Source organism: Mesorhizobium sp. M0195 (assembly GCF_040322115.1).
Taxonomy (GTDB): Bacteria; Pseudomonadota; Alphaproteobacteria; order Rhizobiales; family Rhizobiaceae; genus Mesorhizobium.
Genome location: NZ_JAMYSV010000028.1, coordinates 1 through 46195, shown reverse-complemented (window position 1 = coordinate 46195; position 46195 = coordinate 1). Strand labels below are relative to the sequence as shown.

The 46195-nt window shown below is 61.6% G+C and carries 45 protein-coding genes and 10 pseudogenes; 40 read left to right on the top strand and 15 right to left on the bottom strand.

The features are described 5' to 3' along the window. The 3 genes from NKJ12_RS29060 to NKJ12_RS29050 form a co-directional block, all read right to left on the bottom strand. Positions 1 to 496: IS66 family transposase (locus NKJ12_RS29060; RefSeq protein ID WP_502905752.1), on the bottom strand; the 496-nt coding region annotated here is incomplete at its 3' end. Between the two features lie 73 nt (positions 497 to 569). After that, positions 570 to 914: an IS66 family insertion sequence element accessory protein TnpB gene (tnpB, locus tag NKJ12_RS29055; RefSeq protein WP_352642448.1), complete on the bottom strand. Its 345-nt coding sequence runs from the start codon at positions 912 to 914 to the stop codon at positions 570 to 572. Continuing rightward, positions 911 to 1291, bottom strand: coding sequence for a transposase (locus tag NKJ12_RS29050; RefSeq protein WP_245274633.1), 381 nt, complete (start codon positions 1289 to 1291; stop codon positions 911 to 913). Before NKJ12_RS29050 ends, tnpB begins: the two co-directional genes overlap by 4 nt. 158 nt (positions 1292 to 1449) lie before the next feature. On the opposite strand from NKJ12_RS29050, the pseudogene NKJ12_RS29045 reads away from it, so the two are divergent. Next, positions 1450 to 1959: pseudogene (locus tag NKJ12_RS29045) on the top strand (transposase); the annotation flags it as partial. A gap of 325 nt (positions 1960 to 2284) precedes the next feature. On the opposite strand, the gene NKJ12_RS29040 reads toward NKJ12_RS29045, so the two are convergent. From NKJ12_RS29040 to NKJ12_RS29030, 3 genes are read right to left on the bottom strand one after another with little or no spacing between them, the layout of a single operon-like run. Continuing rightward, the gene (locus NKJ12_RS29040) at positions 2285 to 2791 is read right to left on the bottom strand and encodes a hypothetical protein (protein WP_352450763.1); all 507 of its coding nucleotides are present in this window, start codon (positions 2789 to 2791) and stop codon (positions 2285 to 2287) included. Next, a complete protein-coding gene (locus NKJ12_RS29035) occupies positions 2745 to 3200 on the bottom strand; it encodes a helix-turn-helix domain-containing protein (RefSeq protein WP_023678227.1) in 456 nt (151 codons plus the stop codon). Before NKJ12_RS29035 ends, NKJ12_RS29040 begins: the two co-directional genes overlap by 47 nt. Before the next feature lie 14 nt (positions 3201 to 3214). Next, entirely contained in the window at positions 3215 to 3517 is a 303-nt protein-coding gene (locus tag NKJ12_RS29030) for a DUF4258 domain-containing protein (protein ID WP_352450764.1), read from the bottom strand. A gap of 85 nt (positions 3518 to 3602) precedes the next feature. Here NKJ12_RS29030 and NKJ12_RS29025 point away from each other — a divergent pair, with 85 nt between their 5' ends. Then, complete coding sequence (locus NKJ12_RS29025) at positions 3603 to 3914, top strand: DNA -binding domain-containing protein (protein ID WP_502904485.1); 312 nt, start codon at positions 3603 to 3605, stop codon at positions 3912 to 3914. 32 nt (positions 3915 to 3946) lie between these two features. On the opposite strand, the gene NKJ12_RS29020 is transcribed toward NKJ12_RS29025, so the two are convergent. Both NKJ12_RS29020 and NKJ12_RS29015 read right to left on the bottom strand, forming a co-directional pair. After that, entirely contained in the window at positions 3947 to 4552 is a 606-nt protein-coding gene (locus NKJ12_RS29020; RefSeq protein WP_352450765.1) for a BRCT domain-containing protein, read from the bottom strand. A 38-nt stretch (positions 4553 to 4590) separates the two neighbouring features. Next, positions 4591 to 5103, bottom strand: coding sequence for an excalibur calcium-binding domain-containing protein (locus tag NKJ12_RS29015; protein WP_352706830.1), 513 nt, complete (start codon positions 5101 to 5103; stop codon positions 4591 to 4593). Between NKJ12_RS29015 and NKJ12_RS29010 the strand changes: the two genes are divergently transcribed. From NKJ12_RS29010 to NKJ12_RS29000, 3 genes and pseudogenes are all read left to right on the top strand, one after another. Continuing rightward, complete coding sequence (locus tag NKJ12_RS29010; RefSeq protein WP_352450809.1) at positions 5012 to 5215, top strand: hypothetical protein; 204 nt, start codon at positions 5012 to 5014, stop codon at positions 5213 to 5215. The genes NKJ12_RS29015 and NKJ12_RS29010 overlap by 92 nt on opposite strands. Before the next feature lie 431 nt (positions 5216 to 5646). Further along, positions 5647 to 5763, top strand: a pseudogene (locus NKJ12_RS29005) (KTSC domain-containing protein); the annotation flags it as partial. Then, positions 5746 to 6066, top strand: a pseudogene (locus NKJ12_RS29000) (hypothetical protein). The pseudogenes NKJ12_RS29005 and NKJ12_RS29000, both read left to right, overlap by 18 nt. 13 nt (positions 6067 to 6079) lie before the next feature. Here the strand turns inward: NKJ12_RS29000 and NKJ12_RS28995 are convergent. The 4 genes from NKJ12_RS28995 to NKJ12_RS28980 form a co-directional block, all read right to left on the bottom strand. Further along, complete coding sequence (locus NKJ12_RS28995; RefSeq protein WP_352450767.1) at positions 6080 to 7777, bottom strand: anti-phage dCTP deaminase; 1698 nt, start codon at positions 7775 to 7777, stop codon at positions 6080 to 6082. 1327 nt (positions 7778 to 9104) lie between these two features. Beyond that, positions 9105 to 10322, bottom strand: a complete 1218-nt coding sequence (locus tag NKJ12_RS28990) for an MFS transporter (RefSeq protein ID WP_352450768.1) — start codon at positions 10320 to 10322, stop codon at positions 9105 to 9107. Between the two features lie 57 nt (positions 10323 to 10379). Continuing rightward, complete coding sequence (rpoN, locus tag NKJ12_RS28985; protein WP_352450769.1) at positions 10380 to 11816, bottom strand: RNA polymerase factor sigma-54; 1437 nt, start codon at positions 11814 to 11816, stop codon at positions 10380 to 10382. 69 nt (positions 11817 to 11885) lie between these two features. Further along, the gene (locus NKJ12_RS28980; protein WP_352450770.1) at positions 11886 to 12419 is read right to left on the bottom strand and encodes a peroxiredoxin; all 534 of its coding nucleotides are present in this window, start codon (positions 12417 to 12419) and stop codon (positions 11886 to 11888) included. Between the two features lie 1309 nt (positions 12420 to 13728). On the opposite strand from NKJ12_RS28980, the pseudogene nifH (NKJ12_RS28975) reads away from it, so the two are divergent. The 27 genes and pseudogenes from nifH (NKJ12_RS28975) to NKJ12_RS28845 form a co-directional block, all read left to right on the top strand. Beyond that, a pseudogene (nifH, locus tag NKJ12_RS28975) lies at positions 13729 to 13922 on the top strand (nitrogenase reductase); the annotation flags it as partial. A 152-nt stretch (positions 13923 to 14074) separates the two neighbouring features. After that, the gene (locus NKJ12_RS28970; RefSeq protein ID WP_352450772.1) at positions 14075 to 15277 is read left to right on the top strand and encodes a cytochrome P450; all 1203 of its coding nucleotides are present in this window, start codon (positions 14075 to 14077) and stop codon (positions 15275 to 15277) included. A 94-nt stretch (positions 15278 to 15371) separates the two neighbouring features. Further along, positions 15372 to 16661: a cytochrome P450 gene (locus tag NKJ12_RS28965; RefSeq protein WP_352450773.1), complete on the top strand. Its 1290-nt coding sequence runs from the start codon at positions 15372 to 15374 to the stop codon at positions 16659 to 16661. After that, positions 16645 to 16788 (top strand): annotated as a pseudogene (locus NKJ12_RS28960) (ferredoxin); the annotation flags it as partial. The gene NKJ12_RS28965 and the pseudogene NKJ12_RS28960, both read left to right, overlap by 17 nt. A gap of 168 nt (positions 16789 to 16956) precedes the next feature. Next, entirely contained in the window at positions 16957 to 17799 is an 843-nt protein-coding gene (locus tag NKJ12_RS28955) for an SDR family oxidoreductase (protein WP_352450805.1), read from the top strand. Then, entirely contained in the window at positions 17799 to 19142 is a 1344-nt protein-coding gene (locus NKJ12_RS28950; protein ID WP_352450774.1) for a cytochrome P450, read from the top strand. The genes NKJ12_RS28955 and NKJ12_RS28950 overlap by 1 nt, the downstream gene beginning before the upstream one ends. Before the next feature lie 154 nt (positions 19143 to 19296). Then, positions 19297 to 20289: a polyprenyl synthetase family protein gene (locus NKJ12_RS28945; RefSeq protein ID WP_352706837.1), complete on the top strand. Its 993-nt coding sequence runs from the start codon at positions 19297 to 19299 to the stop codon at positions 20287 to 20289. Between the two features lie 148 nt (positions 20290 to 20437). Further along, the gene (locus NKJ12_RS28940) at positions 20438 to 21988 is read left to right on the top strand and encodes a hypothetical protein (RefSeq protein ID WP_352706824.1); all 1551 of its coding nucleotides are present in this window, start codon (positions 20438 to 20440) and stop codon (positions 21986 to 21988) included. Beyond that, positions 21985 to 22887, top strand: a complete 903-nt coding sequence (locus NKJ12_RS28935; RefSeq protein ID WP_352706822.1) for a terpene synthase family protein — start codon at positions 21985 to 21987, stop codon at positions 22885 to 22887. The genes NKJ12_RS28940 and NKJ12_RS28935 overlap by 4 nt, the downstream gene beginning before the upstream one ends. Before the next feature lie 85 nt (positions 22888 to 22972). Further along, positions 22973 to 24022 carry a type 2 isopentenyl-diphosphate Delta-isomerase gene (fni, locus tag NKJ12_RS28930; protein ID WP_352646372.1) on the top strand — a complete coding sequence of 350 codons (1050 nt, stop codon included), beginning with the start codon at positions 22973 to 22975 and terminating at the stop codon, positions 24020 to 24022. 57 nt (positions 24023 to 24079) lie between these two features. Further along, positions 24080 to 24494 (top strand): annotated as a pseudogene (locus tag NKJ12_RS32360) (hypothetical protein); the annotation flags it as partial. Then, the gene (locus tag NKJ12_RS28925; RefSeq protein WP_352565968.1) at positions 24484 to 24810 is read left to right on the top strand and encodes a helix-turn-helix domain-containing protein; all 327 of its coding nucleotides are present in this window, start codon (positions 24484 to 24486) and stop codon (positions 24808 to 24810) included. The pseudogene NKJ12_RS32360 and the gene NKJ12_RS28925, both read left to right, overlap by 11 nt. Continuing rightward, positions 24734 to 26039: pseudogene (locus tag NKJ12_RS28920) on the top strand (type II toxin-antitoxin system HipA family toxin). Before NKJ12_RS28925 ends, NKJ12_RS28920 begins: the two are co-directional and overlap by 77 nt. 474 nt (positions 26040 to 26513) lie before the next feature. Next, a complete protein-coding gene (gene nifH, locus NKJ12_RS28915) occupies positions 26514 to 27407 on the top strand; it encodes a nitrogenase iron protein (RefSeq protein ID WP_352706820.1) in 894 nt (297 codons plus the stop codon). A 98-nt stretch (positions 27408 to 27505) separates the two neighbouring features. Continuing rightward, a complete protein-coding gene (gene nifD, locus NKJ12_RS28910; RefSeq protein WP_352706817.1) occupies positions 27506 to 29008 on the top strand; it encodes a nitrogenase molybdenum-iron protein alpha chain in 1503 nt (500 codons plus the stop codon). 129 nt (positions 29009 to 29137) lie between these two features. Further along, positions 29138 to 30679, top strand: coding sequence for a nitrogenase molybdenum-iron protein subunit beta (nifK, locus tag NKJ12_RS28905; RefSeq protein ID WP_352706815.1), 1542 nt, complete (start codon positions 29138 to 29140; stop codon positions 30677 to 30679). 55 nt (positions 30680 to 30734) lie between these two features. Continuing rightward, entirely contained in the window at positions 30735 to 32225 is a 1491-nt protein-coding gene (gene nifE / locus NKJ12_RS28900; protein WP_352706812.1) for a nitrogenase iron-molybdenum cofactor biosynthesis protein NifE, read from the top strand. A 9-nt stretch (positions 32226 to 32234) separates the two neighbouring features. Further along, positions 32235 to 33617 (top strand): nitrogenase iron-molybdenum cofactor biosynthesis protein NifN, encoded by a 1383-nt coding sequence (gene nifN, locus NKJ12_RS28895; RefSeq protein WP_352706810.1) that lies wholly within the window; start codon positions 32235 to 32237, stop codon positions 33615 to 33617. Beyond that, on the top strand, positions 33583 to 34080 hold the full coding sequence (nifX, locus tag NKJ12_RS28890; RefSeq protein WP_352706808.1) for a nitrogen fixation protein NifX: 498 nt from the start codon (positions 33583 to 33585) through the stop codon (positions 34078 to 34080). The genes nifN and nifX overlap by 35 nt, the downstream gene beginning before the upstream one ends. An 18-nt stretch (positions 34081 to 34098) precedes the next feature. Then, positions 34099 to 34578: a NifX-associated nitrogen fixation protein gene (locus NKJ12_RS28885; protein ID WP_352706806.1), complete on the top strand. Its 480-nt coding sequence runs from the start codon at positions 34099 to 34101 to the stop codon at positions 34576 to 34578. Between the two features lie 108 nt (positions 34579 to 34686). Further along, entirely contained in the window at positions 34687 to 35391 is a 705-nt protein-coding gene (locus NKJ12_RS28880) for a response regulator transcription factor (protein ID WP_502905751.1), read from the top strand. Positions 35392 to 35498: 107 nt separating this feature from the next. Next, on the top strand, positions 35499 to 36386 hold the full coding sequence (locus tag NKJ12_RS28875) for a universal stress protein (protein ID WP_352706803.1): 888 nt from the start codon (positions 35499 to 35501) through the stop codon (positions 36384 to 36386). A 1327-nt stretch (positions 36387 to 37713) separates the two neighbouring features. Then, positions 37714 to 38862 carry a TlpA disulfide reductase family protein gene (locus NKJ12_RS28870; protein ID WP_352706801.1) on the top strand — a complete coding sequence of 383 codons (1149 nt, stop codon included), beginning with the start codon at positions 37714 to 37716 and terminating at the stop codon, positions 38860 to 38862. 350 nt (positions 38863 to 39212) lie between these two features. Continuing rightward, entirely contained in the window at positions 39213 to 39653 is a 441-nt protein-coding gene (locus tag NKJ12_RS28860; RefSeq protein ID WP_352706799.1) for a DUF269 domain-containing protein, read from the top strand. Between the two features lie 53 nt (positions 39654 to 39706). Continuing rightward, the gene (locus tag NKJ12_RS28855; protein ID WP_352706796.1) at positions 39707 to 39910 is read left to right on the top strand and encodes a CCE_0567 family metalloprotein; all 204 of its coding nucleotides are present in this window, start codon (positions 39707 to 39709) and stop codon (positions 39908 to 39910) included. After that, on the top strand, positions 39907 to 40224 hold the full coding sequence (gene fdxB / locus NKJ12_RS28850) for a ferredoxin III, nif-specific (RefSeq protein ID WP_352706794.1): 318 nt from the start codon (positions 39907 to 39909) through the stop codon (positions 40222 to 40224). The genes NKJ12_RS28855 and fdxB overlap by 4 nt, the downstream gene beginning before the upstream one ends. A 41-nt stretch (positions 40225 to 40265) precedes the next feature. Next, the gene (locus NKJ12_RS28845; protein WP_352706835.1) at positions 40266 to 40514 is read left to right on the top strand and encodes an exopolysaccharide production repressor protein; all 249 of its coding nucleotides are present in this window, start codon (positions 40266 to 40268) and stop codon (positions 40512 to 40514) included. 123 nt (positions 40515 to 40637) lie between these two features. Here NKJ12_RS28845 and NKJ12_RS28840 read toward each other — a convergent pair whose 3' ends face one another. Then, complete coding sequence (locus tag NKJ12_RS28840) at positions 40638 to 40796, bottom strand: hypothetical protein (RefSeq protein ID WP_352706792.1); 159 nt, start codon at positions 40794 to 40796, stop codon at positions 40638 to 40640. Positions 40797 to 41055: 259 nt separating this feature from the next. Between NKJ12_RS28840 and NKJ12_RS28835 the strand changes: the two genes are divergently transcribed. The 4 genes from NKJ12_RS28835 (at position 41056) to NKJ12_RS28820 (ending at position 43579) form a co-directional block, all read left to right on the top strand. Further along, a complete protein-coding gene (locus NKJ12_RS28835; protein WP_352706789.1) occupies positions 41056 to 42318 on the top strand; it encodes an ATP-grasp domain-containing protein in 1263 nt (420 codons plus the stop codon). Positions 42319 to 42602: 284 nt separating this feature from the next. Then, positions 42603 to 42989, top strand: coding sequence for an ectoine synthase (locus NKJ12_RS28830; protein ID WP_352706787.1), 387 nt, complete (start codon positions 42603 to 42605; stop codon positions 42987 to 42989). A 2-nt stretch (positions 42990 to 42991) separates the two neighbouring features. Beyond that, complete coding sequence (locus NKJ12_RS28825; protein ID WP_352706785.1) at positions 42992 to 43162, top strand: hypothetical protein; 171 nt, start codon at positions 42992 to 42994, stop codon at positions 43160 to 43162. A 111-nt stretch (positions 43163 to 43273) separates the two neighbouring features. Beyond that, complete coding sequence (locus NKJ12_RS28820; RefSeq protein WP_352706783.1) at positions 43274 to 43579, top strand: site-specific integrase; 306 nt, start codon at positions 43274 to 43276, stop codon at positions 43577 to 43579. Here NKJ12_RS28820 and NKJ12_RS28815 read toward each other — a convergent pair. After that, a pseudogene (locus NKJ12_RS28815) lies at positions 43543 to 43740 on the bottom strand (transposase domain-containing protein); the annotation flags it as partial. The gene NKJ12_RS28820 and the pseudogene NKJ12_RS28815 sit on opposite strands and share 37 nt — an antisense overlap. After that, positions 43692 to 43838 (bottom strand): hypothetical protein, encoded by a 147-nt coding sequence (locus NKJ12_RS28810; protein ID WP_352706780.1) that lies wholly within the window; start codon positions 43836 to 43838, stop codon positions 43692 to 43694. The gene NKJ12_RS28810 and the pseudogene NKJ12_RS28815, both read right to left, overlap by 49 nt. Here NKJ12_RS28810 and NKJ12_RS28805 point away from each other — a divergent pair. From NKJ12_RS28805 to istA, 4 genes and pseudogenes are all read left to right on the top strand, one after another. Then, positions 43818 to 43937, top strand: a pseudogene (locus NKJ12_RS28805) (hypothetical protein); the annotation flags it as partial. The gene NKJ12_RS28810 and the pseudogene NKJ12_RS28805 overlap by 21 nt on opposite strands. A gap of 100 nt (positions 43938 to 44037) precedes the next feature. Continuing rightward, positions 44038 to 44235 carry a hypothetical protein gene (locus NKJ12_RS28800; RefSeq protein ID WP_352509784.1) on the top strand — a complete coding sequence of 66 codons (198 nt, stop codon included), beginning with the start codon at positions 44038 to 44040 and terminating at the stop codon, positions 44233 to 44235. Continuing rightward, the gene (locus NKJ12_RS28795; protein WP_352706778.1) at positions 44216 to 45097 is read left to right on the top strand and encodes a recombinase family protein; all 882 of its coding nucleotides are present in this window, start codon (positions 44216 to 44218) and stop codon (positions 45095 to 45097) included. The genes NKJ12_RS28800 and NKJ12_RS28795 overlap by 20 nt, the downstream gene beginning before the upstream one ends. 60 nt (positions 45098 to 45157) lie before the next feature. After that, a pseudogene (istA, locus tag NKJ12_RS28790) lies at positions 45158 to 46195 on the top strand (IS21 family transposase); the annotation flags it as partial.

The following is a 46195-nucleotide window of genomic DNA, read 5'->3' as shown; positions in this document are numbered from 1 at the left end:
GGAACTTCGCCGGGGTGACATCGAGCCGTTCGGAGACGTCCTCGCCGATCAGGATCTTTTCCAGCGCTTCGCAGCCAGCAGGCGTTTCGGGCTCGATGACCACCTCGACCCGTTCGAGATGGGCCGCAAAGCCTTTGCGAGGACGCGGAGCGCGCTTCGCTTTCGAGCCGCCCGCAGACTTCTCCATCTGCGCTTGGATGGCCGCCACGCCGGTTTCGATCTCGTCGAAGACCAGCGCATACTGCTCCTCGCTCAGCGCACCGGCCCGCAACCTTTCGGAGCGGCTGCCGAAGCGCGCCCGCTCCAGCATCTTCACCACCGCCGTCAGGCGTGCGATCCGCTCCTCGGCGCTCTTGTTGACCAACTCGAGATGCGTATTGTGGGCTTCGAGATCGGCATTACGCTCTTCCAGACCGGCGGCTTTTTCGGCCATGGCAACAACCATCGCCTTGAGCGCGTCAACGTCGTCCGGGAGCGCGAGATCGGGTGCCGACATGGCCAAAATCAGAGCATATTCGCGGGCAATTTTCCCGCTTTTTCAGATCCCTGATTCATCATGCCGCAGGGTTTTACCCAACCGATTGCGGCCGCCTGACGGTCTCCGTTCGAACCCGTTTCCAGTCCATTCCGTCAACCAGAGCCATGAGCTGAGCATGATTGAGCTGGACCCGGTGGTGGCCGATCCGCGGCCAGCAGAACTTCGCCTCATCCAGCCGCTTGGCATAAAGACACACGCCGCTGCCGTCCCACCAGACGATCTTGATCCTGTCGGCTCTTTTGGCGCGGAAGACATAAAGTGCGCCGTTGAATGGATCCGAGCCGGCATCGCGCACCAGTGCCAAAAGGCCGTCGGGACCTTTTCTAAAATCGACGGGATGACTGGCGAGCAACACCTTCACGCCAGCCGGGATCATGCCTGGCGAACCGCCCGGATAATCCGCACCAGCTGCTCCTCATTGATATCGGCACCGGCGCGAATGACCACGCCACCCAGCTCGATCTCCACCGACGCAGACGCTGTCGGCGTGACCTCGACAAAGCCGAGCCGCTCCGCATCCCTGTGTGGCGTGACCGCACCGCTCTTGATCGCCTTGCTCCGCCAGCCGAACAGCTGGGCCGGCGCCATCCCCGCCTGTCTGGCAATGGCCGATACATTCGCGCCCGGCTTCAGTGTCGCCTCGATCAGCCGCGACTTCGCTTCCGCCGACCAGCGCCGGCGCGGACGCTGCGGGCTTGCCTCCAGTCGGTTGGCAACCGCTTCAAGAACATGGAAACTTCTATCATCAGGCATAGGCGCAGACATAGAAATTGACACTGCAAGCTCCTCGGCTCCTTGCTTCAGTGTCAGTATGTCTCGCTCATCACCTCAAGCCGCGCCAGATGGGGTCAGCTTGGCGCTTACGAGCTACGGATGGGCCGAGCCGATCTATGCTCGAAGTTCTGTCGGAGGCTCAGCGACTACACCGCCTGGATGAGCAGTTGCGCGCCGTCGTGCCAACTTGGTCCATGGCGCGAGTCGTTGAGGCCTATCAGGCCATGCGCGGCGCCTCGTTCCTGGTCGCAGTGATATTTGCGGCCGAGATTGGGGATGTGCGTCGCTTCGATACGCCGCCGCAGCTGATGGCCTTTCTCGGCCTTGCCCCGGGGGAGCGCTCGACCGGTGACACGGTTCGCCGGTCGAGCCTTACGCTCGCCGGCAATCGACGCGCCCGCCGCGCCCTGGTCGAAGCGGCATGGACTTACCGCTATCCTGCCAGGGTCAGTGAGACCCTGAGGGTGCGGCTCGAGGGGCTGCCCAAGGCCGTCCGCGATATTGCCTGGAAGGGGCAGCTCCGGCTCTGCGCCCGCTATCGTCGCCTCAGCGCCGCCGGCAAGAAGCCGCCGGTGGTCGTGGCTGCGATCGCACGCGAGATGGCCGCCTTCTTGTGGGGCATCGGCCGGGAGGTCGCGCCGTCATAGCCGGTCTCGACCCAACCCGCTGCACAGTGTTGGGGGTGGGGCCACGGTGGGGAACTCCCGTCGCTAGTTATGTGGCCAAGCCGATGCGCCCGACGCCCGCCCTCTAGACCGAGGACAGCCCCGAGACGAAGATACGGAAGGCCGGTACCCAACCCGCGGATGAGAGTCTGATCAACCGTCGTCTCTGAGCTCCACCCCCAGCCCTGTGCAGCTTCAGCCGGTCCGACTGCTTCGCAAACCTGCCAAGCAGGCGAGCCTTCTTGCCTTCAACCTTGACAGGGAACATGAGAGACTAGTCTAGTAACGCGTCGGGCGAATACGCGCTTTAGGCACCACCGTCTCCTGCCGGCACGAAGCCAATGCGAAATGCCTTAGCTTTGATCTTCGGCAATTCGGTGAGAAGCAGGCTGGTTTGCGTATGGTGTTGGATGAGCGTAACAGACTGACCGCGTTCGTTGACGCCATGGAACTCTAAAATGTCCGGCGGCGAGCACGCAAATGACCGGAGATGAATTGGGCTATCTTGGCCACCAACAACGGTCAACCCGAGTTCGCTTTCCAGTCCCAAATTCTTCTCAAATTGCTCGATCATGTCCGCAATTCGCTTGTGCATGAAGACTGCGGGATTGGCTTCTCGCCATCTCCTTTCCTCCAACTTTTTTAGGGCGGCGCCGGCATCTGGAATCTCCGCCGGAAGAAGCATTGTGCTGACTAACGGCAAAACTGGCCTCGGCATCGAATTCTCCGCGATAAGAAAAACCCCGGCGCAGAGGCCGGGGCAAAGACTACGCTGCGGCACAGCCTTGCGGCTGCCATCCGTGGTCGGTTTCACAAAAGCGCCCTGTCGGTGCTTCGATCTGGTCGAGTTCTGCAAGCCGATCAATCATGCGACGAATGCGGCTGCTCTTGTTAGTATACTCGGAATAGAGGGCGCGCAGGAGCAAGTCGGCGGAGCCATTCATCGGCTTCGTCCGGGCCTTTTCCCACCGCCGCACAGCTTGCTCGTCGGCCCCTAGGATCCCGGCGAGGTTCTTTTGCGTAGTATCCATTTCTAGGCGCAGGAAACGAAGCTCTGCGCCATTTAGAGGCTTGGGGAGCGATATGACCCATTGACCGATCGCCCTGTGGAGGCCTTCGGTATCTTGAATCGAAACACCGACTCCGTAAGCCGTATCGTGCCTTGTGTATCCGTTCTCGAGCCAAACATTGTCGAGACCGCTTTCGGTATAGTGGTAAGCCATCTCTTCACCCGTTCCTAAAACACCGTGATCACGATCAGAGATTTTCCCCAATCAATTGCCACGACGCATTCCATTTCTTCTCCTGCAGCGTGCCGGTACATATTGACTTGCCAATGCCCCTTCGCATTCATCACTGGACCTTCGCAGATCGTACCCCGCTGCACGCAGAGTTCGACCTGCCTCCGAGAAATGCTCCGCTGTCGTCCGCGCTTGCGGGCGTGTGCAACGATCACAATATTGTTCGTGTCAGCCGCCAGCTGCCGAATCATCTTCAACGCAAGCGGCACCGTAAGCGTCAGCGGTATAATCTCGGCCATGCGCCTATCAATATGATAGGTAGTGGCCTCTAGTCAATGCTCTCCTTTCGTTAAAGTTCCGTAACCTTAAACGGCGAGTCGCTTTTTGCAGCTGGCATCAACTGGGTTAGAAAAGCGTCGATGCGCAAATGTCTGCTCGACTCTGACGTCCGATGAGGCTCCCACTTCTTCGGTTCTGACCGGATACGACGAAGAGCGTCTGCTTACCTACATTCGCCTGCTCGACGCCGCGGCCGAGGAGGCGGACTGGCGAGAGGTCGCCAGGATCGTCCTGCATATCGATCCTGAGAAGGAACCGGAGCGGGCATTCAGGGCTTGGGAGACGCATCTCGCCCGCGCCCGGTGGATGACGACGAACGGCTACCGATATCTGCTGGCGGGCGGTGCGCCGCACTGAAAACTTGGCCCGATCGTTTGGCAAAGGACACCTCAGAGAAAGCTGGCCCAGTGACTTTCGGCGACGATCGAGATTGGCAATCCTTGGTCGCGCCAGCCGGTAGCCTTGACGATTTTATCCCCAAATGAAGAATGCTTCCACGATTCGGTGGCATAGGCGCCTATAACCAAAACTTCTGTTTTCTGGCTCAGACCTCCCGCGAAGGCTCCGCGATCTGCGATGGCCTGTTCGCAATGCTTCCGCTGGCCAAAATTGAATGTGCCTGTGAAGCAGTACAACCGGCCGACGAAAGTCAAAGTCGGGGCCGGATCGCAGAGTGGCAGCGACGTCGGCTTTAGCACTTCTCCGCGTTCGAAATTACGATTCGAGAAGCTGTTTAGCGTATCCACAAGTTGCGCGTGTTCATCGGAATCGAGCACGCCGTCTTGAAGGATATCATTGATGCGCCGGTACAAGGTTCGGATGATTGGTTGATTACTGATCTCCACATTCGCCGCCAACCATTTTTGAAGGAACTCGACCTCGGCCTTGTTGATGGTTCCATCTGCGGCCAGGCCACGGGCGAGCCCTATGAGTTCGTCGACCTGACGCGACGAGATACGGTCGCCGCCAACGCGATTGTAGAATTTCTCGTCCATTAATACGTCCCCCCGAGGGCCGCGGCCCATTGTCGTTCCTAACAGAGCGTCTCGCACGCCCTTCCGTCGCCATCGCGGTCCAGCTTGCCGCCCCACGGGCAATTGCCGAGATACCATTGCGCCTCGTCGCACGGGCTGATTTTCGAGCAAGTTCGCCGCGGCTGGCATGAGTAGCTTTGCGCCACTTGCCGGCCGCCGACGATGCCGAGCGGCTGGCTGATCGCCGGCTGCGCCTTTTCTGCGTGCTCTACCCGCCAAACCCACGGCGCCTCGAAATCGCCAGCCCAAAGACCGATTTTCGCCGCCTCCGCTCTCGCCTGCTGCGGTGCATATGCGCCCTGGCTGTAGCTAGGCCAATCAAGAGCCTGGCCGTTCTCCACCAGCCACGAGGCAACGCTTCTGCCCTCGGCCCGCGAGCAGTCGGCAACAAAGCGGCCGTAGCGGTCCCAAGCGACGAAAGTGCACCGGAGCGGCCTCGAGGGCTGCCAGGAAGGCGTCAAGGGCGCCGGCGGACTTCGCACCGCACTGGTAGCGGAAGCCCTTGGCGTCATCGCACCGTTGCGCGGCCTCCGGGGCGTCGATTCCACTGAAACGGATACGCTGGCCGTGAATTTCGATCGTACCGCCGCCGATAACGTCGGCCGAGCGCTGGTTCGACCATAGCATCGGTAATGCCGATGGTATCTTTTCGGTCGAGCAGCGGAAGCAATCCCCGCTATTGGAGCGGGAGCCGGGCCGATCCATTTCGACACGGCTTTTTGGAAACGATCGGTGTGCTGCAGGAAGTACTGTGTCGCCAATGCGGCCACTGCCGCGATGGTAACATACACCAGCCGCATCGGCACGCCCGAGAGCGGTCGGGCACGATACCGCCTTACGCCAGGGCGCTTCCGCCACTGGCCAGACCGATTGTCATACCGAGATTTGTCCAAGTCCCCGCTCCCCTCGGGAACAATGCGTTCTTTGCTCCGGAGAGTCCAGTGGCCTTCACGGTTGCGCGGGCAGGTGCGTGACAAGGGCGTTCGGCTTGGTGGTCATGAAGCCATAGACCTCGTAGTCCCTGGGACCTCCTGGACCTTGCGCATCCCGCCGTCATGCCATCCACCTCGATACGCAAAACGGAATACGATCTGGATCGCACAATCCTTTCGGTGTGGTTCGTCGCCAGCGGCAAACGATACGAATTTGAAGATGTGCCGCCGGAGACCTTTGCCGAGTTCCGAGGCCCGGTCGTTGCTGCCGGCCTCGCTGGGGGCGTCCTGCGCGCTCTGTCGCGCCACCGCTACAAGATACGCGCATGGTGGGGTCGCCGATCTGCGGCGCCCTGGCGGCTGCCCTATCTGACGCTGCCGGTAGTGAATTACTTCCGCGCCACAGGGTTGCCGATTCCGGCGACCGACGACGACACAACAACGCTCGCCGCGGCGTTCCTGATCGGGGTGTCGGCAATGTGGATCTCGGACATCCTGTTCGAATTCATCGTGCGGAAGTTCAGACCGGCGGCGGAGGAGTGAATCGGCAGCTGGGTCACTGGGCCGCAATATTTTCTGTGTCTGCTGTCGTCTTGTCGATTTCATCCGACTCGGACTGCTCTGATTTGACCACTATACCTAGCTCCTCAGCCACTGCTATTAGGGAGGAGTATATAGCGGACTCTTCATCGTAAATGTACGACGGGCCTTTATCTTCGAGCAAAGGCATAGGCTCTCCTTTGTACCATTCAGCAACTTTCCCATCAGCAGAGCGTCTCGAACCTTTTTCAAATATGTCTCGATACCTGCGGGGCGAAATACCCACGAAATGCTCAAATAAAACGCGTCGTTCATTCTTTTCATCAAGGACAGCAGAGTCCTCGTGAAACTCCAGGGCCTTACTTTTTGGGTACGGTTCGATGAACACAACCCGCTTTAAACCTGATGCAATTATGTGCTTCGCGCAGTTGTGGCATGGAAAGGTTGTGACAAAGATGGTCGCGCCGCCTGTTGGCCGACCCAAGCGCGCCGCATCGCAGAGTGCCGTCATCTCGGCATGGGTCATTCTCCCGAATTCCGTGATATCGGAAATCGAGGCTGCCTTAATTCGCTTCCGGACGGCCGAGTCGGCATAAAGCGCTTCGGCTGTTGCGCCATCCTTCAAAACAGATGCCTCCTCCAAAGTTCGAAGGAAGTTGAAAATAATTCGGTTCTTTTCGGTTCGATTTACGTCGACCCCATCATCATAGTCCCTATGGGGATCATCGTCTTCGGTCCAATAGGTGCCGCCACCAAATTTCGGCACCTCGTTGCAGCCCAACGCAATAATTTCCCCTTTGGAAGAAAACACTGCCGCCCCGACCTGGCGTGCAAGGTCCAGCGAACGAAGAGATGCGGAGGCAGCCATGTATGCCCCATACTCATCTTTGTTTGGGCTGATCGAGTTTTTTCCAAAAAAAGCCTGAACAAAACGGTCGATGGTTCGAGAGATACTCTCTTCGTTTCGCCCATGAATAAAAGTATCTCCCATATGGAACACCTCTTCAATCCGTTGCCCATGCACGTCGGAACGCTCGTACATATCTGTCTCAACGAGAGTTTCGGCCGCTTCAGCACAACTGCTTGGGCTCAGATTAGGATTGCTTAGCGCGATGGTCCGCTCCAGATTCTTGCGCCTTTCCTTCTCACTGAGGTGCACCGAAATCTGAATGAACTTGCGTCCGTAAACCTTCCGGAGCAGCAATATCTCCTCGGCTCTTTTCAACTGTCGCAGGATGTAAGCGCTCTTTTCGACAGGTAGTCGCTGAGGTTGAGCAGAAGGGTGATCGGGTCCCCAGTGGACAGAACGCAACCGTCGGATGTCATTTATGGCAAGAGCGGCCAAAGCAGCATCGTTGGCGCATTTTAAACGCACCGCATTTGCGTATTGGATTCGTGATTGATAGTGGCTCACTGGATCGCCGCCGTCGGCGACTTCACCCCCGTCCACAGCTATATCCTTCATGAGACCAGTCAGTCTTATGACCTGCGGACGATATCCTACCGAAACCAACGCTTCTTCAAGTTTGCGCGTGACGATGTTCATGTCGACCCCAATAGGCCCCACCAACCCGAAGACCAATTCTGGCCAGTCGGTGGAGTCGCGGACTTCCGCGCCGGATACAATCATCACTTTTCCCCCCCGAGCCCAACAAATCGCTTGTTCGTAGGACCGGAAGGATTCATTAATCGGAATCGCGGAGGAATCAATCATGGCTGAGAGTTTTAAAGGAGCGTCGGTGGCACACGGTACAGTGAAGCAGCACTCGAGTGAGCTCCAAAATAGTCTTCGGTTGGTTGCAAAATCGCTGAGCAGCCGCCCGCAGGAGCTTCGCGGCCCTTTTGTAATTCGTTCTGTATCCAGCGCGCTGCCAAAGACGAAATGAGTTCGTGATATCGACCAGCCCGCCGCATCCAAGTTGCGGCGGGTTTTTGCGTGGCGATGAACTAGGAACGCTACTCCGATCGTTGATGGTTTTTGATCGAGCCGCGGTCGTGCCAGGCAAGCTGTCGAAACATTCCAACTGCCGGTTGGTAGACGCAGCCGCCTATGAGCATAGGTTCTACGATCACGTGCACCGGGCACACCACCCCGCCCACACCCCCGTGCCTGGTGAACGACTGATCACCCGCCGTGCCGAAAGGTGCGGCGGGCGGTTCCCGATCGCCGGGTTTTGTCGGCGCTCAGACCAGAGGCACGTCGCAGCGCGAGCGCAGTTTCTACCTAGTGGAAGTCAATCTTTTTTGATGACTGCGAGGTGTGTCTTTGGAGACTGATGAGCGCAGGCGTGTCGATCTTCGACGCTATGCGCCTAGCGAGTTCCCGCAATTCGAAAAAGCCGTCAATACTCATTAGGCTCAACGGTTGGCCTGACGAAGTGTCCCACCGCAAAGGTGCTTTGTCTTGCCTGTACGAAGATCCGTTCATCTCGCAAATGGCATCGTAAATCGCCTGTGCGATCGACATTTCGGCAAGGATACGCTCTGCATCTTTTTGGCTATTCACGAAAAGTTCCCCCAAATCCGCGCTCCCCTTAGCCGGTTTCATTAGAAGCCGCTAGATTACCCGGATGTGACACCTCGGATAAAATCGATTGATATGGCGGAGGGAGCACGCCGGGCTTTTTGTCTGGCCGTATGTACGCGATGAAAAATCGACGTTTTTGTTGCTGCAGCCCGGCGCCCGCCGGCTCGAGTTCATTCCGCCGATGGAGCCAAAGCTGGTCGCCAAGCCGCCCGGTGGCGAGTCACCGGCGTTCTGACGGGCATGGCCGGCGCGTAGCTGTCGCTCGCCCAGAATGCCGGCTTGTCGTCAAGGATATGACCGCCAGCAACGCGCTGGCAGCGCTCATCGTCGCCAAGTGGAACCGGTGCCAGCGAGATTCGTGTGTCTGGCGGCGAAGGTCGCCATGGCCCGGAGGTGAAGCCGGCGAGGCGCTTGCGCTGGTCCATGCGTAATCATGCGGAGGATCGCGCCGCGCCGTGCATGCGATTGCATCTCTCGTCCCGCTGCGCTGCTGAGGCCTCTTCTGTCAGGCGGTCTAGGTTTCCCGCTTCGGGCCGAGCAGGAACACTGTCAGGGCGGCGAGGAACGTGGCAACAGCACTGTAGGCAATGGCACTGGTAATCCCGGCATTGTCCACCAATAGTCCGCCGAAAATCGCGCCGGCTGCGATTGCCACTTGGAACGCTACGACCATCAGCACACCGGCGCTTTCGGCCTGCTCGGGAGCGGCGCGCCGCACCATCCACGTCTGCAATCCCACCGGCACCGCGCCGAAAGCAAAGCCCCACGCGGCAACCGCAATCGCCGAGGCCGAGGCCGATGCTCCCGCCGTCAGCAGCGAAACAGCGGCTATCGCTATGAGCAGCGGTGCAAGGGCAGCGACTGCCTTGAGACTGAACTCGGCCAGAAGCCCGCCGGCCAAATTGCCGAAGAATCCGCCGATGCCAAAAGCAAGCAACACAAGCGAGATCGTTTCGACATCCAGCGCGGGAATCTTCTCGAGGAAGGCGCGGATATAGGTGATTCCGGCGAAGTGGCCGGAAGCGACCAGCAGGATGACCAAAAGCGCAATTTTGACCATCGGAATCTTGGCCACATCCAGCAGGCTGCGGAAGCTAGCCACTCCAATCGGAGGCAGTCTCGGAATAGTTATGAGTTGCACGAGCAGTGTAGCGGCGCCGCCGGCTGCGGCGAGCACGAAGGCGCTTCGCCATCCCCAGATATCGCCGACATAAGCGCCGATTGGAGCTGCGCAGACGGTAGCTACGGAAACGCCGGTGAGGATGATCGACATGGCGCGCGGCAGGAAGTGGCTTGGAACGAGCCGCATCGCCAGTGCTGCCGACATCGACCAGAAGCCTCCGAGCGCTATGCCGAGCACGACGCGTGCAGTCAGGAGAGCCGCCAGCGACCACGCGCCGGCCGCCAGAACGTCCGACAGGATCAGCAGCAGCGTCATGGTCCACATGACGGTCCTGCGGTCCAGGCGCTTTGTGATGATGGCCACCGTCGGCGCCGAGATCGCCCCGACGATAGCTGTTGCCGTCATCGCCTGTCCAGCCGCTCCCTCGCTGATACCGAGATCATGCGCGAGGGGCGTGAGCAGGCTGACAGGCAGAAACTCTGCCGTGACCAGCCCGAAGGTGCCCAAGGAAAGCGCAATGACCGCACCCCATGCGGGACCAGACGGTGGGACGGGCTTTTCTGGGTCGTGCAGAACAGCGTCCATGACGCCTGCTGCGGATTGGGTCATGAACGAAGTCTCCACTTTGATGCAATGCAACGTGATGTTGGCTGCCTTGACCCAAATCTAAAAACACAAGCGCATTTCCCGGCGGCGTTGCACGGAGGAGGGGATGTTCATTGCTTCGCGATATTTTGTGACGGTGCGGCGCGCAACATCGATGCCGGTTTCCTTCAGCCGGACAGCGATGTCCTCATCGGAAAGCACGTCGCCGGGAGATTCTGCGGCAATGATCGCTTTGATCCGATGCCGGACAGCTTCGGCGGAGTGCGCATCGCCGCCTTGGCAGGACGCGATCGCGACGGTGAAAAAATACTTCAGTTCAAAGACTCCGCGCGGGGTAAGCATGTACTTGTTCGAGGTCACCCGGCTTACCGTCGACTCGTGCACGCCGATCGCGTCAGCGACGGTTCTGAGATTGAGAGGCCGCAGGTGGGCGACGCCATGTTCCAAAAAGGCATCCTGCTGACGCACGATTTCAGCCGCAACCTTAACAATGGTCTTGGCGCGCTGATCGAGGCTGCGGATCAGCCAGGTCGCGTTTTGCAAGCATTCGTCGAGAAATGCTTTATCTTTCGAATTTTGGGGAGTTTGACGCGACACTTCGGCATAGTAGCTTTGGTTGATCAGCAGCTTTGGCAGTGTGGCGGGATCAAGTTCGATCTGCCACCCGCCTTGCGGCGAGGGCGTGACCCAGACGTCGGGTATGATTGATTCAGACGCACCGGATTGGAATCGGTTCCCAGGCTTGGGATCGAGCGCCCGAATCTCATGCATCATGTCGAGAAGGTCTTCTTCATCGACGCCGCAATGCTGCTTCAGTGCCTCAAAATCGCGTCGCGCAAGCATTTCAAGATTGGCAACCAAAGCTGCCATTGCCGGGTCGAGCCGATTTCGCTGGCGCAACTGAATCTCGAGGCATTCTCTGAGACTTCGCGCAAAAACTCCCGGTGGATCAAATTGCTGCAAGGTTCCGAGAACCCGTTCCACAACAGCCTCATGGACATTCAGGCTCTCGGCCAGCTCCAAAAGGTTTGCCCGAAGATAGCCAGTGTCTTCCAGATCGGCGGCAAGCTGGCCAGCGATCAGCCGCTCCTGTGGTGTGAACGCAGTGAGGGCGATCTGACGAGCGACATGGTCGTGCAATGTTTCGGCGAGGGTGGCAAACTCGTCGAGGGAAGGGCCATTGCCCGGCGGGTTGTTGGTCGTGTTGCCGAGTGATTTCCATTGCCCGAGCCGTTCAGCCGACCCTGCCCCGGTCGGTCCTTCAACGGCGTTTGCGCCAGGGCCGACAGGCTGATCCGCTCCCGAAATCGAGACGTCGTCAAAAGGCCCGCCATCGCTTGATGCAGATTCCAAAAGCGGGTTCTTCTCGATTTCCCGCTCCACGAACTGATGCAGTTCAGTATGCGCCAGTTGCAGCAGGCGAATCGACTCAATGAGTTGAGGCGATGCGACCATGGATTGCTTCTGGCGCTGAAGCAGGCTTGCTGAGGATTGCATGGTGAGCGCGAAAATCCTGTCGAGGAGCCTCTTGGGGCCGGCAATGGCACCACTGAGACGTATTCTAGGTCATGCGGCGGCTTTCAGCGTTTCGAGAACGTTTTGCGGGGACGAGACGCCATAGGGGTCGGCCTCGCAGTTGTCGGAGAAACCTTCCTCCTCGAACCAATGCTCCACCACGCCATTGTTGATCAGGGCGGCGTAGCGCCAGGAGCGCATCCCGAAGCCGAGATTGTCCTTGGCGACCAGCATGCCCATTTTGCGTGTGAACTCGCCTGAGCCATCGGGGATGAGCTCGACCTGCTTCAGACCCAAGGACTTCCCCCACGCATTCATGACAAAGGCGTCGTTGACTGAGAGGCAGTAAATCGCGTCAATTCCCTCCTTCTCAAACTCATCATAGAGCTCTTCGAACTGGGGCAATTGGTAGGTCGAGCAGGTCGGCGTGAAGGCGCCAGGCAGCGAGAACAGGATGACCCGCTTGCCGGCAAAGTAGTCGTCAGATGTCTTTTCTTGCCAGCGATATGGATTTGTCCCCTGGACTGACTTATCGTGAACACGCGTGAGAAAGGTGACGAAGGGAACTTTCTTTTGAACTGTCATCAACTTGCTCCTAAAGAAGAAAACTGGCGCTGAATTCTGGCAGAGGCTGGCGCAATACCGAGCAAAGGCTCGTATGCCCGGCACGGAATGAGGACCTCGCGGCTCGCAACCTCCTTTTTCCCTCCCGACGTATAGGAAGGTCTTGGCGGCTGGTCTTGGCCACCCGAACGCAATCGATCTGAGCGAGCTGGACACCGTCGAGCCGCTTGGTTCCCCCGGCTATGGCGCCGGAAGCGGGATCGGTCACTCGCGATCGTGCGTTTGGAAAAGGGATAGCGGCCGGAAGTAGCCAATATCGCAAGCATGTGGGGGCCTGAAATGTCACTTCACGCAGACTCGGGTCACTGGACTGGTTCAGCGTGTTGTCGATATGTGGCAGTGACCCGCCGGCCTTGGCTTGGGTGACCCTTTGACGGGGCTCTTGGGCACTCACATGCTGAACAGAACCGGTAAACGGCATTTGCGCGAGCGGCCCGTGTTGGCGTGCCGGCATCGGACCAGCCATGCGCAAAGCGGCCACCGAGAACGGCCTTCCGGAGGAGACGGTGTCCCGATGTTCAGCGGGAACGGGCATCGTCTCCTCAGGCCACTGTCTAGAGCTTCGCGCGTCGGGCATGGTGCAAGTCGCTTTCATCGTGATTTGATGGTGCTCTAACCAGGAGCAGCAAGCGGCGTGCCATTTCAAATAGAGGTGCTGTTGGACCGCCCCCTTCTTCTCGGAGGCCGTGTCTTAGAAGATCGGGCGCGCGCTATACCGCCTCGTCACACAGGCAACAACGATGCTGTAGGGTGCGGATATTCGGCGCTTCAGCCCCGGCTGGGCAAAGAAGAACCGAAAGCGGAGCCGATGCACTACCTGAGGCTGGCGGGCACTCCAGTCATTGCGTAGCGTGTGCCGCTAGCGTTCATGGGTGCGCAGGCCCGGCTATCGCGAACACGCGCCTGTCGCAGCAACATGAGCGCGCGCTCTTGGGCAAGCGCCCTGGCGCCGTGAGGATCGAATTCCCAATCGTGTCTGTTTGCCGCCCTCTTATGTTCGAAACTGGACCAGAATGTCGCAAGCCCGACCTAAAGGTCGCCCGAGGCGTTCTGTCCGACACTGTTCCGTCGCCTTTGTTGGCCCGCGACACCGGCCTATTTCGCCTAGCTCTTCTCTGGCCTCAGGCTAGGCCGCTGAGAAGCTGCCACAATTTTTTTCTGCTGCGGCCAAATTGGCACGAGATTTGAAGCACCTTCGTTGCTGGCCGGGAGCCGCCGACCGACTTTCATTTCGTGGATGACACGAATGGAACGAAGAAAGAAAAGCAAAATGTCAAATCCGCATCAGATAGCATTCTATGGGAAGGGGGCCTCGGCGAAACCGCCCCCTACCAAACAGGCTCGCCGCCCTTGTCGACCCTTGCGCCGGAAATCTTGATGGCCGGCTGCGACTCAAAGGCCCGCCACACTCGCCTTATCCTGAACTCGAAGGCGCAGGATAACGTTCTGCATCTCGCCGCGCGGTATGCCTAGGCAGTTACACGTTGGCCGACCTTGATAATCGAATCGGCTACGCTGCGGAGGACGTCGTCTACATGCCTTCCTAAGCCATTCGCTGCCCGCAGCGCCTGCCGGTCACCTTCCGCCCTTCCATCGCTTAGAGATCAAGTGCCACCATGTCCGAACAACCCTTGCCGACGCTGCCGATGTGGCGCGTCGATCACATCGAGCCCTCGCCCGAGATGTTGGCGCAACGCGCCAACGGTCCGATCCACCGCGTGCGCTTCCCGTCCGGGCACGAAGGCTGGTGGGTGACAGGCTACGATGAAGCCAAGGCGGTGCTGTCCGACGCGGCGTTCCGGCCCTCGGGAATGCCGCCGGCGGCATTCACCCCGGATTCGGTGATTCTCGGATCACCGGGGTGGTTGGTCTCGCACGAGGGGGGCGAGCATGCCCGGTTACGCACGATCGTGGCGCCGGCCTTCAGCAACCGCAGGGTGAAGCTGCTCGAGCAGCAGGTCGAGGCGATCGCCGCGCAGTTGTTCGAGACACTGGCGGCCCAGCCCCAGCCCGCCGACCTGCGGCGCCACCTCTCCTTTCCACTTCCGGCCATGGTCATCAGCGCGCTGATGGGCGTGCTCTACGAGGATCACGCCTTTTTCGCCGGGCTGTCCGACGAGGTGATGACGCACCAGCATGAAAGCGGCCCGCGCAGCGCGTCGCGCTTGGCCTGGGAAGAACTGCGCGCCTACATTCGCGGCAAGATGCGGGACAAGCGCCAGGATCCTGGCGACAACCTGCTGACGGACCTGCTCGCGGCGGTCGACCAGGGCAAGGCGACCGAGGAAGAGGCGATCGGCTTGGCGGCGGGCATGCTGGTGGCGGGGCACGAGAGCACCGTCGCGCAGATCGAATTCGGCCTGCTGGCCATGTTCCGCCATCCGCAACAGCGCGAACGCCTGGTCGGCGATCCATCCCTGGTGGACAAGGCGGTGGAGGAAATCCTGCGCATGTACCCGCCGGGCGCGGGCTGGGACGGCATCATGCGCTATCCGAGTACCGACGTGACTATCGCGGGCGTGGAAATTCCTGCGGAGAGCAAGGTGCTTGTCGGCCTGCCGGCGACGTCGTTCGATGCGCGCCATTTCGACGACCCGGAAAACTTCGACATCGGACGCGACGAAAACCCGCACCTGGCGTTCTCCCATGGGCCGCACTACTGCATCGGCGCGGCGCTGGCCAGGCTGGAACTCAAGGTGGTGTTCGGTTCGATCTTCCAGCGCTTTCCCGCGCTGCGCCTGGCCGTGGCGCCCGAAGAACTGAAGTTGCGCAAGGAGATCATCACTGGCGGGTTCGAGGAGTTCCCGGTGCTCTGGTGATGGGCGGACGCCGCCGGGAATCGCGATCTTCTCCGCAATTTGCCGTCGCGCCTGGCGCGCGCCGGTCAGATCAGCCAGCCAACAGGTAACCAATATGGACTTGCAAGAAACCACGGCAGCATGCCGGGACGCCTTCGCCGAACTGGCGTCGCCAGCGTGCATCCACGACCCGTATCCGTTCATGCGGTGGTTGCGCGAGCACGATCCGGTGCATCGCGCGGCGTCGGGCCTCTTTCTGTTGAGCCGCCACGCCGACATCTACTGGGCGCTCAAGGCCACGGGCGATGCTTTTCGGGGGCCGGCGCCAGGCGAACTGGCGCGCTATTTCCCGCGTGCGGCGACCAGCCTGTCGCTAAGTTTGCTGGCGTCCACTTTAGCGATGAAGGAACCTCCGACGCATACGCGTCTGCGCCGGCTGATCTCGCGCGATTTCACCATCGGCCAGATCGACAACCTGAGGCCGACCATCGCTCGCATTGTCGCAGCGCGCCTGGACGGCATGGCGCCCGCACTGGAGCGCGGGGAGGCAGTGGACCTGCATCGGGAATTCGCGCTGGCCTTGCCCATGCTGGTTTTCGGCGAACTGTTCGGCATGCCCCCGGACGACATTCTCGGGCTCGTCACCGGCATCAGCGCCATTCTGGAAGGCCTGAGCCCGCACGCCAGCGATCCCCAACTCGCCGCGGCGGACGCGGCCAGCGCCAGGGTGCAGGCCTACTTCGGCGACCTCATACAGCGCAAGCGCACGGATTCCCGCCACGACATCGTGTCAATGCTGGTCGGCGCACGCGACGACGATGCCGAGACGCTGTCGGATGCGGAATTGATCAGCATGCTCTGGGGCATGCTGCTGGGCGGCTTCGCCACCACTGCCGCGGCCATCGGCCATGCGGTCCTGGCGGTGCTGGCGTATCCCGAACAGCGGCACTGGCTGAAGGGAGATGCCGTGGGGGTGAAGGCATTCGTCGAAGAAGCCCTGCGCTACGACGCGCCCGCCATGTTCAGCTCCATTCCGCGTATCGCCCAGCGCGACATCGAACTGGGCGGCGCGGTGATCCCGAAGAACGCGGACGTGCGCGTGCTGATCGCGGCCGGCAATCGCGACCCGGACGCCTTCGCCGATCCCGACCGCTTCGATCCCGTGCGGTTCTATGGCACCAGTCCTGGCATGTCGATCGACGGGAAGATCATGCTGACCTTCGGCCACGGCATCCACTTCTGCCTTGGTGCGCAACTGGCCCGGGTGCAGTTGGCCGAAAGCCTGCCGCGGATCCAGGCACGCTTCCCCACGCTGGCATTGGCCGAGCAGCCGACCCGGGAGCCTTCCGCGTTCCTTAGGACGTTCCGCGCGCTGCCGGTGCGGCTGCATGGGCAGGAGGGCTGAGATGCGCGTCCTGGTCGATCAGGATCTGTGCGGAACTACCGGGCAGTGCGTGCTGACGCTGCCGGGCACCTTTCGCCAGCGCGAACCGGACGGCGTGGCCGAAGTGTGCGTGGCGACGGTCCCGCAGGCGCTGCACGCCGCCGTGCGGCTTGCGGCCAACCAGTGCCCGGTCGCCGCCATTCGGGTCATCGAAAGCGACGCGGGCGATGACGAGCGCGCCAGCGCCGACCCTGCGCCTTCTCCGGCGGAGGCCGAGCGGCATGCTGCGAAAGACCAATGCAATTCAGGAGACACGATGGGACGGTTTGAAGGCAAGGTGGCCGTGGTGACCGGCGCCGGCGCCGGCATCGGCAAGGCATGCGCTCTCGCCATCGCGCGCGGGGGCGGCAGAGTGGTGGTGGCCGACATTGATGGCTCGGCGGCCATCGCCTGCACCGCGCAGATCGCGGCCGAAGCAGGCCACGCGCTGCCCATAGCCATGGATATCGCCGATGAGCAGGCGGTGGCAGCGCTGTTCGAGACGGCGGAGCGGCACTTCGGGGGGGTCGACCTGCTGGTGAACAATGCGAGCGCCATGGATCTGACCCCGCGCGACCGCGCGATCCTCGACCTGGACCTGGCAGTCTGGGACCAGACCATGGCGACCAATCTGCGCGGCACGCTGCTCTGCTGCCGGCAGGCCATCCCACGGATGATCGCCCGCGGCGGTGGCGCGATCGTCAACATGTCGTCGTGCCAGGGGCTCAGCGGTGACACGGCGCAGACGTCCTACGCCGCGTCGAAGGCGGCGATGAACATGCTCTCGGCTTCGCTCGCCACCCAATACGGTCATGCGCAGATCCGCTGCAACGCCGTTGCGCCGGGTCTCGTCATAACCGAGCGTCTCCTCGCCAAGCTGGACGAGTGCATGCAACGGCATCTGCGCCGGCACCAGCTCCTGCAGCGCGTCGGCCGCCCCGAGGACGTGGCCGCGCTCGTGGCGTTCCTGCTCTCCGACGATGCTGCGTTTATCACAGGCCAGGTCGTGTGCATCGATGGCGGCATGCTGGCGCATGTGCCGACATACGCCGACGGTGGCAACAGCTGCGCCGCGCGCCCTGCCGGCGACACCGAATCGGCGGCGGCGGCGCGCTGCTGATGGACATGCTGCTCAACCCACTCAACCGTCGGCACCGGCTGCGATGCGACATCCCGGTCATGCCTGGCGCTTTCCCCCTGGTCGGGCATCTTCCCGCCATTGTCTGCGACCTGCCGCGCCTGCTGCAGCGCGCAGAACGGACGCTGGGCAGCCACTTCTGGCTGGATTTCGGCCCTGCTGGACACTTGATGACCTGCGTGGATCCGGATGCGTTCGCACTGCTCCGGCACAAGGACGTGTCTTCGGCGCTGATCGAAGAGATCGCGCCCGAATTGCTTGGCGGAACGTTGGTTGCCCAGGACGGCGGCGCGCACCGGCAGGCGCGTGATGCGATCAAGGCGGCGTTCCTGCCCAAGGGGCTGACCCAGGCCGGCATCGGCGACCTGTTCGCGCCCGTCATCCGGGCGCGGGTGCAGGCGTGGCGCGACCGCGGCGAGGCAACCATCCTGCGCGAAACCGGTGACCTGATGCTCAAGCTCATCTTCAGCCTCATGGGAATCCCCGCGCAGGACCTGCCGGGATGGCATCGCAAGTACCGGCAACTGCTGCAGTTGATCGTCGCGCCCCCGGTCGACCTCCCCGGACTGCCCTTGCGGCGCGGCCGCGCCGCCCGCGACTGGATCGACGCGCAGTTGCGCCAGTTCGTCCGCGACGCGCGGGCGCACGCCGCGCGCACCGGGTTGATCAACGACATGGTGAGCGCCTTCGACCGCAGCGACGATGGGCTCTCCGATGACGTCCTGGTCGCCAATATCCGCTTGCTGCTGCTTGCCGGTCACGACACCACTGCCTCGACGATGGCCTGGATGGTGATCGAGCTGGCGCGGCAGCCTGTGCTGTGGGACGCCCTGGTCGAGGAGGCGCAACGCGTGGGCGCGGTGCCGACCCGGCACGCGGATCTGGCGGAGTGTCCGGTCGCCGAGGCGCTGTTCCGCGAGACGCTGCGCCTGCATCCGGCGACCACGCTCCTGCCGCGTCGCGCCCTGCAGGAATTGCAACTCGGCCAACGGCGCATTCCCGCGGGCACCCATCTGTGCATCCCGCTGCTGCATTTCTCGACCTCGGCGCTGCTGCACGAGGCGCCTGATCAGTTCCGCCTGGCGCGGTGGCTGCAACGCACGGAGCCGATCCGGCCGGTGGACATGCTGCAGTTCGGTACCGGCCCACACGTCTGCATCGGCTACCACCTGGTATGGCTGGAAATGGTGCAGTTCTGCACCGCCTTGGCGCTGACCATGCACCAGGCCGGGGTGCGGCCGCGGTTGCTGAGCGGCGTCGAAAAAGGCCGGCGGTATTACCCGACCGCACATCCGTCCATGGCAATCCGCATAGGCTTCTCATGAGCTGGCATCGCATGCCCCGTGTGGCGAGGCAGCGGCGCCGGCGAGGCGCGGCATTGCTGCACTCAGCGCACGCGCTCGGTGCGACGCCGGCAACACCGCTGCGGCTTGGCGCTCGCTGTGGCCATCTCGTGTCAGGTACAAGGACATGAAAAACATGCAGACCGGTTCCACGCTACACGACGACCGAACTGGCGTTTCCGCGCTCGGCGGATTGGGCGCGCAGGCGCGCGGCGCATCCGGCAGGCTGCTGCCGGAGATCTGGATGCAGGACGGCGCAAAGCGGGTCGAACAGGCGCTGGCGCGTCTTCTCTGCGCCGAAGACGACGGTGAGACCGAGCTGATGGCGGCGATGCGCTACGCCACCTTGCATGGCGGGAAGCGCACCCGCGCCTTGCTCTGTCTGGCTGCCGGCGCACTGGCCGACACGCCGGCGCACATGCTCGACGACGTCGGCGCCGCCATCGAGATGATGCACGCCTGTACCCTGGTCCACGACGACCTGCCCGCGATGGACGACGACGTGCTTCGCCGCGGCCTTCCGACCGTGCACGTCAAGTTCGGCGAAGCCACTGCGATCCTGGTCGGCGATGCGCTGCAGGCGCACGCCTTCCTGACCCTGGCGAGCCTGGATGCGCCGGGCGACAACCGTATCGCGCTCGTGCGCGAACTGGCGCAGGCCGTGTCCGCCGAGGGTGCCGCAGGCGGGCAGGCCATGGATCTGTCGCTGGTCGGAAAGCACGCCGAGCTGGACAGGATCGTGGCGATGCACCGGATGAAGAGCGGAGCGCTAGTGCGCGCGTCCGTTCGCATGGGCGCGCTATGCTCCATCGCGGAGGATGCCGCGCACGCTGCGCTGTACTGTGCGCTCGATCGCTACAACGCCTGTTTCGGCCTGGCGTTGCAGGTGATCGACGACATTCTCGACGCGACAGCGGATACCGCGACGCTGGGCAAGACCCCCGGCAAGGACGCGGCGGCGCAGAAGCCGACCTGCGCGTCGATCATGGGGCTGCAGGCAGCGCGCCAGTTCGCGCTGGATTTGTTGCGCGACGCCGGGGAAGCCATCGCCCCGCTGGGGCCGCGTGCGGAACGGTTGGCGCAGATACTGCAGCGGGCCAACGGGTATCTGTTCAAGCCATGCGCATGAGCACGCCCGTCCACATGGAGTCGCCCCTGTGCCGCTGCGATCGGCCGGCGGCAGCGGTGCATGCTGCACTGTGCCCGAGTCCGCGGCGATGTGCGCGGCGTCTGCCGATCCTGGTTCTCGTCAACCGTCTGCAGAAGGAACATCCCGCGTGAACGCGCTGTCCGAACAGATCCTTTCCGAATTGCGCCACCTGCTGAGCGAGATGAGCGACGGCGGCAGCGTCGGTCCGTCCGTCTACGACACGGCGCGAGCTCTGCAGTTCCACGGCAACGTCACCGGTCGGCAGGACGCATACGCGTGGCTCATCGCGCAGCAACAGGCCGATGGCGGATGGGGAAGTGCGGACTTCCCGCTGTTCCGCCATGCGCCCACGTGGGCGGCGTTGCTGGCATTGCAGCGTGCCGATCCTCTTCCCGTCGCTGCCGACGCAGTCCAGGCTGCAACCCGGTTCCTCGAGCGCCAGCCCGATCCCTACGCACATGCGGTGCCGGAAGATGCGCCGATCGGCGCGGAGCTGATCCTGCCGCAGTTGTGCGGTGAGGCCGCATCCTTGCTGGGCGGCGTGGCGTTTCCGCGCCACCCGGCGCTGTTGCCGTTGCGGCAAACGTGCCTGGTCAAGCTGGGGGCGGTGGCGACGTTGCCGAGCGGCCATCCGTTGCTGCACTCCTGGGAAGCCTGGGGGACGTCGCCGACCACCGCATGCCCGGATGACGACGGCAGCATTGGCATCAGTCCGGCGGCCACCGCCGCGTGGCGTGCGCACGCCGTGACACAGGGAAGCACGCCGCAGGTCGGGCGCGCCGACGCGTATCTGCAGGCGGCATCGCGGGCGACGCGCAGCGGCATCGAAGGTGTCGTTCCCAACGTCTGGCCGATCAATGTGTTCGAGCCATGCTGGTCGCTGTACACCCTGCATCTGGCCGGGCTGTTCTCGCATCCCGCGCTCGCCGAGGCGGTGCAAGTGATCGTCTCGCAGCTCGACGCCCGCCTGGGCGTGCGCGGTCTGGGCCCGGCCTTGCACTTCGCGGCCGATGCGGACGACACCGCCGTTGCGTTGTGCGTCCTGCGCCTTGCAGGCCGCGACCCGGCGGTCGATGCGTTGCACCATTTCGAAATCGGCGAGCTGTTCGTCACCTTCCCCGGCGAGCGCAATGCCTCGGTGTCGACCAACATCCATGCCCTGCATGCGTTGCGAATGTTGGGAAAGCCCGCCGCCGGCACCAGCGCCTACGTCGAGGCCAATCGCAACCCGCACGGTCTATGGGACAACGAAAAATGGCACGTTTCGTGGCTGTATCCCACCGCGCATGCGGTCGCTGCGCTGGCGCAAGGCAAGCCCCAGTGGCGCGACGAGCGCGCGCTGGCGGCGCTCATGCAGGCGCAGCGCGATGACGGCGGCTGGGGCGCCGGTCGCGCGTCCACATTCGAGGAAACCGCCTATGCGCTGTTCGCGTTGCACGTGTTGGACGGGAGCGAAGAGCCGACAGGGCGCCGGCGCGTCGCGCAGGCGGTGGCGCGTGCGCTGGAGTGGATGCTCGCCCGCCATGCGGCGCATGCATTGCCGCAAACGCCGCTGTGGATTGGCAAGGAACTGTATTGCCCCACCCGAGTGGTGCGCGTGGCCGAACTCGCCGGCTTGTGGCTGGCGCTTCGTTGGGGGCGGCGCGTCCTGGCTGAGGGAGCAGGAGCGGCGCCATGATCCAGAACGAACGCGCGCTGCAGCAGGTGCTGGAGTGGGGGCGTTCCCTGACCGGGTTCGCCGACGAGCATGCCATGGAAGCGGTCAGGGGCGGCCAGTACATCCTGCAGGGCATCCACCCGAGCCTGCGCGACACCAGCGCCCGCACCGGCCGCGATCCGCAGGACGAAACGCTGATCGTGGCGTTCTATCGCGAACTGGCGCTGCTGTTCTGGCTCGACGACTGCAACGACCTTGGCCTGATCGCGCCGGAACAGATCGCCGCGGTGGAGCAGGCGCTGGGGCAGGGCGTGCCGTGCGCGCTCCCCGGATTCGAGGGCTGCGCTGTGCTGCGCGCTTCGCTGGCCGCGCTCGCCTACGATCGTCGCGACTATGTTCAGCTTCTCGACGATACCCGGTGCTACTGCGCGGCGCTGCGCGCCGGACACGCGCAGGCGGCAGGGGCGGAACGCTGGTCCTACGCCGAGTACCTGCACAACGGCATCGATTCGGTCGCCTACACGAACGTGTTCTGTTGCCTGTCGTTGCTGTGGGGGCTGAACATGGCGACCTTGCGCGCGCGTCCGGCGTTTCGCCAGGTCCTGCGGCTCATCTCCGCGATAGGGCGCCTGCAGAACGATCTGCATGGCCGCGACAAGGACAGGTCGGCCGGCGAGGCCGACAACGCGGCGATCCTGCTGCTGCAGCGCTATCCGGCTATGCCTGTGGTGGAGTTCCTCAACGACGAGCTGGCCGGCCATACGCGCATGCTGCACCGGGTGATGGCGGAAGAACGCTTTCCCGCGCCGTGGGGACCGTTGATCGAGGCCATGGCGGCCATCCGCGCGCAGTACTACCAGACCTCGAACAGCCGCTACCGCAGCGACGCTGCGGGGGAAGGCCAGCGTGCGCCGGCCTGAACGCGCGGGAGGCGGCGGCGTGCGCGCGCTGCCGTCGGTCCGATCCGACGCAACGCCGTCGCCCGATGAGACGGATGGAGCGAGCATGAGCGACACCGCCCTGAGCCGGCGCAAGGACGACCATCTGGACATCGTGCTGGATCAGCGAACGGCGCCGGCCACGGTCGCCGCCGGCTGGGAGTACATCCGTTTCGAACACTGCGCATTGCCCGAGTTGGACCTGACGCAGATCGACCTGCGCGCCTCGCTGCTGGGCAAGACCATGCGCGCGCCGCTGCTGGTCAGCTCCATGACCGGCGGCATGCCACGCGCCGAGGCCATCAACCGGCATCTGAGCGAGGCAGCGCAAGCCTTGGGGATCGCCATGTGCGTCGGTTCGCAGCGCGTGAGCCTGCAATCCCGCAACTCCCAGGGGCTGACGCGCACGCTGCGCCGCCTGGCCCCAGACATTCCCTTGCTGGCCAATATCGGCGCCGCGCAACTGCGCGAGGCCGACGGCCTGGACCTGGCGCGCCGGGCGGTGGATGCGCTGGAGGCCGATGGACTCATCGTCCATCTCAATCCGCTGCAGGAAGCGGTACAGCCGGAGGGCGACCGCGACTGGCGCGGCGTCCTGGCGCAGATCGCTCGCGCCGCGCGCAGCGTGGGCGTGCCGATCGTGGCCAAGGAAGTGGGGTCGGGCCTATCCGCCCCGGTGGCCTGTGCGCTCGTCGAGGCGGGCGTGGCGGTGATCGATGTCGCCGGCGCCGGCGGCACCAGTTGGGCCGCGGTGGAGGGCGAGCGCGCCCGCGATGCCGCCGACCGTGCAGTGGCGATGGCGTTCGCCGATTGGGGGATTCCGACCCCGGCCAGCGTGCAGGCGGTACGTCGGGCGCTGCCAAAGGTGAAGCTGATCGCGTCGGGCGGGATCCGCGACGGCGTCGACGTGGCCAAGGCCATCCGCCTGGGCGCGGACATCGCCGGGCAGGCGGCCGGCGTGCTGCGAGCGGCTACGGTATCCACCGAGGCGGTTGTCGCGCATTTCGAGATCGTCATCCGCCAGTTGGCCGTCGCCTGCTTCTGCACCGGCTCGGCTGATCTGGCGGCGTTGCGTCAGGCGCGCTTGTTGCCCTCGGCGCATCTGCCCGCCGGTTGATGCCAGCGTCGCCCGCACGTGGCGGCGGGCGCCTAGTCTTACTGAGTCAGAAAGGATGGAAAGCGCTACCGGGCTGGGCTTCGCCGTCGCCACCACTCTCGCCGAGTCGGCGGTGAACTCAGTCGTCGGGAAACGTATGGTCAAGAAGCAGCAGATGCGCTGGTCACTTCACGGTGCGCATATGCTCGTGCAGGTCCGGGCGGCGGAGATCAACGGCGAACTTCGCAACCGGCTTCGGGCGCCTTTCCGACAGCCAGAACTGAACGGGCCGCCAATGGCCTACGCGCTTTACCGTCTATCTCAGCTGCGCTGTCGATTATGTCCGCAGCCAGGGCATCGATATTCCCGCCGAGTTGCTCTCCCAGGTCGCACCGGTTCCTTGGGCTCGTATCGCACCCACCGGAGCAATGAGATACCTTTGCGTATCATCGCGCATTGGAATAGACCGTATGGGTATCATGATGGCATCTGAATCGGAAATTCTGCGCGAAATCGGTCGGCTTTTCAGGCAGGCGAGGCTGGCCGCTGCCATGACGCAGGAGCAGGTCGCTGATTTGGCGGGTATATCCCGTCCCCGCTATCGCGACATCGAAAAGGGAGCCGCAGCGGCGCGTGCGACGACGCTCATGAATATCGCTCGCGCACTCGGTCTGGAAATGATGATGGTTCCGCAAGTCATGGTGCCGGCTGTCCAGGCTCTATTGCGTCCGAATGATGATGACGATCGACCCGCTTTTGTTCCTCAACCTGACGATGACGATCATGGCTCCAGTTTTTCGCGCCGCTAAGACGATCCCGTCGCTGGACGTGCTCTTGAACGCACTGAAGGTCGGCACAATCGTTAGGACGCCGGGCGATTTCAATGCATTCAACTTCGATGAGGCCTACCGCGCGACGGGCGGCTTTCCGGTTTTCAGCCTGTCGTTCCGGGCAGCGACGGGAGGATTGCGGAAAGATCCGAAGCCTCTGGCGGGCGCCTTGCCCGCTTTCTTCGCGAACCTCCTGCCGGAGGAGAAATTGCGCGAGGCGATGGAAAAGCACCACGAAGGCATTGTCCGGCCAGGCAATGATTTCGATCTTTTAGCGGCGCTGGGCGCCGATCTGCCGGGAGCCGTACGGGCGTTGCCCAGTGACGGCGCGATAGCGGTTTCGCAGGATGCTTCAAAAGATAAGCCCAAGGCACGGTTCTCACTTGCCGGCGTGCAGATGAAGCTGTCGGTCATGAAGAACACTGGAACAGGCGGTGGCCTTACCTTGCCGATGGACGACGAGCAGGGCCGGTACATCGCCAAGTTCCCTTCGGCGGCGTTTCCGGGCGTTTCCGAGAACGAATTCGCCAACCTGGCGCTGGCTGCAGCGATCGGCATGGAGGTTCCTGAATGCGAACTGGTCGAGAAGTCCGATTTTGAGGGCGTTCCCGAAGAATTCAACACGCTGTCGGAGGGCAAGGTCCTTCTCGTCAAACGCTTCGATCGGCGCCGATGGCGAGAGGATACACATCGAGGATTTCGCTCAGGTCTTCGGTGTCTATCCCTCGCGCAAAAATGAGGGGGCCACTTATCACGACATAGCCTTGGCCCTTGGCGTAGCCGTCTCGCCTACGGCGGCTCTCGAATTCGTCCGCCGCCTGGTGCTGACGGTCATCACCGGCCATGGCGACATGCACCTGAAGAACTGGTCTTTGATTTATCCCGGCAACGGCGACAAGCCGGTGCTTGCACCAATCTACGACGTTCTGTCGACCGTGCCATATATTCCCGCCGACGCCATGGCGCTTTCGCTTGGAGGGGAGCGCTCGTTCAAGGCGCTAGCAGCACCGCGATGGAAAGCATTCGCGAACCGTGCAAGGCTTCCGGAGCCGGCAGTCCTGAAGGCAGTGGTCGAGACCGTCGAACTCGTCAACGAGCACTGGTGGCATCTGCCTGAGCGCGACGTTGTCGCGGCGAAAGTGCTCGAGCGGATCGACGAACATGTGAAGGCGATGACGCCGATACTGAACTCCTGCGCCGATAAGTGAGCCGAGCCTCTTGGGTTGATGCCGGATGATCGCCCGCAGCCCCGAATTGCTGGCGGTGGCTCGCAGGTATGCCAGCGTGGCGCAAGATTCCGCGCAGTGTCGATGAGGGCACGCGAGACCAAGCACGTCAGCTCGCCGGAACAGGAGAGTTCGCAGCATCCCGCAAAAACGCAAGAGGGTCGAGATGCTGTTCGCCCACCTCAACACAACGATGCGGTCCGAACGAATGCGTGACTGAGGATCGCGATCCGCCGCTTTGTGTCGCCATTGTCGGGTCCGCTACACGGCTTGTTCCGACGATCCTTTCTGCGGCTTCAAGCTAAATACCTGAAAAACAACCACAAAATTATTCTTCGATTCGACGAGCCAAATTGGCACGAGTCTTGAAACCTTGGGTGCGAGGCGGCGACAGCTGCCCGACCGGCATTCGTGTCGCGGCAGCCGCGATGAATGGAACGAAGGAAGGAAAGCTACATGTCAGGTTTGCGTCAGATCGCCTTTTACGGCAAGGGCGGCATCGGCAAGTCCACCACCTCCCAAAATACCCTCGCCGCCCTTGTCGACCTCGGGCAGAGAATCCTCATCGTCGGCTGCGACCCCAAAGCCGACTCCACCCGCCTGATCCTGAACGCGAAGGCGCAGGATACGGTCCTGCACCTCGCGGCAGAGGAAGGTTCGGTGGAAGACCTCGAACTCCAGGATGTGCTCAAGGTCGGCTACAAAGGCATCAAATGCGTGGAGTCGGGCGGCCCCGAGCCGGGTGTCGGCTGCGCCGGTCGCGGCGTGATCACCTCGATCAACTTCCTCGAGGAGAACGGCGCCTATGACGATGTCGACTATGTCTCCTACGACGTGCTCGGGGATGTAGTGTGCGGCGGTTTCGCGATGCCGATCCGCGAGAACAAGGCTCAGGAAATCTACATCGTCATGTCCGGCGAGATGATGGCGCTCTATGCCGCCAACAACATTGCCAAGGGTATCCTGAAATACGCTCATTCGGGTGGCGTGCGGCTCGGCGGCCTGATCTGCAACGAGCGCCAAACCGACCGCGAGCTCGACCTCGCCGAAGCGCTGGCTTCGAGGCTCAATTCCAAGCTCATCCACTTCGTGCCGCGCGACAACATCGTCCAGCACGCCGAGCTCAGGAAGATGTCTGTGATCCAGTATGCGCCGGACTCCAAGCAGGCCGGGGAATACAGGGCGCTGGCCGAGAAGATCCATAACAATTCGGGCCAGGGCACCATCCCCACCCCGATCACCATGGAGGAGCTCGAGGACATGCTGCTCGACTTCGGCATCATGAAGACGGACGAGCAGATGCTTGCCGAGCTTCAGGTCAAGGAAGCGGCGAAGGCGGCCGCACGGTAACGACCGCTACTGACTGGTGGCGCGGCCTGACGTGGCGCGCCTTTCAAAGAACGGCGCCTCGTTGGTGAGGCGTCACCCTGAACCTTGAAAGGGGTCTCATGAGCCTGGAATACGAGAATGACGGCGCCCTCCATGCGAAGCTTATCGAGGAGGTGCTGTCGCAATATCCTGACAAGGCGGCGAAGCGCCGCAAAAAGCACCTCAGCGTCGCAAAGAGCGGCGACGAGGCTGGCGAGGAAAGCGAGGTCCTTTCCGAATGCGAGGTCAAATCGAATATCAAGTCCATCCCCGGAGTGATGACGATTCGCGGCTGCGCCTATGCCGGCTCGAAAGGCGTGGTCTGGGGTCCAGTCAAGGATATGGTCCATATCTCGCACGGCCCGGTCGGCTGCGGGCAATATTCCTGGTCGCAACGCCGCAACTACTACGTCGGCACGACCGGCATCGACACGTTCGTCACGATGCAGTTCACCTCCGATTTCCAGGAGAAGGACATTGTTTTCGGCGGCGACAAGAAGCTGGAACGGATCATCGATGAGATCGAGGAACTGTTTCCGCTGAACAAGGGCATGAGTGTGCAATCCGAATGCCCGATCGGCCTGATTGGCGACGACACCGAAGCGGTGTCCCGCAACAAGGCCAAGGAGCACGAAAAGACGATCGTGCCGGTGCGCTGCGAGGGCTTCCGCGGCGTCTCGCAATCACTCGGCCACCATATCGCCAACGACGCGATCCGCGACTGGGTGTTCGAGAAGAAGGACGTCGAGTTCGAGGCCAGCCCGTACGATGTCAATGTGATCGGCGACTACAATATCGGTGGCGACGCCTGGGCTTCGCGCATCCTGCTCGAGGAGATGGGCCTGCGCGTGGTCGGCAACTGGTCGGGCGACGCTACGCTGGCCGAAATAGAGCGAGCGCCAAAGGCCAAGCTCAATCTCATCCATTGTTACAGGTCGATGAACTACATCTGCCGGCATATGGAGGAAAAGTATGGCATCGCCTGGATGGAGTACAATTTCTTCGGCCCCTCCCAGACTGAAGCCTCTCTGCGCAAGATAGCCAAGCATTTCGGACCGGAAATCGAGGCCAAGGCCGAGGCGGTCATCGCCAAATACCGGCCCCTGGTCGATGCGGTCATAGCCAAGTACCGGCCGCGCCTCGAAGGCAGGACGGTGATGCTCTATGTCGGCGGGCTGCGCCCCCGTCACGTTGTCACGGCATATGAGGACCTGGGCATGGTTATTGTCGGCACTGGCTACGAGTTTGGCCACAACGACGATTATCAGCGCACCGGCCATTACGTGAAGAAGGGCACGCTGATCTATGACGACGTGACTGGTTACGAGCTGGAGAAGTTCATCGAGGGGATCCGTCCTGATCTCGTGGGCTCCGGCATCAAAGAGAAGTACCCGGTCCAGAAGATGGGCATACCGTTCCGTCAAATGCATTCCTGGGATTATTCCGGCCCGTATCACGGCTACGACGGCTTCGCCATCTTCGCCCGCGACATGGATCTGGCCATCAACAACCCGGTCTGGGGCCTCTACGACGCTCCCTGGAAGAAAAAAGCCGAGCCGTCGGCGGCGATCGCAGCCGAATGAAAAACCTGGCCTCCCGGAAGCCGGGCGGCCGTTGAACGCCTGTGGCCCTTTGTCCGCGGGAGACCTGAAACGTTTCGACGTCCCTGTGCCGCCGTATGGCGCGGCCAGATGGAGAAGAGGTAACCATCCATGCCGCAGTCGGCTGAAAAAGTTCTCGACCATGCGCCCCTGTTCCGCGAGCCGGAATACAGGCAGATGCTCGCCGAGAAGAGGCTGAATTTCGAATGTCCGCACCCGGACCAGATCGTTACCGACCAACGCGAATTCACCAAGACGTGGGAATACCGCGAAAAGAACCTCGCTCGCGAAGCGCTTGTCGTGAACCCCGCCAAAGCCTGCCAGCCGCTCGGCGCGGTGTTCGCGGCCGCCGGTTTCGAGCGAACCATGTCCTTCGTCCACGGCAGCCAGGGCTGCGTGGCCTACTACCGCTCGCACCTGTCGCGCCATTTCAAGGAGCCTGCTTCGGCAGTTTCCTCCTCGATGACCGAGGACGCGGCAGTGTTCGGTGGCCTGAAGAACATGGTCGACGGGCTCGCCAACACGTACCAACTCTACGACCCGAAGATGATCGCCGTCTCGACCACTTGTATGGCGGAGGTCATTGGCGACGACCTGCACAGCTTTATCGAGAACGCCAAGGACGAAGGCTCGGTCCCGCGCGACTTCGACGTGCCCTTCGCCCACACGCCGGCCTTCGTCGGCAGCCATGTCGACGGCTATGACGTCGCGGTCAAGGGCATTTTGGAGCATTTCTGGAAAGGCGAGGAGCGAACGGAAGCCGAGGGAACCATCAACATCATTCCGGGCTTCGACGGCTTCTGTGTCGGCAACAACCGGGAACTCAAGCGCCTGCTTGATCTGATAGGCGTGTCTTATACCTTCATCCAAGACGCCTCTGACCAGTTCGACACGCCGTCCGACGGCGAATACCGCATGTATGACGGCGGCACGAAGATCGAAGACGTGAGAAAGGCACTCAACGCCGCGGCGACGCTGTCGCTGCAGCATTACAACACCCGCAAAACATTGGAGTATTGCGAGGGAGTCGGGCAGGCGACTGCCTCGTTCCATTACCCGCTCGGAGTCAAGGCTACCGACGACTTCCTGATGGAGGTCTCCGCGATTTCCGGCAAGCAAATCCCCGAGGCAATCCGCCTCGAGCGCGGCCGACTTGTTGACGCCATGGCGGACAGCCAATCCTGGCTGCACGGTAAGAAATACGCCATTTACGGCGATCCGGACTTTGTCTACGCCATGGCCCGCTTCATCATGGAGACGGGCGGCGAGCCGACCCATTGCCTCGCCACCAACGGCACCTCGGCGTGGGAAGCGGAGTTGAAGGAGCTGCTTGCATCATCGCCCTTCGGCAAGGGTGCTCAAGTCTGGGCGGGCAAGGACCTCTGGGCGATGCGCTCGCTGCTCTTCACCGAGCCGGTGGACCTGCTGATCGGCAACTCCTATGGCAAGTATCTGGAGCGCGACACGGGCACGCCGCTGATCCGGCTGACTTTTCCGATCTTCGATCGCCACCATCACCATCGCTTTGCACTCATGGGCTACCAAGGCGGGCTGCGCGTCCTGACGACGATCCTCGACCAGATCTTCGACAAGCTCGATCGCGAGACAAGCGAGACGGGCGTGACGGACTATTCGTATGACCTCACCCGCTAAGCGTGACGGTCGGCTTTGGCCGGTCGTCTTCCCGAGGACTTTGGAGACCGACGCAATGTCCTTGCTCAGAGCGAAAATCCAGGATGTCTTCAACGAGCCTGCCTGCGAGCAGAACCGCGGCAAGGATGCCAAGGCGCGCAAAAAGGGCTGTTCGAAGCCACTGACCCCCGGGGCGGCGGCCGGCGGCTGTGCCTTCGACGGCGCCAAGATCGTGCTGCAGCCGATCACCGACGTCGCACACCTGATCCATGCGCCGCTCGCCTGCGAGGGCAATTCCTGGGACAACCGCGGTGCGGCTTCGTCCGGGCCAACGCTGTGGCGTACAAGCTTCACGACCGACCTCACCGAACTCGATGTTGTGATGGGGCAGGGCGAGCGGAAGCTCTTCAAAGCGATCCGCGAGATCAAGGAAGCGTATGGGCCGCCGGCTATCTTCGTGTATCCGACCTGCGTGACGGCGCTGATCGGCGACGACATCGAGGCCGTCTGCAAGCGCGCGGCGGAAAAGTTCGGCCTGCCGGTGGTGCCCGTCAATGCGCCGGGCTTCGTCGGCTCCAAGAATCTCGGCAACAAGCTTGCCGGCCAGGCGTTGCTCGATCATGTCATCGGCACGGTGGAGCCCGACGATGCCGGCCCTTACGACATCAATATCCTTGGCGAATTCAACCTCTCGGGCGAATTTTGGCTGGTGAAGCCGCTCCTTGACCGGCTGGGCATCCGGGTGCGCGCCTGCATTCCGGGCGACGCGCGCTACCTCGACGTTGCCTCCGCGCACCGCGCCCGGGCGGCTATGATGGTGTGCTCGACCGCGCTCATCAATCTCGCCCGCAAGATGGAGCAGCGCTGGGATATTCCGTTCTTCGAGGGCTCCTTCTACGGCATCACCGACACCTCGGAAGCGCTCCGACAGATCTCTCAGCTGCTCGTGAAGAAGGGTGCCGATCCGGAGATGCTCGGCCGCACCGAGGCATTGATTGCAGATGAGGAGGCGATCGCATGGAAGAAGCTCGCGGCCTACCGGCCGAGGCTCGAAGGCAAGCGCGTGCTGCTCAACACCGGCGGTGTGAAGTCCTGGTCGGTCGTCCATGCGCTGATGGAGATCGGCATCAAGATCGTCGGCACCTCTGTCAAGAAGTCGACCGCCGGAGACAAGGAGCGCATCAAGCAGATCCTCAAGGACGACAACCACATGTTCGAGCAGATGACGCCGCGTGACCTTTACGCCATGCTGTCAGAACACAAGGCCGATATTATGCTGTCGGGCGGGCGCACGCAGTTCATCGCGCTGAAGGCCAAGACACCCTGGCTCGATATCAACCAGGAGCGCCAACATCCTTACGCCGGCTATGACGGCATGGTGGAACTCGTACGCCAGATCGACCTCGCCATTCATAACCCGATCTGGCGCCAGGTGCGGGAACCGGCACCATGGGATTGCCAGCCTGCGGTGAGGGAGGAACTGCCGAGCACGAAAAGCGAGACCGCGACCTTGCATGCTGTCCAGGAATTCGCCGGCACGACGGCCGACGATTTCGGTGAGTGTTGAGGAAAGCCGATGGTCCGCATCCTTCCCCAGACCAAAGCGGCGGCGGTCAATCCGCTGAAGTCATCGCAGCCGCTGGGTACCGCCCTGGCCTTTCTTGGCGTCGACGGCGCGATGCCGTTGTTCCACGGCAGCCAGGGGTGCACCAGCTTTGCGCTCGTGCTGTTCGTGCGGCATTTCAAGGAAGCCATCCCCTTGCAGACGACGGCGATGGACGAGGTGGCGACGATCCTCGGCGGGGCAGACCATCTGGAAGAGGCGATCCTCAATCTCAAGGCCCGCACAAAGCCAACGCTGATCGGGGTTTGCACCACGGCGCTGGTGGAAGCGCGGGGCGAAGACTGCGCAGGCGATGTCGCCAATATCAGGCTGAAGCGCAGGAAAGAACTCGCGGGTACGGAGGTGGTGCTAGCCAACACACCGGATTTCGACGGCGCGATCGAAGAGGGCTGGGCCAAGGCCGTCACCGCGATGATTGAAAGGATTACGCGGCCCGGCGAGCAGGCGCGGCAGTCGAAGAAGATCGTGATCCTGCCTGGCTGGAACCTCACTGTGGCTGACATCGAGCATTTGCGCGAGATGATTGAAAGCTTTGGACTGAAGCCCGTGATTCTGCCGGACGTCTCCGGCTCGCTCGACGGTACGGTGCCCGACCGCTGGATCACGACCACCTACGGCGGCACCAGCGTCGAGGATATCCGCGAGCTTGGCACGGCCGAGCAATGCATCGTCATCGGTGAGCATATGCGCCGCCCGGCCGAGCTGCTTCAGAGGTTGACCGGCGTGCCTTACGTGCTGTTCCGGTCGCTGACTGGATTGAAGGACGCCGACCGGTTCGTCTCTCTGCTATCTGCGGTTTCGGGCGCGGCGGCGCCGGCTGGGGTGCGCCGTCGCCGGGCGCAGTTGCAGGACGCGTTGCTCGATGGACATTTCCACTTTGGAGGCAAGAAAATTGCGATCGCTGCTGAACCAGACCAACTCTACCAACTCGCGAGCTTCTTCATCGGCATGGGCTCCGAAATCGCGGCGGCGGTCACCACGACCGACATGTCGAAAATTTTGGAGGAAGTACCGGCGCAGTCTGTTCAGATCGGCGATCTCGGCGATTTGGAAGCTCTTGGCGCCGGCGCTGATCTTCTCGTCACCCATTCCCATGGCCGCCAGGCGGCGCAGCGCCTCGGCATTCCGCTCATGCGGGTCGGCTTCCCGATCTTCGACCGGCTCGGCAGCCAGCACAAGCTCACAATCCTCTATCAGGGGACCCGCGACCTGATCTTCGAGGTTGCCCACATCTTTGAAGCCAACCGGCACGCGCCGACGCCTGAGGCGCTTGATCCACTCCGTAAGCGAGAAATGCCAGATGAGCTCCGTTCGTCGCCTCTCGCTCGTCACTGACGAGGTTCACACACAGACGCCGGAACGCCAAGCCGGCGCATTGCGCGTGGCGATCGCCACGCAGGACATGAAGAACCTCAACGCCCATTTCGGGTCGGCCAGGCGCTTTGCTGTCTACGACGTGATGCGCGAGGAGTGGAATCTCGTGGAAGCCGTGGCCTTCGATGACCTTTCCGACGAGAGCGGGAAGCATCGGACTGAGGGCGACGACCGCATCACCCCCAAGGTGGAGGCGCTGAAGGGCTGTCATCTCCTGTTTTGTCTGGCTATCGGGGGGCCTTCCGCAGCCAAGGTTGTTTCGGCAAAAATTCATCCGATCAAAGTGCCGCACCCCCAAACCATCCAAGAGGTGCTGTTGCGCACGCAGATGATGCTCAGGACGTGTCCTCCCCCTTGGCTGCGCAAGGTGCTGAGGCAGGCAGGTGTCGCCGAACAGAAACCGTCCTTCGAGGACGAGGACTGAAATGAGGAGTGGGCGGAAATGTCTGACGCCGTCGTTAGCCCTGCTGTCGCCGAAGACGAGGCGGCCCTTGCCACCCCGTTCGTGAAATGCCTCGTGCGGCTGGTCCGGGCTCATGATTCCCACGGGTCTTGGGAAGGCAAATCGGACGCCGAGCTGCTGGCCGACTTCATCATCACCAAGGAACAGCGCCGCGCGATCCCGATCATCGGCGATCCCGATCCGGACGTACTGTGGAGGCTCGAGATTTTTTACGCCGCCGTCGCGCTTGCGATCGAGGAACGCTCCGGCCTGATGGCATCGCCGATGATGGAGGTGAGCCATGAGGGCTTCGGGCGCGTGCTTCTCACGGCCGGGCGGTTGGTCGTTCTGTCGAAGACCCTGCGCGACGTCCACCGGTTCGGCTTCGAGACGTTCCGGAAACTCGCTGCGGCCGGTACCAAACTGGCCGGCGATGCGACCGCAGCCATTGAGGCTCATCCCGAGGTGGCGCGGGCGTGATGGAACCGATTTTCGATCAAGGGGATCATGTCAGGCCTTGAGGACATGCGATGGCCAGCCCTCTCAATCGAGGCTGTTGAGGCCGATGTGGTTCTTGGGGTAGCGCTGATGAAGCCACTGGTCCTGATCTGTTCGCAGGATCCGGAGTTCTATCTGGTCCACAGCCACATTCTGGAGGTGGACGGCTTCACGATTCAACTGGCCGGCGGCGTGGAGGAGGCGCTTGCATTGGCCAGTGAACGGGAGCCGAAGGCCGTGGTGCTGGACTGCCAGCCAACAAGCGCGACAGGCTCCACAATCTGCGCCCGGTTCAAGGGGGAGCCCCGGACCGGCGGCCTGCCCGTAATTGCGCTGATCGCGCCCGGCGCCGAGAACCAGCACCTGGATCTCTTGAAGGCTGGTATTGACGAGAGCTTTGTGCGGCCCTTCGCGCCGGCCAAGCTGCTCGACTGTCTACGGACGAAGCTGGCGCTGCCGAAGCCGGGTTCAAACGGGATTGAAAACGGCGGCTGGATCTCCTGTGGCGATCTTGAGATAAGGCTCGATGCCCACCGGGTTCGGGGTAATGGCCACGAAGTCCACCTTGGGCCGATCGAGTTCAACCTGCTGCGGCTTTTGCTTGAGAGTCCCGGCAAGGTCTTCACCAGAGACGAGCTGATCAGCGCGGCCTGGCCGGCCAATATCCATGTCGGTGTACGCACCGTTGATGTCCATATCAGCCGGCTCAGAAGGGCGCTGAAGGCGGCCTCCCCCTCCAGCGTCATTCGTACCGTCAGGTCGGCCGGCTACTCGCTCGAGTGGCCGGACGGCTGAATAGATAACCGATGTGGTGCCACTCCGCATTTCCGCGGTGCTGAGGGCAAGTCTTGCGGCTTCGAAACGCGCCTACAGCTACGACATACTCTAAAAAAGGCAGTCAAATGGCTTTCAGAAGCGTACTCAGTGTGACGGGAGCTGACCACTCCGATCAGGATGTCAGAACAGCTGCCAGCTTGTGTGCCGAAGTCGGCGCGTATCTTTCCGTACTGGTGATGTCGCCTCCGCCGCTCGCTGTGTCGCCTCCGCCGCTGGGCGATGGCATTCCCGAGTGGCCTGGACAACGCGCACACGCAATTGCCGCACTGGAAAAACGGTATAGGCAAATCGAGAGATTTTCACAGGACATGGCCAACCTGGAAAAGACATCCAGGGAAATTCACAAACTGCTGAGAGCCACGTGGCGCTGCTATGATGTCGATACCGAACACTGCGACAAGGCTGGCGTCGGTGACGCGGTACGACAGCGGGCGCTCTGCACCGACCTGACAATCATCGGCCCCGCACTCTTAACGACACTCGTCTCGGGCCTCTTGTTATCAATCGGCAGCTTGTTCGATACGGGAAAGCCGGTGCTTGTCGTGCCGGAGGGCGCTGAGCCGACTCTGTCTCCACGGCGCGTGCTCGTCGGCTGGGATTCGCGAGTCGAGGCGTCCCGTTCGGTTCGGGAAGCGCTAGATCTGCTGTCCGGTGCTGAGGAAGTTCGTGTCGCCCTCGTCGATCCCGAGGCGACCTGCAGCGGAAGCGGCGCCGAGCCGGGAGCCGACATCGCTGCCTATCTCACTCGGCATGGTGCTCGAGTGTTGGTCGACCGGCTGCCGAGCGCCGGCAAACCGGTGCCCACGGTGCTCGCGCAGCACGCAATCGACACGTCTGCCAACATGATTGTCATGGGTGCCTATGGCAGCCGCCGGCTGCGCGAGCGGCTCTTCGGTGGCGTGACAAGATGGATAGTTGGCAAGCCGCCATTGCCGCTGTTTTTGGCTCGCTGACGGGTTTTGAAGCAGCACCGATGCTGTTCGAAGCTCTACCCCCGGGTCACCTATCCTGATGCCAAGTCGGAGGAAGATCGCGCAAAGCGCAACTTTCGCGAAGCTCGAATCTGCAAGCGCCGTCGCCGAGACATCCCGGACGTCTCTAACGCGCGCTCGGGGGTTCTCCTCGCCCGAGATGATCCGTAACGCGGAGCCCAATGGCCGCGCAGAGGTACAGGCGCTCCTCAATGCACTCAAAACCACCGCTTTAGGTCGGCGTCAGGTCGAGAAGAGAGTCGCTTCAGCGCGGCAGGCCGCGTTCGGACCGTAGCCGCATCGTATTGGCGTTATCACGATTTCCCTCACACTGGCCGGGAGCTGACCACCGCAAGAGTGGCAAGGCACCGACCTTCGAGTTGGGACGGCCGGGCTCTTGCCGCGTCGGCGCGAACGATGGCATCAATCGCCTTGTTATCTCTTGGATGGTAGCCCGGGTTAGTGGCGGACAGCCGCATCTCCAGCGTTTCCCGTTGGTCCGGCCCAACCTGCGTGGCGACCGAGCGGTCTTCGGGTTTGCAATTCCGCCAACGCTCACGTCGCGCCGCGAGGTCCCGTTGCACCTGAGCACCAGGAACACAGAAGATAAACACAAAGCAGGAATCCGCAGAGTTCACCGCCGGCACAGGCCGGCACTCATCCTGGCCTCTTCCGCCATGATCATTATCGTCGTTCTGAGGAGCAGTATTGGCGAGCTACAGCTGGACCGGCTTCGGTCGTGAAGAACTCCCATGACGCCAGCCCAGGAATTCAATCGCAAGGTGGGCGAGGGGGCACAGACTGCGCTCGGATGGAGCGGCCCCTTGCAATCGCAAATGGCGAGATCGCTACCGCCTCCGGACCGGAACGGCAAGACGCTCAAGCCGGTGGCGTGAAGCGGACGATGATGACGAGCCTGACGGTAGCCAACACAGTCATGATGTCCATCGGCCTCGTCCCTCGGCCCGGATGCATATTGAGTGGTCCGCGCCACGCTTTTCTGCCGACGCGAAGCGCGTGATGCTTGTCGAAAACCTGACAGCATCAGAAAACAGGTCGCGTTCAATACAACCGGCCATCTTGGCATTTGGAGGCTTTTTCTAGCAATTCATGCGCTTACTGCCCGCTGATGGCGTTGGCACGGCCTTTGCGAATTGAGATTCAGCAACACTGAGTGAAGGCTGACTGCACGCAGATGCGCAATACGAGCGATGCTCTCCCTTCGTTGAACCCTCGTGCCCCGTCTCAAAGGGGGAACAAGCTTGCGCATAAGGTCACGTAACCTTTGGCAACAGCTTTGGAGAGCAAAATGATGTTGCGGATGGGGTCACCGGCTCCTTCGATCAAAGTGGAGGACTGGCTGCGTGGCGAGCCCCTTGCGAACTTCCAGCCCGGCAAAGTCTATATCGTCGAATTTTGGGCAACTTGGTGCGAACTATGTGTGGCGGAGATGCTCGAGCTGATGCGGCTCCAGGAAAAATACAAGGACGGCGGACTTGAGGTCGTCGGCGTCGCGGCTGATGAAGACGCTCCAACGGCCGTTGAGGCTCGAACCAAGTTGGACGCGTCGTTGACCGAAAAGTGCTCGAACCTGAACTTTCGGATCGCGTTCGACTACACAGGCGAAATGAACAAGCTTTGGATGGAACCCAGCTTTTCTGTCGGGATTCCGACCTCGTTCGTGGTCGACCGAGACGGCCACATCGCCTTTATCGGTCATCCGACGGAACTCGATGAGGTCTTGCCGAAAGTGCTTAACGGCAGCTGGCGCACCAGCGATCAAGCGAAATCCGCCGATACGGAGCGGATCGCCAAAAACGAACCCATGGCGCGCGAACAAGCGTTGAAGAAGCCGATCAATGACAGATTTTGGGCGGCGGTGAAGACAGAGGATTGGAAGACGGCGCTCTCGGCGATCGAAGAGGGCATTGCCTTGTTGCCGGACAACCTCAATTTCCGCCTGGCTCATGCGAATCTGGTGCTTCACAAAATGCACGACATGTGGACCGGCTTGCCCCTCATGCACCAATTGGTTCGCGACGCGATCGACAGAAACTCCGAGGACTGGATGATCGCGGCGCTAGACCAACTCTTCCATCCGAACCTTGACCATTCGCGCTTTCCGTCTCCTGAGCGCTTCGCGATAGGCAAAGAGCTGTCCGAACACGTGCTGGCACTGAATCCCCCGCAAGGCGACAGCCCAAAGTTTTGGTCTTATCCGGCGGTCGCTCGGTATTATCATCAGAGCGGCAACAAAAATCGCGCGATCGAGTTGGTCGAGCTGGCACTGAAGTCGCTGGACGGTCCGGAGCCTATCCCTGACGAACTGAAAGAGCACCTTCTACCGGAGTTGCTACAGGCCTTGGCCAACTACAAGGATGAAAAGGTTTGTCACGGCGCTCTCTGCGCGGCACCGCAAAAGAATTTTTTGCCGAAGGTGTCAAAGCGCCCCCCGTAAAAGGGGGTGATGGTTGGAATGTGTACTGGCCAATTCGTCCATTTCCCTGGCGCGGCCGCAGCAAGTCGGTTCCATGCAGCACAGTGTGGATCGCTTGCAGCGGGTTCGAGGCTCCAATCTTGCGATGACCTCCGGCCGCATCACGGCGGAAGCGATGCTCGACGCGAATTCCGGCCGGGGTGGAAGACCTCGCAGTCGAGGACGTGTTCAAGGTCGGCCACTGGGACATCGATTGCGTGGAATCGGCCGCCCCGAGCCGGGCGCCGGCTGCGCAATTGTGGCCGAAGTAGGCGTCCCCGAAAAAAGAAATCGTCCATCGAGGAAGAGGACTGCAATGAGGAGAATATGAAATGCCTGAAGCCGCGGTCAGCCCTGCTGTCAACGAGGACGAGGCGGCGCTTGCCACCCCGTTCGTAAAATGCCTCGTGCGGCTGATCCGTGCTCAGGAGTCCTACGGCTCATGGGAAGGCAAATCGGACGCCACGCTGCTGGCCGACTTCATCGTCACGAAGGAACAACGTCGTGCACTCCCCACCATAGGGGATCCCGATCCGGCCGTGCTGTGGAGGCTCGATATGTTCTACACCGCCGTGGGGCTTGCGATCGAGGAGCGCTCCGGCCCGGTGACATCGCCAATGATGGAGATGAAACCCATGGGGGCTTCGGACGATTGCTTTTCACGGCCGGGCGGTTGGTCGCTCTGTCGAGACATCCACCGGTTCGGCTTCGAGACGTTCAGGAAGCTCGGAGGCCGGTACGAAACTGGTCGACGATGCGACTGCAGCCATTGAAGCCTATCCCGACGTGACACGGGCGTGAAGAAACAGATTTCGAGGAAGGATTTATGTCAAAGCTAGATGAGATGGGGAAGAAAGTCCGAAAGCTTCAGCTGCGCGCGGCAATTGCCAAGATGAAATTGCGCGACCTTGCAGAGAATCTCCCGGGAAAATGGACGGAGATAGAGGAAGTTGCCCAACAAACGTCGGCCGTTTTTGCCGAGTTGGATGGTGCCAAGAGAGCGCTCGCTGCAATGAAGAAGTTACGATGACGAGCACATTTATCACCCGCGACGGCTCCGGATGGGTACCGGAATATCTCACCGCTATAGACGGCACGACCTGCATCGGCTGCGGCCGCTGTTTCAAAGTCTGCTCTCGCGAGGTCATGCATCTTTACGGCGTCGATGACGCGGGTGAAATCCTCGGCGCCTGCGACGGTGAAGACGACGATTTCGACGGCGAGCTCAATCGCATGATCATGGTCGTCGACCATGCCGGCCGCTGCATTGGCTGCGGAGCCTGCGCCCGCGTCTGCCCGAAGAACTGCCAGACCCATGTTGCGGCCGACCAGGTCGCAGCATGATCTGAGGAGACAAAACTAGGAGAACGGCGTTGCCCTTTAGAATGTTTTGTCGCGTCCTGGGGCTGGTGCTGTGCAGCACCGCGCTGACTGTCTACTTCGCTTCTCATTCCATCGGCACAGTAGTCGTCACGACGCTGGCTTGTTTGCTGCTCCTTCAGTTGGCCTATTTCGGTAGCGTGCTCTTTCTGATTTGGCGGTCTGGCTGCGCTAGCAGAGCTCGCCAAGGGCTGGGCATGCATTTCATTTCGGTCGTTACAAGGAAGGCGGATACCAGCCGCCAGACAACGTGAGGTGAGAATCAAACTTGAGACGTGCCTCTGCTCGTTCTGACGGGCGGGATATCGCTGCTCCATCGAGGCGGGGTGACAAGTCAGAACTCGGCTGGAGTGCGCGCCCCTGAGGGTGGACAGTGATCAGGCTGCTGTTTTGCCAGTCTGCCGGATGTGTTGATCCTCGCACTGCTGCGGGCTCAGATAGCCGAGCGCCGAATAGAGCCTGCTGTCGTTGTAGACGTCCTCGATGATGAAGCGGGGAAGGTGTTCAGTCACGTCGTCGAAGGTTTCGAAAGTCATCGGGTAGCGCTTCTTTGACAACCCACCCCGCGTGTGACCGACACAGCGTTCTCACCGGCCATTTCCCTGCGACTTAACAAGAAAACTTTGCGACATGGCCCAAAAAGATCCTTCAACCAAATTTACACAATCTTCACGACCGCTGATCGCCCACAACGACTAAGTTTACCACAAGTCTGAGATCAGGCACGGCTGAAAAAGCCGAGGCCAATTTTACGTCTCGGATCGCCGCCCAGCACGCAACGGAGGGTCACCGCGAATGGCAAAAAGAGCGCTCATCCTGGTTGAAGGCACAAGGAGCAATGGTCTGCTCTACGTAAAAGCAGCCCAGCGTCTTGGGCTCCATCCAATTACCCTATCGGCTGATCCAGATGGCTACGACTATCTTGCGGCGGAAGCAATTGAGGCAATCCGTGTCGATACATGCAATCTGGATGCGCTGGTCCACGAATGTTCCCGGCTGGGTGCAACCTATGACATTGCTGGTATTACGAGCGCCTACGAGGCGGTCTATGCGACAGTTGGCAAGCTCTGCCGGCATTTCGATCTACCCGGACCGAACCCAGCATCGATTGAACAATGCTGCGACAAATTCGCTCAGCGTCAGCTCTTGGCCAAGGCCGGCGTTCCGATGCCTACTTATCGCCTCGCAAGCGATGCTACGGAGGTTGAAAGCTCTGTTGCCGAGATCGGGCTGCCAGCGGTTGTTAAGCCAGCCGTAGGCAGCGGCAGCCGCGGTGTCCGACTGTGCCGAGACGTCGATGAATTGGTTGAACATACGGCCTATTTATTCGGCGGGGAGTATACATGGCGGTCTTCGCCGAGAATACTGATTGAAGAATTCGCGCAAGGCCCCAGCTACACTGCTCAAATAATGGGCAATGAGATCATTGGGATTACTGGCAATCGCTTCGGTCCGCCGCCGCATTTTGTCTATAGTGAATTCACCTACCCAGCTGTGCTGACGGATGACGATCATATGCGGATCGTCGATGTTTCTCTAAGCTGTTTGCGAGCTCTCGGCCTTGGCTGGGGGCCAACGAACATTGAATTTCGGTGGTCAAAATGTGGCCCAGTCGTCATTGAGGTCAATCCTCGTCTTGCCGGTTGGGATCCTCAGCTGGTTCAGCTGGCGCACGGTATCGATCTCGTTGGCGAGCACATCAAGATTGTCATCGGTGACGAATGGAATTTGGGCAGAAGGCATTCGCAGACTGCGGCCACCCGCTTTCTTGTCCCTGATGGCGATGGCATCCTCGATTCAATCGAGGGCGTCAGCCGGGCTGCTGCCGTACCGGGTGTCGCCGAGGTGAGACTGTATGTTAAACCGAAGACGCCGTTCGTCAGGAAAGGCAATCACCTAGACTGTATCGGACATGTCACCGCCGCTTCCCCCAGCTTTGCTCAGACAAAGTTCATCCTTCAGCGTGCGGTCGATTTAGTCAATTGGTCGATCACACCACTTCCGACCCTCGGCGGAACAGGCTGCGGTCCCATACTCCCCGCCCACTATCGGCGGTAGCACCAGATAAGAGGTTATCGTCGCCAAAGATTGGTGCAGTTGAGTGCACGACAGGCGCGATTGATGTCGGCATGTTTCACGAGGTATTCGGTACGCGCAATCAGCCAGCGTGTCGCGATCCCGGGAATGCAGGGGACGGTGATTCGCCTCAGTCCTCGGCTTCAGGGACTCCGCTTCAGCGGCAATGCGCTCGAAGTAAGCCGACAGGTAGCAGAAATGAACCTTCCTCAACCTGGTTGAACTCGCACTGCCGATATTGTTAAGCCTCTTATACGGAGAACACCATGTTCGTACGCAGCCTGAAAGATGTTGAAGCCACAGATCACTTCGTTGAGTGGGGTAATGGTACCAGCCACCGTCTTCTGACGAAAAAGGACGGAATGGGCTTTACCGTGTGTCACACTGTAGTGCGCGCCAACACCGTCTCACTGCTTCAATACCGCAACCACCTGGAGGCATGCTATTGCATTGCGGGGGAGGGCGAGATCGAGGACATGGATGGCAATGTCTTTCCCATTCGCAAAGGCGACATCTACGTGCTTGATAAGCATGACGAGCACTATTTGCGCGGGAGCCGGGACAAGGATCTGGTTCTCGTCAGCATCTTTAATCCCCCGCTCAAGGGCACCGAGCGCCACAACATCAATGACGGGTCAAGCTCAGCCTATTGAAGATGAATAAACAGCAGGTTTGTGAGAACATGGCGGCGCTCTCGACCTATGTCGGCCACGCCAAGATTTCCGATACTTATTGGTATTTGACCGGCGTCCCGGAACTCATGGCGGTCGCTGGCAAACGGTTCGAGCTGTTCGCCTCTACGGTTGGAGGGGGTCATCATGACTGACCCCAAGCTGGCATCGTCCTTCCCCATCCTGCTGCAACGCTTTTTCGTCGAGCATCTGGGCAATCAGCGGGCCGTCAGTTCGCGCCCGCCTACCGCGATACCTTCCGATTGTTGCTTGACTTCGCCGAGGCGACGATTGGAAAGGCGCCCACCCGGCTGACCCTGGCCGACCTCGATGCGCAGTTGATCCTGAGCTTCCTCGACCACTTGGAGAAGGAGCGGAGCAACGGCGCCCGTACTCGCAAAGCCCGCCTGGCGGCACTTCGCTCTTTCCTTAAGTATGCCGCCCACTACGATCTAACCGCGCTGCCCGTCATCGAACAGGTGCTGGCCATTCCGATGAAACGGTTCGACCGGCCGGTCCTGGGTAAGCGCTGTTCTCAGGCCACGGCCTCGAGCTCCGGGGCCCGGATGTAGGCCCATGGCAGCAGATCATCGATCTGGCTGTTGGGGTGGCCGTTGACGATCCTGGTGAGGACATCAGCAAGATAGCCGAGCGGCTCGACACCGCTGAGTTTGCAGGTTTCGATCAGCGACCCGATGACGGCCCAGTGCTCGGCGCCACCGTCGGAAGCAGCGTCATAATGCCGGGAATCCGGGCTTCGACGTTGTCGTCACCTATCCATTCCATCCGTTGGTTGGGCAGACCGTTGCGGTGGTCGGTGAGCATGATCATGACGGCATCCGCCACCTTTTGGTTCGGCAGCCGCACGGCGGAAGCTTCCATCTTCCGGACTGGATGGCCGCCCCACAGGCCAGTTCGGTTGCGATCGTTGCCGCGCCCCGACTTTCGCTCACACACCTCCTCGAACTTCGCGCACTTCTCGATCATCTCGTAGGCTCTCTTCCAAGAGACTCGATCTCCGGAGGAGGACATGCCGATGAAGAATCCGCTGCGCACCCAACTGGATTTGTTTGTGCCCACCATACCGCCGGCCAAGATGTCGGGCGAGGAACGCGTAAAGGCGGTGGTGCTGTTGCAGTCTCTACTCGTCGAAGCAGCGTCCGTGCCGGGCGTCGGACTGTCGATCCCGAACCGGAAGGAGGCGGGTGATGAGCAAGATTACCGCTGAGCACCTTTGCCGCAGCGCCATCATCTACATCCGGCAATCAACGTCCTACCAGGTCGTAAACAACCTTGAGAGCCAGCGTCGCCAATATGGCCTAGCTGAGCGGGCTCGGCAGTTGGGTTGGGATGATGTGCAAATCGTCGATGACGATCTCGGCCGATCCGGCGCCGGCACGGCTCGGCCCGGCTTTGAGAAGCTGTTGGCGGCCATCTGCGAAGGTCGTGTCGGAGCGGTCGTCTCGCTGGAGGCGTCGCGGCTGGCGCGCAACGGCCGTGACTGGCACACCTTGCTTGAGTTCTGCGGGTTGGTCGGGACATTGATCGTAGATGAAGATGGCGTCTACGATCCGCGTCTGATCAACGATCGTCTGCTGCTTGGCATGAAGGGCACGATGAGCGAGATGGAGCTTTCGGTATTCCGGCAGCGCTCCATCGAGGCGCTCAGGCAGAAGGCGCGCCGGGGGGAACTTCTGCTGACTGTGGCTGTCGGCTATGTCAAAGCGGATGATGGGCAGCTCGACAAGGATTCGGATCGTCGTGTCCAGGACGGCATTGCTCTGGTGTTCCGCAAGTTCGCCGAGTTGCAGTCGATCCGGCAGGTTTTGCTCTGGTTCCGGCAGGAGCAAGTTCTAGTTCCGGCCGTCGTTCAGGGCCGCGGCAAACACGCGATTGAATGGAAGGTGCCGGTCTATCACACGCTGCACCACATGCTGACCAATCCGGTCTATGCCGGCGCCTACGCATTTGGCCGGCGCGGAACGCGCGTTGTAATCGAAGGCGGCCGCAAGCGCGTGATGCGTGACAGCATGCGCCGGAACTGGAAGGACTGGGAGGTTTTGATCCGCAGCCACTGTCGGCCGAATTGAGAAACTGACCCCCTGACGAAATGAAGAACTGACCCCCCTCGGTTATGAGAGGAGGCATGGATGACGGTTGAGATTTCGGCGATTCCTGCATTGTCGAGAACGATGCAGGGAGAGGAGATGCTTCAGGCTGAAGAAGTGGCAGCGATGCTGCGGCTGCATGAGCTTGGCTGGGGAGCGAAGCGACTTGCGAAGGAATTCGGATGCGCGCGCAACACGGTGCGTCGGTATCTGCGCGAGGGCGGGACTTTTCCGTTTCGCAAGCCTGTGCGGCGGACCGCGTTTGACGGGCTGGACGATTGGCTGCGAGAGCGCTTCTTCCGCCATGGCGGCAACGCCGATGTGGTGCGCCAGGAACTGGAGAGCGAACATGGGATCGTTATAGGGCTTCGGTCGGTGGAGCTTCGGGTGCAGGGTTGGCGTCGGGAGTTGAGGGCGCAGAAGCGCGCGACGGTTCGGTTTGAGACGGCGCCCGGACATCAGATGCAGATCGACTTTGGCGACACGCGGGCGTGGATCGGCGGCGAGCGTGTTCGGGTGCACCTGTTTGTGGCGACGCTGGGTTACTCGCGTCGGCTGCATATCCGTCCCTCGCTTCGGGAGCGCCAGGCGGACTGGTTCGAGGGGATGGAAGGAGCCTTCCTTCGCTTCGGCGGGGTTCCAACGGAAGTGCTGTTCGACAATCCGAAGGCGCTGGTCGAACATCACGATGCGACGACGCGGGAGGTGCGGTTCAATGTGAGGCTGCACACCTTTGCCCGCTACTGGGGATTTACGCCGCGGGCTTGTGCGCCCTACCGGGCGCGTACGAAGGGGAAGGACGAACGCGGGGTCGGCTATGTCAAGCGCAATGCGATTGCCGGCCGCCGGTCGAGAACTGGGCGGCGTTCGAGGCGCATCTGGACCGGTGGACACGCGAGATTGCCGATCAGCGTGTGCATGGCACGACCGGCGTGGCTCCTGCGGAGCGCTTTGCCGAAGAAGCCATGGCGCTTCGCCCTCTGGGCGGACGGGCACCGTTTGGGCAGCTGCGGGATCTCGTGCGCAAGGTCCAGGCGGACTGCGCAATCGACCTGGACACGAACAGTTACTCGGTTCCCT

What these genes read in the sequence shown, in the direction of transcription:
- NKJ12_RS29020 (WP_352450765.1), bottom strand. Translation starts at nt 4,552, where the DNA reads ATGGACGAGAAATTCTACAATCGCGTTGGCGGCGACCGTATCTCGTCG.
- NKJ12_RS28810 (WP_352706780.1), bottom strand. Translation starts at nt 43,838, where the DNA reads ATGATCATGCTCACCGACCACCGCAACGGTCTGCCCAACCAACGGATG.
- nifD (WP_352706817.1), top strand. Translation starts at nt 27,506, where the DNA reads ATGAGCCTGGAATACGAGAATGACGGCGCCCTCCATGCGAAGCTTATC.
- nifE (WP_352706812.1), top strand. Translation starts at nt 30,735, where the DNA reads ATGTCCTTGCTCAGAGCGAAAATCCAGGATGTCTTCAACGAGCCTGCC.
- fdxB (WP_352706794.1), top strand. Translation starts at nt 39,907, where the DNA reads ATGACGAGCACATTTATCACCCGCGACGGCTCCGGATGGGTACCGGAA.
- NKJ12_RS28935 (WP_352706822.1), top strand. Translation starts at nt 21,985, where the DNA reads ATGATCCAGAACGAACGCGCGCTGCAGCAGGTGCTGGAGTGGGGGCGT.
- NKJ12_RS28795 (WP_352706778.1), top strand. Translation starts at nt 44,216, where the DNA reads ATGAGCAAGATTACCGCTGAGCACCTTTGCCGCAGCGCCATCATCTAC.
- NKJ12_RS28835 (WP_352706789.1), top strand. Translation starts at nt 41,056, where the DNA reads ATGGCAAAAAGAGCGCTCATCCTGGTTGAAGGCACAAGGAGCAATGGT.
- NKJ12_RS28875 (WP_352706803.1), top strand. Translation starts at nt 35,499, where the DNA reads ATGGCTTTCAGAAGCGTACTCAGTGTGACGGGAGCTGACCACTCCGAT.
- rpoN (WP_352450769.1), bottom strand. Translation starts at nt 11,816, where the DNA reads ATGCAATCCTCAGCAAGCCTGCTTCAGCGCCAGAAGCAATCCATGGTC.
- NKJ12_RS28990 (WP_352450768.1), bottom strand. Translation starts at nt 10,322, where the DNA reads ATGACCCAATCCGCAGCAGGCGTCATGGACGCTGTTCTGCACGACCCA.
- NKJ12_RS28845 (WP_352706835.1), top strand. Translation starts at nt 40,266, where the DNA reads ATGTTTTGTCGCGTCCTGGGGCTGGTGCTGTGCAGCACCGCGCTGACT.
- NKJ12_RS28950 (WP_352450774.1), top strand. Translation starts at nt 17,799, where the DNA reads ATGGACATGCTGCTCAACCCACTCAACCGTCGGCACCGGCTGCGATGC.
- NKJ12_RS28945 (WP_352706837.1), top strand. Translation starts at nt 19,297, where the DNA reads ATGCAGACCGGTTCCACGCTACACGACGACCGAACTGGCGTTTCCGCG.
- NKJ12_RS29035 (WP_023678227.1), bottom strand. Translation starts at nt 3,200, where the DNA reads ATGGCTTACCACTATACCGAAAGCGGTCTCGACAATGTTTGGCTCGAG.
- NKJ12_RS29050 (WP_245274633.1), bottom strand. Translation starts at nt 1,291, where the DNA reads ATGCCTGATGATAGAAGTTTCCATGTTCTTGAAGCGGTTGCCAACCGA.
- NKJ12_RS29030 (WP_352450764.1), bottom strand. Translation starts at nt 3,517, where the DNA reads ATGGCCGAGATTATACCGCTGACGCTTACGGTGCCGCTTGCGTTGAAG.
- nifK (WP_352706815.1), top strand. Translation starts at nt 29,138, where the DNA reads ATGCCGCAGTCGGCTGAAAAAGTTCTCGACCATGCGCCCCTGTTCCGC.
- NKJ12_RS28825 (WP_352706785.1), top strand. Translation starts at nt 42,992, where the DNA reads ATGAATAAACAGCAGGTTTGTGAGAACATGGCGGCGCTCTCGACCTAT.
- NKJ12_RS28840 (WP_352706792.1), bottom strand. Translation starts at nt 40,796, where the DNA reads ATGACTTTCGAAACCTTCGACGACGTGACTGAACACCTTCCCCGCTTC.
- NKJ12_RS28860 (WP_352706799.1), top strand. Translation starts at nt 39,213, where the DNA reads ATGCCTGAAGCCGCGGTCAGCCCTGCTGTCAACGAGGACGAGGCGGCG.
- nifN (WP_352706810.1), top strand. Translation starts at nt 32,235, where the DNA reads ATGGTCCGCATCCTTCCCCAGACCAAAGCGGCGGCGGTCAATCCGCTG.
- NKJ12_RS28885 (WP_352706806.1), top strand. Translation starts at nt 34,099, where the DNA reads ATGTCTGACGCCGTCGTTAGCCCTGCTGTCGCCGAAGACGAGGCGGCC.
- NKJ12_RS28970 (WP_352450772.1), top strand. Translation starts at nt 14,075, where the DNA reads ATGTCCGAACAACCCTTGCCGACGCTGCCGATGTGGCGCGTCGATCAC.
- NKJ12_RS28800 (WP_352509784.1), top strand. Translation starts at nt 44,038, where the DNA reads ATGCCGATGAAGAATCCGCTGCGCACCCAACTGGATTTGTTTGTGCCC.
- NKJ12_RS28870 (WP_352706801.1), top strand. Translation starts at nt 37,714, where the DNA reads ATGATGTTGCGGATGGGGTCACCGGCTCCTTCGATCAAAGTGGAGGAC.
- NKJ12_RS28955 (WP_352450805.1), top strand. Translation starts at nt 16,957, where the DNA reads ATGGGACGGTTTGAAGGCAAGGTGGCCGTGGTGACCGGCGCCGGCGCC.
- nifX (WP_352706808.1), top strand. Translation starts at nt 33,583, where the DNA reads ATGAGCTCCGTTCGTCGCCTCTCGCTCGTCACTGACGAGGTTCACACA.
- NKJ12_RS28855 (WP_352706796.1), top strand. Translation starts at nt 39,707, where the DNA reads ATGTCAAAGCTAGATGAGATGGGGAAGAAAGTCCGAAAGCTTCAGCTG.
- tnpB (WP_352642448.1), bottom strand. Translation starts at nt 914, where the DNA reads ATGATCCCGGCTGGCGTGAAGGTGTTGCTCGCCAGTCATCCCGTCGAT.
- NKJ12_RS28880 (WP_502905751.1), top strand. Translation starts at nt 34,687, where the DNA reads ATGAAGCCACTGGTCCTGATCTGTTCGCAGGATCCGGAGTTCTATCTG.
- nifH (WP_352706820.1), top strand. Translation starts at nt 26,514, where the DNA reads ATGTCAGGTTTGCGTCAGATCGCCTTTTACGGCAAGGGCGGCATCGGC.
- NKJ12_RS28925 (WP_352565968.1), top strand. Translation starts at nt 24,484, where the DNA reads ATGGCATCTGAATCGGAAATTCTGCGCGAAATCGGTCGGCTTTTCAGG.
- NKJ12_RS28995 (WP_352450767.1), bottom strand. Translation starts at nt 7,777, where the DNA reads ATGATTGATTCCTCCGCGATTCCGATTAATGAATCCTTCCGGTCCTAC.
- NKJ12_RS28965 (WP_352450773.1), top strand. Translation starts at nt 15,372, where the DNA reads ATGGACTTGCAAGAAACCACGGCAGCATGCCGGGACGCCTTCGCCGAA.
- NKJ12_RS28980 (WP_352450770.1), bottom strand. Translation starts at nt 12,419, where the DNA reads ATGACAGTTCAAAAGAAAGTTCCCTTCGTCACCTTTCTCACGCGTGTT.
- NKJ12_RS29015 (WP_352706830.1), bottom strand. Translation starts at nt 5,103, where the DNA reads ATGACGCCAAGGGCTTCCGCTACCAGTGCGGTGCGAAGTCCGCCGGCG.
- NKJ12_RS28830 (WP_352706787.1), top strand. Translation starts at nt 42,603, where the DNA reads ATGTTCGTACGCAGCCTGAAAGATGTTGAAGCCACAGATCACTTCGTT.
- fni (WP_352646372.1), top strand. Translation starts at nt 22,973, where the DNA reads ATGAGCGACACCGCCCTGAGCCGGCGCAAGGACGACCATCTGGACATC.